The sequence below is a fragment of the Streptomyces sp. NPDC002403 genome (assembly GCF_053593015.1).
Window position 1 is genome coordinate 230,290 of sequence record NZ_JBSFBQ010000005.1, and the last position, 57,671, is coordinate 287,960.

Here is a 57,671-nt window from a genome sequence, read left to right on the forward strand (position 1 = left end):
CAGTCGGTCCCGCTCGGCATCTACTGCCGCCCGTCGCTGGCCGAGTTCCTGGACGCGGACGAGATCTTCGACGTCACGCGGCAGGGCTTCGACTGGTTCCAGGAGAAGTTCGACTACGACTACCCGTTCGCCAAGTACGACCAGCTGTTCGTCCCGGAGTTCAACGCCGGCGCGATGGAGAACGCCGGCGCGGTCACCATCCGCGACCAGTACGTGTTCCGTTCGAAGGTGACGGACGCGGCGTACGAGCGGCGTGCGGAGACCATCCTGCACGAGCTGGCGCACATGTGGTTCGGCGACCTCGTCACCATGGAGTGGTGGAACGACCTGTGGCTGAACGAGTCGTTCGCCACGTACACCTCCGTCGCCTGCCAGGCGTACGCGCAGGGCTCGAAGTGGCCGAACTCCTGGACCACGTTCGCCAACTCCGAGAAGACCTGGGCCTACCGCCAGGACCAGCTGCCGTCCACGCACCCGATCATGGCGGACATCCGTGATCTGGACGACGTGCTGGTCAACTTCGACGGGATCACCTACGCCAAGGGCGCCTCGGTCCTGAAGCAGCTGGTGGCGTACGTCGGCATGGACGAGTTCTTCAAGGGCGTCCAGGCGTACTTCAAGGCGCACGCCTTCGGCAACACCCGGCTCTCCGACCTGCTGGGCGCTCTGGAGGAGACCTCCGGCCGCGACCTGAAGACCTGGTCGAAGGCGTGGCTGGAGACGGCGGGCATCAACATCCTGCGCCCGGAGATCACCACGGACGAGAACGGCCACGTCACCTCGTTCACCGTGCTCCAGGAGGCCCCGGCCCTCCCCGCCGGTGCGAAGGGCGAGCCGACCCTGCGCCCGCACCGCATCGCCATCGGCTGCTACGACCTCGACGGCTCCGGCAAGCTGGTCCGCACCGACCGCATCGAGCTGGACGTCGACGGGGCGCGCACGACCGTGCCGTTCCCGGCCGGTACCGCCCGCCCCGCCGTGATCCTGCTCAACGACGACGACCTCTCGTACGCGAAGGTCCGGCTCGACGAGGAGTCGCTGCGCGTCGTCACCGAGCACCTCGGCGACTTCACCGAGTCCCTCCCCCGCGCCCTGTGCTGGGCCTCCGCCTGGGACATGACCCGCGACGGCGAACTGGCGACCCGCGACTACCTCGCCCTGGTGCTCTCCGGCATCGGCAAGGAGTCGGACATCGGCGTCGTCCAGTCGCTGCACCGCCAGGTGAAGCTGGCGCTGGACCTGTACGCGGCGCCGGAGTGGCGCGAGGCCGGGCTGACACAGTGGACCGAGGCCACCCTCGCGCACCTGCGTGCGGCGGAACCGGGCAGCGACCACCAGCTGGCCTGGGCCCGTGCCTTCGCGGCGACGGCCCGCACCCCGCAGCAGACGGACCTGCTGCAGTCGCTGCTCGACGGCAAGGAGACGGTCGAGGGCCTGGCCGTCGACACGGAGCTGCGCTGGGCGTTCGTCGAGCGGCTCGCCGCGACCGGTCTCATCGAGGAGGACGAGATCGCCGCCGAGTACGAGCGGGACAAGACGGCGGCGGGCGAGCTCCACGCGGCGACCGCCCGCGCGGCACGCCCCACCGAGGAGGCGAAGGCGGAGGCGTGGGCCTCGGTCATCGAGTCCGACAAGCTGCCGAACTCCCTCCAGGAGGCGGTCATCGCCGGCTTCGTCCAGACCGACCAGCGCGAGCTGCTGGCTCCGTACACGGAGAAGTTCTTCGCCTCGGTGAAGGACATCTGGGACTCGCGCAGCCACGAGATGGCGCAGCAGGTCGCGGTCGGCCTCTACCCGGCCCTCCAGGTCTCGCAGGCCACGCTGGACGCCACGGATGCCTGGCTCTCCTCGACGGAGCCGAGCGCGGCCCTGCGCCGGCTGATGTCGGAGTCCCGCTCGGGCGTCGAGCGCGCCCTGAGGGCCCAGGCCGCGGACGCGGCGGCGGCCAGGGTGTGACGCGCTGACCGGTGACACAGTGAGGGGCGCCTCCCGCGGTGGGGGCGCCCCTTCCTCGTGCTCCGGGCGGTGTGGTGCTGGAAACCCGCCCGTCGGACGGGCGCGGTCGCGCAGCCGTCCGACGGGCGGGAGCAGGGGTGCCCGGGGAGCCGGTCCGGTCAGGCGCCGGACTCCTCGTAGCGGCGGGCCAGTTCGGCCGCGCCGGTCTCCGTCAGGCTGCCGTGCAGGCGCATGCGGGCGACGCCGCCGTCCGGGAAGGCGTCGAGGCGGACGTGGGTGACGATCGCCTGGGCGCGGAGCGGGAAACGGTGCAGGGTGTCGGGCTGGAGCCTGGTGCGGGGGATGATCTCGAACCACTCGCCGGTCTCGCCGTTGCGGCCCTGGAGGGCGATCCAGCCCGCCGAGTTGCCCTTGAGGTAGGCGGTGTCGATCTCGATGGCCCGGACCGCGCCCTGGGCGGGAAGGCGGAAGCGCACCCAGTCGTTGGTGTCGCGGACCCGGCGGCGGCGGTTCTCCCAGCCGTCGTCCATCTTGCGGGAGGTGCCGGGCAGGATGATCTGGGTCGGCGAGGAGTAGAAGCGGTCGGAGGCGTCCTCGTAGCTGCCGCCGTTCAGGACCGAGATCAGGTCGAACGTGCCGAGGGTGGCCAGCCACGACGGGTCGGGCAGGACCTCGCCGTGGACGCGGAGACGGGCGATGCCGCCGTCGGGGTGCTGGCACAGGCGTACGTGGGTGCACCGGCGGCCGCCGGTGATCTCGAAGCCGTTGGCGGCGTGGCCGCGTACGGGGGTCGGCGGGACGATCTCCTCCCACTTCACGTCGTCGGCGAGGAGCTCGGCGGGGCTGGGCGAGCCCTCGACCGCGGTGGCCTGGATCGAGACGCGCTGCGGGTAGTTGCCGCGGAAGTGGGCCGTGTCGACGACGATGCCGCGGATGATGCCGGGGGCACCGAGCCGGACCAGGGCCCAGTCGTGCTCGCCGGGGGCCGGGAACGGGTTGTCGGCGTCCGCGCCGCGCCGGCGGCGGGTCTCCCAGCCGTCCATGATCTTGCCCTTGTGGCCGAAGTGCTCGGGGTCGAAGACCGCCCGCTCCCGGAGCAGGAGGTTCTCTCGCTGGGCGAAGAACTCGTCGTTGGCGGCGATCACGCCCGCGCCGAGGCGGCGGTCGGCGAGATCGACGAGCTCGGTGAAGGGGAGGTCGGTGGTGCGGTAGTCGGCATACGGGTCACCACCGCCGTACGGGGCCGCGTCGTTGGCGTGGGGGTCCTCGTGGTGGTTCTCATTCTGGTCGAAGGTCATGGGCCTACTGTCACGGCGAACAACCCATCAGGTCCATCGAAAGTTTTTGCATTGTTTATTCAGTCGAAGTGAACGATTCGGCGGTCGCGGTGAGCGCCGCGAGGACCCTGGCCACCGCGGGGCCCCGTTCGGCGCCCTGTCGTACCGCCGCCACCACATGCCGGCGCGGCTGATCGGCGTCGAGGGCGCGCATCACCACGCCGCCCCGGCCGCTCCGCTCCGCCGACGCCATGCGCGGGACCAGCGCCACTCCCATGCCCGCCTCGACCATGGCCAGGATCGCCGTCCAGCCGGAGGCGCTGTGCGCCTGCTCGGGCACGAATCCGGCGGCTTCGCAGGCCGCCGTCGTGATCTGCGACCAGGGCCCCGAGCCTCCGAAGATCCACGGGTCGCCGGAGAGGTCCGCCAGGCGCAGGGCGGGAGCGGCGGCGAGGCGGTGGTCCGCGGGCAGGGCCACGTCCAGCGGGTCGGCAAGCAGGGGCAGCACCGCGAACCGGGGGTCGCGGGCGGTCGGGGCGTGCGCGGCGAGCGACAGGGCGAGGTCGACGTCACCGGCGACCAGGAGTTCGTACGCCTGCGCGGCCTCGGCCTCCCGCACCCGCACGTCCGGCCCCGGCCGTTCCTCGGCGCGCAGCCGCTGGATCGCCGGTACGACGAGGGCGGGCACGGCCGTGGAGAACGCGGCGATCCGCACCTCACCGGCCTCGCCGCGCAGATAGCCGGTCAGCTCGGCGTCCGCGCGCTCCAGTTGGGCGAAGACGGCCTCGGCGTGGCGCAGCACGAGGTGCGCGGCGTCGGTGAGCCGGACGCGCCTGCCCTGGGCCTCCAGGAGCGGCACGCCGAGCTGCCTGGAGAGGCTGGACAGCTGCTGCGAGACCGCGGAGGGCGTCATCAGCAGGGCCTGCGCGGTCGCGGTGACCGTGCCCCGGTCGCGCAGGGTGCGCAGGATGCGGAGCTTCTTGACGTCCCACTCGATCATGGCCGCAACCTACCCGGCGCCGCGGGACGGGGCGTCCGCGCCCGGGTGCCCGGCCGCGGACATGCGTGTGCGCCGCGCGGTACTCGCAAAAGCACCTGCGGCGCACTCGGGAGGAACGTGTGGGTACTAGGCCTGCTTCTTGGACTTGTCCAGGACCATGACCAGGCCCGTGATCACCAGGAACAGGACGATGGGTGCCACGACGTAGAGGCCGATGGTCTCCATCGCGCTCAGGCCGGGCCCCGGGTCGTCACCGTCGTCGCGGGTGAGCGCGAGCGCGGGGGACGACATGAGCAGCATCATCAGCGTCGTTCCGGCCGCGACGGCGCCGGCGCGCATAGCGTTCTTCTTGTCCACGGTGCAAACGTAGCGAACGCCCGCGAGGGGCGCGCGCCCGGGGGTGCCGTACGGGGCCGGGGGCGGGGTTCGGGGCGGGGTCACCCGGCGGGGTCCGGGCGGTCCTCGCGGGGCCGGAAGACCTCCATCAGCCGGTGCAGGCGGGGTGCGGCGGCCAGTTCCTCCAGGGTGACCGGGTGGCCCTCCGCATCGGCGACGGGCAGGCGCCAGTTGGGGTACTGGTCCCAGGTGCCGGGGAGGTTCTGCGGGCGGCGGTCGCCGAGTGTGTCGGGCAGCCAGACGCCGGTCATGCGGGCGGGGGTGCGCAGCAGGAAGCGGTGCACGGCTCGGACGGCGCCCTCCTCGTCGTCCTCGCCCTCGGGGAGCAGGCCGAGCCTGGTGAGATACCCCAGCCACTCGGCGGTGTCGGCCGCGTCCGCCGTCAGCTCCTGGTCGAGGGGGCGGGTGAGCAGGCCGAGGTGGTGGCGCAGCGTCACGTGGTCGCCGGTCAGCCGGGCCGCGGTGGGCGGCAGGTCGTGCGTCGTGACGGTGGCGAGGCAGGCCTCGCGCCACTCCTCGGGGGCCAGCGGGCGGCCGGTGCCCGCCCAGTCCCGTTCGAACCAGAGGACGGAGGTGCCGAGCACGCCGCGCCGGGCCAGCGCCTCGCGGAACCCCGGCTCGACCGTGCCGAGGTCCTCGCCCATGACGACCGCGCCGGCCCGGTGCGCCTCCAGGACGAGGACGGCGAGCATCGCCTCGGCGTCGTGGGTGACATAGGTGCCCTCGGTGGGCGGGCGCCCTTCCGGCACCCACCAGAGCCGGGACAGGCCCATGACGTGGTCGATGCGCAGGGCGCCCGCGTGGGCGAGGAGCCCGCGCAGCAGTCCGCGGTAGGGGGCGTAGCCGGAGGCGGCGAGGACGTCCGGGCGCCACGGCGGCAGGCCCCAGTCCTGGCCGCGGGCGTTGAAGGCGTCGGGCGGCGCGCCGACGGACATGCCGTGCGCGAAGGCGTCCTGCTGGGCCCAGGCGTCGGCGCCGCCGGGGTGCACGCCGACGGCGAGGTCGTGGACGATGCCGACGGTCATGCCGGCGTCGAGGGCGGCGCGCTGGGCGGCGGCGAGCTGACCGTCGGTCAGCCAGGCGAGCCGGCAGTGGAAGTCGACCCGGTCCAGCAGTTCGCCGCGGGCGCGGGCGGTCTCCTCGGAGCGGGGGTCGCGCAGCCCGGCGGGCCAGCTGTGCCAGTCGGGGCCGTGCACCTCGGCGAGGGCGCACCACAGGGCGTGGTCCTCCAGGGCCTGTCCCTGCTCGGCCAGGAAGTCGCAGTACGCGGCGCGGCGGCCGGGGGTGAGGGGCACCTGCCGCACGAGTTCGAGAGCCTGGCGCTTGAGGTCCCAGACGGCGTCGCGGTCGATCAGCGCGCCCTTGTTCAGGACGGTGTCGCCGAGTGCCGCGGCGTCCTGGCGCAGGTCGTCGAGGGTGGCCCGGTCCGTCACGTGCCCGTACTCGGGGACGGACTCGATGTGCAGATGCACGGGGTCGGGGAAGCGCCGCGACGAGGGGCGGTACGGGGAGGGGTCGGTGGGCCGGCCGGGCACGGCGGCGTGGAGCGGGTTGACCTGGACGAATCCGGCGCCGAGGGTCCGCCCGGACCAGGCCGCGAGGTCGGCGAGGTCCCCCAGGTCGCCCATGCCCCAGGAGCGGGCGGAGAGCAGGGAGTAGAGCTGGACGAGGAAGCCGTGGCTGCGGGCGGGCGGCCGGGGTGCCCGGGGCGGGGCGACGACGAGCGTGCCGGTCGCACTGCGGCCGCCGGGAGCCCGCACGGCGAGCCGGTGCACCCCGAGCGGCGGCCCGGTCCACCAGGCGGGGACCACGGGCGCCCCCGTACCGTCGCCCGCCCCTTCCGCGTCCACCGGGTCCGCCCGCCCGCCGTCGGCGCCCCGCACCGAAACGGCCGGATCCGGTCGGTCGGCCGGAATGCGCATCCGCGGGGGCGGGGCCGAACCGGGGTCCTCGAGGGCGATCTCCAGCGTGGTGCCGGGCGGGAGGGCGGTCAGGGCCCCGGGCAGCGGCTCACCGGTCCACACCACCAGCGTCGGCGGGAGCAGCCGGGAGCGGGCCGAGGACTCGGCGGCGGCGAGCGATTCCCGTACCGCTTCGGGCGTGGTGGCGTCCACACCGAGCGCGGCGAGCACGGCGACGACCGTGTCATCGGAGACGGACACGGTGACGTCGGCGGACGGGGAGTAGGAGGTGGCGACGCCGTGCAGCGCGGCGAGCCGGTCCAAGCCCATTCAGACTCCTGGGAACTCCGTGCCCCATGCGGCGCCGGACGTGGCCGGCTCGCTGGTCAGCGGGGCGTTGACGGCGAGCGGGGGTTCGCTGGTCAGGGGGGTGGCGTCGGCGAGCGGCGGCTCGCTGGTGAGAGGTATCGCGTCGGCGAGCGGCGGCTCGCTGGTCAGCGGGCCGGGGCCGGGCGCGGGAGCCGGCTGCGCGAGGGGCGGCGGGGCGGCGGGGCCGGGTGCCTGTCCCGGGAGGGCGGAGAGCGGACGCTTCGCGACGGCGGGCATGGCGGCCTCCTGGCCGTGGGGAAACAGGACACAGCGGGCCTGCCCGCGGACTCGACCACCGGGCAGGCGCCATCACAACGAATTGAACGTGCTCTGGGTCACATTCCGTTCCCCTTGGGCCCGTTCTCCGCAAGTTGTCCGCTGTTTTCGGCCATCCGGCGTCATCTTTGGCGTCGGCGGCCCCGGCCCGCCGACCCCCGCCCCACCTGCGGCATCGGGCATTTCCGGCACACCACCCACGCGCATTGACACCCTCGCGCGCGGGTGGTGGGCTCGGAGCCCACCGGCGGGAACGAGGGAGACGAGCGATGCGGCTCAGGCGCGGAACGCAGGCAACGGCCATCGCGGTCGCCGTGCTCGGCGGACTGCTCTCCACGGGCACCCCGGCCGCCGTCGCGGCCCCTTCCGCGCCCGGCTCCACCGCCGTCACCAACCCCGACCGCACGGACGACGCGGCACTGCCCTCCGTATGGCCCCGGCCGCAGTCCATCGAGGCCGCCGGAACATCCGTGCCGCTCTCCGCCGAGGTCACCCTCGCCGCTGGCGCCCACGCCGATCCGTACGCGGTCGACGCGCTCCGGCAGATCCTGCGGGACGCGGGCGTGCGGACCGTCCACGAGGCGCTGCCGGGCCGCGGCCCGGTCATCAGGCTCGGCGGCGACGGCGCCCGGGACGCGCTGCGCACCCTGCGCGCCCCCGCGCGCGGCGACCTGCCCTCCGGGGGCTACCGGATCGCGGCCGGCCGGGTCGCGGGCCGGGACACCGTCGCCGTGGACGGGGTCGGCGAGGACGGCCTCTTCCACGGCGTGCAGACACTGCGTCAGCTGGTCCGGGACGGGAGCGTCGCCGGGGTCACCGTCAGGGACTGGCCGGGCACCGCCGTGCGCGGCATGACCGAGGGCTTCTACGGGCAGCCCTGGACCCACGAGGAGCGGCTGGCCCAGATCGGCTTCATGGGGCGCACCAAGCAGAACAGGTACCTGTACGCGGCGGGTGACGATCCGTACCGCCAGGCCCGTTGGCGCGACCCGTACCCGGCGGGCCGGCGGGCCGACTTCCGGGCGCTGGCCGAGCGGGCCCGCGCCGAGCATGTGACGCTCGGCTGGGCCGTCTCCCCCGGCCAGGCCATGTGCATGTCCTCGGCCGGCGACGTGAAGGCGCTGACGAAGAAGCTCGACGCGATGTGGGCGCTGGGCGTGCGGGCCTTCCAGCTCCAGTTCCAGGACGTCAGCTACAGCGAATGGCACTGCGACGGCGACGCCGACACCTTCGGCAGCGGCCCGCGGGCGGCGGCCGGGGCGCAGGCGCGGGTGGCCGGCGAGGTGGCGCGCCATCTCGCGGACCGGTACCCGGGTTCGCAGCCGCTGTCGGTGATGCCGACGGAGTTCTACCAGGACGGGTCCACCGACTACCGCACGGCGCTCGCCGAGGAACTGGACGACCGGGTCCAGATCGCCTGGACCGGCGTCGGGGTCGTGCCGAGGACCATCACCGGCGGGGAGCTGGCCGGTGCCCGCGCCGCGTTCGGGCATCCGCTGGTCACGATGGACAACTACCCGGTCAACGACTACGCGCAGGACCGGATATTCCTCGGTCCGTACACCGGCCGGGACCCCGCGGTGGCCATCGGGTCCGCGGCGCTGCTCGCCAACGCGATGGAGCAGCCGTCCGCGTCCCGCATCCCGCTGTTCACCGCCGCCGACTTCGCCTGGAACCCGAGGGGTTACCGGCCGCAGGAGTCCTGGCAGGCGGCGATCGACGACCTGGCGGGCGGTGACACGCGCACCAGGGACGCGCTGCGGGCGCTGGCCGGGAACAGTGCGACGTCCGTGCTGGGCGGCGACGAGTCCGCGTACCTGCGGCCGCTGCTGGCCGCGTTCTGGAAGGCCCGCGCGGGGCACGACGCCACGGAGCGGGCCGACGCGGCGCGCAGGCTGCGGGAGGCGTTCACCGTGATGCGGGAGGCCCCGCAGCGGCTGAAGGGCCTGGCGGACGGGCGCCTGGACGACGAAGTGCGACCGTGGACGGAGCAGTTGTCCCGGTACGGCCGGGCGGGTGAACTGGCGGTCGACCTGCTCCAGGCACAGTCGCGCGGCGACGGCGACGCCGCGTGGAAGGCGTCGCTGGCCCTGGAGCCGGTGCGCAAGGCCGCCAAGGCGGGCGGCGCGACGGTCGGCAAGGGGGTGCTGGGCCCGTTCCTGGACCGGGTGCGCCGGGAGGCGGATGCCTGGACGGGCGCGGACCGCGACGCCGGTACGGTCACAAAGGCCCCGGGCAGCTACACGGTCCGGCTGAACCGGGCCCGCCCGGTGGAGACCGTGACGGCGATGACCGTGCCCGGCGACACGGTGGAGGGCGCGGTGCTGGAGGCCCATGTGCCCGGCGAGGGCTGGCGTCGCCTGGGCGCGCTGTCGGCGAGCGGCTGGACCCAGACGGCGGCGAAGGGTCTGCGGGCCGACGCGATCCGTATCAGCCGGCCCACGGGCGTCCCGGCGATGCCCCCGGTCGTCTCCCGCACGGTGGCGCCGATGGCCCCGGGAGGCAGCGCCTCCGGGAGCGCCCCGCCGCCGGCTCCGCGGGTGCACGCGCTCGTGCCCTGGTTCGGGGACGAGCCGGCGGCCCGGCTCGATCTGGCACGCGGCGAGACGGACGCCGAGATCGGCGGCGGGCCGCAGCGGGTCGAGGCGCGCCTCGCCGCCCGCCGCCCCGCCGAGGTGCGCGGCGCGCTCACCGCGAAGGCGCCCAGGGGCATCAGGGTGGAGGTCCCGAAGCAGACGCGGGTGCCGCGCGGCTCCCGTACCGACGTGCCCGTGGAGATCACGGTCCCGGCGGGCACCCCGGCCGGGGAGTACGAGGTGCCGTTCAGCTTCGGCGACGAACGCAGCACGCTCACCGTCCGGGCGTTCCCGCGCACCGCGGGCCCCGATCTGCTGCGCACCGCCGACGCGTCCTCGTCCGGCGACGAGACCCCGGACTTCCCGGCGGCGGCCGCGTCCGACGGCGATCCGGAGACCCGCTGGTCCTCACCGGCCGAGGACGGCGCCTGGTGGCAGGCACGACTGCCGCGGGCCGCCCGGATAGGCCAGGTGGTGCTGCACTGGCAGGACGCGTACGCCACCCGCTACCGCGTCCAGGTCTCCCCGGACGGCCGCAACTGGCGCACGGCGGCGACCGTCCGGGAGGGCAGGGGCGGGCGCGAATCGGTCCGGATGGACGCGAAGGACGCCCGCTACCTCAGGGTCCAGGGCGATGCCCGGGGCACCGAGTTCGGCTATTCGCTCTGGTCGGTGGAGGCGTACGCCGTCGCCCCGACGGAGTAACGGTCCGGCCCTTTCCGCCCCGGGACGCGGAAGGCCCGGATCCCTCAGGCTGAGATGCCGTCGATCCGGGCCATGGCGTCGTCCGCTCCGAACGGTTGCAAGTACGGCAGCCAGCGCGGGTCGCGGTGTCCCGTGCCGATGATCCGCCAGGCGAGCCCCGTCGGCGGGGCGGGCTGCTGGTGCAGCCGCCAGCCGAGCTCCGGCAGGTGCCGGTCCGCCTTGACGTGGTTGCAGCGGCGGCAGGCCGCCACCACGTTGTCCCAGACGTGCTGTCCGCCGCGGCTGCGCGGAATCACGTGGTCGACGCTGGTCGCGGCGGCGCCGCAGTACATGCAGCGCCCCCCGTCCCGGGCGAACAGCGCCCTGCGCGTCAGCGGTACGGGCCCCCGGTAGGGAACCCGTACGAACCGCTTCAGGCGGACGACGCTGGGCGCCGGGACGGCCCGGGTGGCACTGTGCATGAAGGCGCCGGACTCCTCTAGGCAGATGGCCTTGTTTTCGAGGACGAGGACGAGCGCGCGGCGGAGCGGTACGACGCCGAGTGGCTCGTACGACGCGTTGAGAACCAGGACATGCGGCACGGTGGATGCCTCCTTGTACGCCGGCGGCGCGTGGCTCGCGCCGGGACGATCCGATCTCAGTCTCTACTCCTGCCTGGTGGAAGCGCCACCACGTGCGGGTAACGGGCCGGAAGGATTTTTGCCCGGGCCACGGGCGCCGGGCGGCCCCGTCGGGTGTGCGATCGGCCACAGGAGGCCGCCGCCGGTACCGTCCCGCCGCCGCCCACCGCCCTCTGTATCCCCCGATCGATGTGTTTCCCGCCGCTCTCTCGGGGCAACGGAGCATTCCCGATACCCCGTTAATGTGGTCGGACGGCCGTCGCCCGACTGGAGGTCCCACCGTGTCCCTGTCCGCCCTGTTGGCCGCAGCCCCGTCGCCCGAGCCCGGCAGCTCGCTGGACGATGCCGCCAAGCAGGCCGGCGACGCAGCGAGCTGGGTGCAGGAGAACTGGTCCACCTGGCTGAGCACCGGCCTTCGGATCATGCTCATCGCGGCCGTCGCGGTGACGCTGCGCATCGCGGTCCGGCGTGCGCTGACCAAGCTCATAGAACGGATGAACCGCAGTGCCCAGGCGGTCGAGGGCACCACGCTGGGCGGGCTGCTGGTCAACGCGGAGCGCCGTCGTCAGCGCTCGGAGGCGATCGGCTCCGTACTCCGCTCGGTCGCGTCGTTCCTGATCCTCGGTACGGCCGTCCTGATGATCCTGGGCGCGTTCGAGATCAACCTGGCCCCGCTGCTGGCCTCCGCCGGGGTGGCCGGTGTGGCGATCGGTTTCGGTGCGCGCAACCTGGTCACCGACTTCCTCTCCGGTGTCTTCATGATCCTGGAGGACCAGTACGGCGTCGGCGACACCGTCGACGCGGGCGTCGCCTCCGGCGAGGTCATCGAGGTCGGTCTGCGGGTCACGAAGCTGCGCGGCGACAACGGCGAGATCTGGTACGTCCGCAACGGCGAGGTGAAGCGGATCGGCAACCTCAGCCAGGGCTGGTCGACGGCCGGCATCGATGTGATGGTGCGCCCGACGGAGGACCTCGGCAAGGTACGCGCGGTGATCACCGAGGCCGCCGCGGCGATGGCCAAGGAGGACCCCTGGAACGAGCGCCTGTGGGGCCCGGTGGAGATCCTGGGCCTGAACTCGGTGCTCCTGGACTCGATGACGGTCCGGCTGAGCGCGAAGACGATGCCCGGCAAGGCACTGGGTGTGGAGCGCGAGCTGCGCTGGCGGATCAAGCAGGCCTTCGACGAGGCGGGCATCCGCATCGTCGGCGGTGTCCCGGCCCAGGCGGACGAGCCCTCCGGCCCCGACCCGGCGGCCGGCATGGCCGCCCCCTCGGCCTACGCCTCGACCACTTCCCCGCAATCCCTGGCCACGGCCCCGATCACCCCGCCGAACATCTCGAAGTAGCACTCGCCGGGCGGGCCGACACGGTTCCAACTCGGTTCACCGAAGAACCGGTTGGGCATGCGTCACCATGGACCCGGAAATTCCGGAAGTGTGCCAGGTAACGCTTTGGTTGCCACCGCGGCGCTGCCCATTGACGGCCAGGTGACGCGCGCATACCGTCCTCTCACCGAATAGGAAACTTTCCTAACAGAGGGCAGGTGCAGCACTCATGGCCGGAACCACACCGGGTACCCCCCGCGTTCTGCGGGCCATGAACGACCGGGCCGCCCTCGATCTGCTGCTGGAGCACGGCCCCCTCTCGCGGACCAGGATCGGAAAGCTGACCGGGCTCTCCAAGCCCACCGCCTCGCAGTTGCTGGCGCGGCTGGAGGCGGCCGGGCTGGTCGTCGCCACCGGGACCGTGGCCGGGCGGCCGGGGCCCAACGCGCAGTTGTACGGGGTGAACGCGCGGGCCGCGCATGTCGCGGGGCTGGATGTGAACGCCCGCCGGATCGTCGCGGCCGTCGCCGATGTGACCGGGGAGACGGTCGGGGAGTTCGAGCTGCGCACCCCCGGACGGCGCGCCGACAGTGTGGTGCGGCAGGTGGCCGAGGCACTGGACGGGGCGGTGAAGGACGCCGGGCTCACCCGTTCCGATGTGCACCGGGTCGTCATCGGCACCCCGGGCGCCTTCGACCCCGGTACCGGGCGGCTGCGGTACGCCTCGCACCTGCCGGGCTGGCACTCCCCCACGCTGCTGGAGGAACTGGCCGCCTTCCTGCCGATGCCGGTGGAGTACGAGAACGATGTGAACCTGGTCGCGGTGGCCGAGCAGCGGGCGGGCGCGGCGCGGGGGCACGAGGACTTCGTCCTGCTGTGGAACGAGGAGGGGCTCGGTGCCGCCCTCGTCATCAACGGACGGCTGCACCGCGGCTTCACCGGCGGCGCGGGCGAGGTCGGCTTCCTGCCGGTGCCGGGCGCCCCGCTGGTCCGTCAGGTCACCAAGGTGAACGCGGGCGGCTTCCAGGAACTGGCGGGCGCCCAGGTGCTGTCCCGGCTGGGCCGGGAGCTCGGTATCGACGACGAGCTGATCCGTGCGCCCGGCACCCATCACGAGGTCGCGGCCCGGCTGCTCGCCCGCGCCGCCGAGGCCGCCGAGGCCGGCGAGGACGGCCCGTACCCCCGGCTCCTCGATCTGTTCGCCACCGGACTCGCGACCGGTCTCGCCTCCCTGACCGCCGTGCTCGACCCGGAGGTCGTCGTGCTGTCCGGCGAGGTCATCGCGGCCGGCGGCGAGCCGCTGCGCTGCCGGGTGGCGTCCGAGCTCACCGAACTGGCCGCCTCCCGGCCCCGGCTGATCGCCGGGGAAGTGAAGCACCGCCCCGTACTGCGCGGAGCGCTGGAGAGCGCGCTCGCCACCACCCGTGACGAAGTCTTCGACACGTCCCGCTGACCCTTCTCGGCCTGTCCTCCTCCGTACCCCCGCCCCCATCCTTCACCGGGAGACCGCCATGTCCGGAAACCGCCGGAAGACGGCCGCCGCGCTCGCCGCGACCGCCGCCATATCCCTGCTCGCCTCGGCCTGTACGGGCCAGAGCAAATCCGGTGCCAGTGATGACCCGTCCAAGGAGACGACCATCACCTTCTGGCACGGCTGGGTCTCGCCGAACGAGGTCGCGGGCATCCAGGCGACGGTCGACGCCTTCCAGAAGGCGCACCCCAACATCCATGTGAAGGTCGTCGGCGACATGACCGACGACAAGATCAACCAGGCGCTGCGGGCGGGCGGCTCGAACGCCCCGGACGTCGTCTCGTCGTTCACCACGAACAATGTCGGCAAGTTCTGCTCGTCGAAGGCGTTCATCGATCTGAATCCCTTCCTGAAGAAGGACGGGATCGACCCGGACAAGACCTTCCCCAAGGCGATGAACGAGTACACGCAGTTCGACGGGGTGCGCTGCACCGTGCCGCTGCTCGGTGACGCGTACGGCCTCTACTACAACAAGGACGCGTTCGAGAAGGCCGGCATCAAGCGGCCCCCGCAGACCTGGTCGGAGCTGGCCGCGACCGCCAAGCGGCTGACGAAGACCAAGGGCGATTCGTACGAGCAGCTCGGCTTCATGCCGAACTACCACGGCTACGAGTCGACGACCGAGCACTACCTCGGCGGCTGGGACCCGAAGTACTTCGACGCGGACGGCAAGTCGAACATCGCCAAGGACCCGGCGTTCGCCTCCATGCTCAAGACCCAGAAGAAGCTGGTCGACGACCTGGGCGGTTACGAGAAGCTGGAGAAGTACCGCACGTCGTTCGGTGACGAGTGGGGCGCCAAGCACCCATTCCACACCGGCCAGGTGGCCATGCAGCTGGACGGCGAGTGGCGGCTCGGGATGGCCGAGGAGACCAAGCCGAAGTTCGAGATCGGCGTCGCCCCGATGCCCGTCGCCGACAACGAGGCCGACACCTACGGCAAGGGCTACCTGACCGGCACCATCGCCGGGATCGCCGCCACCTCGAAGAAGCAGAACGCGGCCTGGGAGCTGGTGAAGTTCATGACGACCGACACCGACGCCGTCGTGAACTTCGCCAACGCCATCCACAACGTGCCGTCCACCCTGGCGGCGCTGAAGTCGCCGAAGCTGAAGTACGACCCGCGGTTCAAGACCTTCCTGGACATCGCCGCGAACCCGGACAGCACCACCACCCCGCCCTCGGTGAACGGCGGCGCGTACCTGGTGTCCCTGCAGAACCTCGCATTCGACATCGAGAAGGGCAAGCAGACGGACATCGAGGCGGGCCTGGAGAAGACCGCCAAGGAAATCGACGCGGCGATCGCACAGGCGGAGTAGAACCGCGATGACCACCTACACACTCCGTGCGAAGCGCCGCCGCTCGGCGCTCCGGACAGCGGCCTTCATGTCGCCGTGGCTGATCGGGTTCTGCGTCTTCTTCGCCTACCCGCTGATCTCCACCGTCTACTTCTCCTTCACCTCGTACGACGGTTTCACGGCCCCCGAGTTCAGCGGGCTGAAGAACTGGTCCTTCGTCTTCAACGACTACCCGCTGTTCTGGCCGGCGCTGCGCAACACGCTCTGGCTGGTCGTGGTCATGGTCACCTGCCGGGTGGTGTTCGGCCTCGGTGTCGGGCTGCTGATCACGAAGATCAAGACGGGTGCCGGGGTCTTCCGGACCCTGTTCTACCTGCCCTACCTGGCCCCGCCGGTCGCGGCGACGCTCGGCTTCGTCTTCCTGCTCAACCCGGGGACCGGGCCGGTCAATTCGATCCTCGGCGAGCTGGGGCTCCCCACGCCCGGCTGGTTCACCGACGCCGCCTGGTCCAAGCCGGCCCTGACCGCGCTCGCGGTGTGGGGGGTGGGCGACCTGATGGTGATCTTCATGGCCGCCCTGCTGGACGTACCGAAGGAACAGTACGAGGCGGCGGAGCTGGACGGGGCGACCTCGTTCCAGCGGTTCCGCTTCGTCACCCTGCCGAACATCTCGCCGATCATCATGTTCGCGGTGGTCACCGGGATCATCCAGACGATGCAGTACTACACCCAGCCCTTCGTGGCCGGGAAGGTCGCCTCGGGCGTGATGGGCGGCTCCGGGCAGCAGTTCGAACCGGGCTATCCCGACAAGTCGACACTGACGCTTCCGCAGGTCGTCTACAACCTCGGTTTCCAGCGCTTCGACTACGGCTCCGCCTGCGTGGTCGCGCTCGTTCTCTTCGTACTCGCCATGGCGTTCACCACACTGCTGATGCGACGCCGCAGCGGACTGATCCAGGCAGGTGAGTGACGTGGCGCAGGTACTCGACGCCGTCAAGGAAGCCGACCCCGCGACCGGCCCGGTCACCCCGGCCGAACGCGTCGCGCGCCGCAGGGCGCTGCTGAACTGGATCGCCGTGCACTCGCTCGGGGTCGCCGCCGCGCTCTTCTTCGTGCTGCCGTTCGTCTTCCTGGTGCTCACCTCGCTGATGAGCGGCCAGCAGGCGCTGACCCGCGATCTGTGGCCGCACCCCTTCGAGTGGAGCAACTACCAGCGGGTCTTCGAGACCGACGGCTTCCTGACCTGGTGGCGCAACACCCTGCTGTACGCGGGACTCGGCACCGTCCTCACGGTCGTGTCGTCGCTGCCCGTGGCGTACGCGCTCGCCAAGTTCCGCTTCCGCGGCCGGCATCTGTCGCTGATGCTGGTCATCTCGATGATGATGCTGCCGCCGCAGGTCGTCGTCATACCGATGTACCTGTTCTGGGCCAAGCAGCTGGACCTGTCCGGCACGCTCTGGCCGCTGATCATCCCGATGGCCTTCGGGGACGCGTTCTCCATCTTCCTGCTGCGGCAGTTCCTGCTGACCATCCCGAACGAGTACCTCGACGCGGCGAAGGTCGACGGCTGCGGCGAACTGCGCACCCTGCTCAGGGTCGTCGTGCCGATGGCGAAGCCGGGCATCGCCGCCGTGGCCCTCTTCCAGTTCTTCTACGCCTGGAACGACTACTTCGGCCCACAGATCTACGCCTCGGAGAACCCGGCCGCCTGGACGCTCAGTTACGGCCTGGAGTCCTTCAAGAGCGCACACCACACCGACTGGAACCTGACCATGGCCGCGACCGTACTGGTCATGGCCCCCGTGATCCTCGTCTTCTTCTTCGCACAGAAGGCATTCGTCGAGGGCGTCACACTGACCGGAGTAAAGGGCTGACCTATGAAGCTCGCAGTAGTTGGTGGCGGGTCCACCTACACCCCTGAACTGATCGACGGCTTCGCCCGGCTGCGGGACACGCTGCCCATCGAGGAGCTGGTGCTCGTCGACCCGGCGGCCGACCGCCTGGAACTCGTCGGCGGCCTCGCCCGGCGGATCTTCGCCAAGCAGGGCCACCCGGGGCGGATCGTCACCACCTCGGACCTCGACGCGGGCGTCGCCGACGCCGACGCGGTCCTGCTCCAGCTGCGCGTCGGCGGCCAGGCCGCCCGCAACCAGGACGAGACCTGGCCGCTGGAGTGCGGCTGCATCGGCCAGGAGACCACCGGCGCCGGCGGCCTCGCCAAGGCGATGCGCACCGTGCCGGTCGTCCTGGACATCGCCGAGCGGGTCCGCCGCACCAACCCCGATGCCTGGATCATCGACTTCACCAACCCGGTCGGCATCGTCACCCGGGCGCTGCTCCAGGCCGGCCACAAGGCCGTCGGCCTGTGCAACGTCGCGATCGGCTTCCAGCGGAAGTTCGCCCGGCTGCTCGACGTCACCCCCGGCGAGGTGCACCTCGACCATGTCGGGCTCAACCACCTGACCTGGGAACTCGGGGTGCGCCTCGGCGGCCCCGACGGCGAGAACGTCCTGCCGAGGCTGCTCGCCGAGCACGGCGACACGATCGCGGACGACCTGCGCATGCCGCGGGCGATCACCGACCGGCTCGGCGTCGTCCCCTCGTACTACCTGCGTTACTTCTACGCGCACGACGCGGTCGTGCGGGAGCTCGGCACCAAGCCGTCCCGGGCCGCCGAGGTCGCCGCGATGGAGAAGGAACTCCTCGCCATGTACGGCGATCCGGCGCTGGACGAGAAGCCCGCGCTGCTCGCCAAGCGCGGCGGCGCCTTCTACTCGGAGGCGGCCGTGGACCTGGCGTCCTCGCTGCTCGGCTCGGGCGGCTCCGCGGTGCAGGTGGTCAACACGTACAACAGGGGCACGCTGCCGTTCCTGCCGGACGACGCGGTCATCGAGGTGCAGGCCCGGGTCGACGGCACGGGCGCGACGCCGCTCGCCGTTCCCGAGCTGGACCCGCTGTACGCCGGTCTGATCGCCAACGTGACGGCGTACGAGGACCTCGCCCTGGAGGCCGCGCTGCGCGGCGGCCGGGACCGGGTCTTCAAGGCGCTGCTCGCGCACCCGCTGATCGGCCAGTTCGAGTATGCCGAGGCGCTCACCGACAAGCTGATCGCGCACAACCGGGAGCACCTGGCGTGGGCGTGAACGCTTCGGTCCTCGCGATCGACGCGGGGAACAGCAAGACCGACGTGGCGCTGATCGGTGCGGACGGAACGGTGCTCTCGAAGGCCCGGGGCGGTGGCTTCCAGCCGCCTGCCGTGGGCATCGGGACGGCCGTCGACGTCCTCGGCGCGGCCGTCGACCGGGCGCTGGAGCTCTCCGGCGGACCGGCCGGACCCGTCGCGCACGTGTCCGCCTGTCTCGCCAACGCCGACCTCCCGGTGGAGGAGGAGCAGCTGGCCGCGGCGCTGCTCGCGCGGGGCTGGGGCGCCACCGTCGAGGTGCGCAACGACACCTTCGCGATACTGCGCGCGGGGGTGGACGAGCCGCGCGGGGTGGCCGTGGTCTGCGGCGCGGGGATCAACTGTGTCGGCATGGTGCCGGACGGGCGGACCGCGCGGTTCCCCGCCATAGGCCGGATCTCCGGTGACTGGGGCGGCGGTGCGGGGCTGGCCGAGGAGGCGATGTGGTTCGCCGCGCGGGCCGAGGACGGGCGCGGTGAGCCGACCGAGCTGGTCCGTACGCTGCCGGAGCACTTCGGGCTCGGCTCGATGTACGCGCTGATCGAGGCGCTGCATCTGGGCCGGGTCGAGTTCGAGCGCCGGCACGAGCTGGCTCCGGTGCTCTTCGCGACCGCGGCGGCCGGGGACGCGGTGGCGGGTGCGCTGGTGGACCGGCTGGCGGAGGAGGTCGTCGCGATGGCCTCGGTCGCGCTGGGCAGGCTGGACCTGCTGGGCGAGGAGGCGCCGGTGGTGCTGGGCGGCAGCGTACTGGCCGCCCGGCACCCGCAGTTGGACGCGAAGATCTCCGAACTCCTTGCGGTACGGGCCCCGAAGGCGGAGATCCGGGTGGTGACCCAGCCGCCGGTGCTGGGGGCCGCGCTGCTGGGCCTGGATCGCACGGGCGCGGCCGCCGCGGTGCACGAGAGGCTGCGTGCGCAGTACAGCTGACATGCCGTCCGTGATCCACGACACGGCCCACGAGGTGCCCCGGGGGGCGTTCCGTCGCGTTTTCGCGCCGCGGGACGCCCCTCGCGCACGGGAACCGTTCAGTTGTCCCGGACGTGTTCATGAGTGGGGAGATCGGTCCGCTCCGGTTACTGGTCCGTCGATCGGCTTGATCGGCGGCGCATGCCTTGATCGAATGCGTGTGAGCGCATCCGTGGACCGGTGCGGGATCCGGACGTAAGTGGTGTGGATGCCGGTCCCTGCGGCCATACTTCATGGCCGGGCACCAGTCCCCGATCGGCCGGGGGCCGGGCCACCGTCAGTGACCGAGGGGGAGGTCGAGTGACATACCCACCGAGTGTGCGCACGGCGCCTGAGCACGAGCGGGCACAGCCGCCCGTGCCCGCGACCGTACCCGCTCCGTCGCAGCGCGGTGTGCTGTCCGTGACGGCCGGCAAGGTGCGGGCCGCGGCCACCACCGAGCCGGGCAGGCTCCAGATCATCGGGGCCGTGCTGGCCCTGCTCGTCGTGGCGTTCGGGGCCGTGACGGCCTTCGAGATCGCCGACCGGGCGTCCGCCGCCGACGACGTGGTGGGCCGCAGCCAGCCGCTGAGCGCCGACGCGGCGGCCATCTACCGTTCGCTGGCGGACGCCGACACCGCCGCGGCGAGCGGCTTCCTGGCCGGGGCGCAGGAGCCGCGCGATGTCCACGACCGGTACGAGAAGGACATCGAGGAGGCGTCCCGTCTCCTGGTGAAGGCCGCCGCCAACACCGACGCGTCGACGAAGTCCGGCCAGGAGATCACCACGCTCAACAAGGAACTCCCCCGGTACACCGGCCTGATCGAGCGGGCTCGCGCCAACAACCGGCAGGGCCTTCCGCTGGGCGGCGCCTACATCCGGTACGCCAACCAGCGGATGAGCAAGGTGATGCTGCCGGCCGCCGAGCGGCTGTACGCGGCGGAGACCGGCCGGCTCGGCGAGGACAGCGACTCGGCCAGGGCGTGGCCGTTCTTCTCGCTCGGGCTCGGGGTCGTGGCACTGGCCGGGCTGGTCTGGGCGCAGCGGCGCAACTACCGCAGGACGAACCGGGTGTTCAACCACGGACTGCTCGTGGCGACCGCGGCGTCCACGGTGCTGCTGCTGTGGCTGGCCGTGGGGCACACGGTGGCGCGGTCCGCGCTGCATGGAGCCGATGTCAACGGGCAGCAGTCCCTCGATGTCCTCAATCACGCGCGGATCGACTCGCTGAAGGCGCGCGCCAATGAGAACCTCACTCTGGTCGCCCGCGGCGCCGTGCTCACCGCGGACGGCAGGAACGACAAGTACGAGACCGACTACAGCACGGGCATGAAGGCCCTCGGCGAAGAGCTGGGGAGAGCCGGGAAGCTGGCCGACGACGAGCAGGGAAGAGGACCGGTGGCGAAGGCCGTCGACGCCGTCTCCGAGTGGCAGGGCCGCCACCGGACGGCCCGTACGGCCGACGACAGCGGCGACTACGAGGGTGCGCGGACCCAGATCATCGGGGCGAAGGACTCGACGGGTGAGTCCTTCGAGCGGGTGGACGACGCGCTGAAGCAGGCGCTCGCCCATGAGCAGGGCGAGTTCACCCGGGCCGCGAAGGACGGACAGGGGGCTCTGGGCGGGCTGCCGACCGGGGCCGCCGCACTGGCCGCACTGGCCGCCGTGGCCGCGATCGTCGGAGTCAACCGCAGGCTCTCGGAGTACCGGTGAGAGGGGCAGCGATGACCAGGAAGCGCGCGGGCCGGTGGTCCGCCCCCGGCAGGCTGCGCGGCTGGGGCGGGGTGACGGGCATGGCCGTGGCCTGCGCGGTGACGGCCGCGCTCACCCTGCTGCCGCTCTCCCACGGCGGCACCCAGGTCCTCGGCGGGGATGCCGCGGGGCCGGGCACGGCCCGGGCCGTGCAGATCAGGGCCGACGACTGCACGGACCCGGAGGCGAGCCTTCCGCCGTCGTCCGGCAGCGGTCCGAACATCGAGAAGATCAAGAAGCGCGGAAAGCTGATCGCGGGCGTCGACCAGAACAGCTTCAGCTGGGGCTACCGCAATACGGCGGCCGGTGAGGGCAAGGACAAGCTCGAAGGCTTCGACATCGATCTGGTGCGGGCCATCGCCGAGAACATCCTGGGCGACCGCGACGCGGTGATCTTCCGGGCCATCCCCACCAACCAGCGGATCGCCGCGCTGGAGAACGACAAGGTCGATGTCGTCGTCCGGACGATGACCATCAACTGCAGCCGGCTGAAGCAGGTCTCGTTCTCCACGGCCTACTTCCAGGCGGGGCAGCAGGTCCTGGCGCCGAAGGACTCGACGATCACCGGCTTCGACAAGTCCCTGACCGGCAAGCGGGTCTGCACCGCCGAGGGCTCCACCGCCTACGAGGCGCTGGAGAAGCAGTCGTTCGGCGCGGTCTTCAAGGACCCGCACGACGGTACCGAGGCGGACGAGGACCAGCTCACCGTCCCCAATCAGCTGGACTGCCTGGTGCGGCTGCAGCTGGGCGAGGTCGACGCGGTGGTCACGGACAACGCGCTGGCGGCCGGCCAGGCCGCCCAGGACCCGGCGGTCGAGCTCAAGGGCGACAAGCCGTTCACCACCGAGTACTACGGCGTGGCGGCGAAGCTCGGCGCGGACGACCTGGTGGCCAGGGTCAACCAGGTTCTGGTGGACTACCGCAGGGGCGGCAAGGACAGCCGCTGGATGCAGTCGTACCGGAACTGGCTGGAGGCCGGTCTGCCGGGGATAACGGCCCCGCCGGCCCCCAAGTACCGGAGCAACTGACGCCGGGCCGGCCGGGTGGGCGCGACGGAGCGGACCCGGCCGGAGAGACAGTGGTACTGATCCTGCCGGGGCCCGTCCCGGAGGGAAGAGCGGAGAGGTGATCGATGGGCGTCGCGGGCCCCTTCCCCGGCCAGGCGGCCGGGCCCCCCGTCCCGGTCATGGACCGGGACGACGCGGACCGTGCGCTGGCCCGGCTCGGCGCGGAGCACGAGGCGATCGAGACCTCGCTCCTCGCCCTCCAGGACCATGCGGGCCGCCGGCTCCTGGAGGGCGCCGAGCTGACCGGCGTCACCAAGGAGCGCTGGGCCTCGACCGACCAGGCGATCACGCTGCTCTGGGGGTACTTCGACGCCTACGCGGGGGCACTCGCCCAGGCGCGTGCGGTGCGGGCCCGGCGCCGCTATCCCAACCGGGACGATCTGGTGGCCCTCACCGAGCTGCTGCGCGGCCAGGGCGTCACGGTGGCGCACGCGGCGGCCCGCCCCGATCCTTCGGTCAACGGCCCGGCCAGGCTCTCCGAGCGGTTCACGCTGGAGGAGCTGGTCGCCCGGATGAACGAGCTGTACGCCCGCTCGCTGGACATGGTCGTCGCCTCCGACTCCGTGTGGTCCGCGCTGCCCGCCCGGATAGATCTGCTCGCCGCCGAGCTGCACCGCACGCGTTCGCTGGCGCACTCCGTGGGGGTGCGGCCCGGTGAGCACCCGGCGGGCGACGACCTGGAGGCGATCACCCACGAACTGGCCACGCTCCGCGTCCAGGTGATCTCCGACCCGCTCGCCTTCTGGCTGCCGGGGCCGGGCAGTTCGGCGCCCGGCGGCGGCCGCCCCGACACGGCGCGCTACGACCGGGCGGCCCGCGCCCTGGACGACGTACGCCGGGAGATCGAGGCGGTGCTCGCGGTGCGCCAGGACGCCGAGCAGCGCCTGGTCCAGCTGCGCGACGTGCTCTCCCGCGCGGACCGCACCCTGACCGAGGCCCGGGCGGCGCGCGGCGAGGTGCTGGCGAAGATCGCGGCCTCGGAGGTGCCCGCGGTCAGCGGCCCGGCGACCGTGCTCCAGGAGCGGCTGGCCGCCGCATCGGAGTACCGCAGACATGCGCAGTGGCACCGGCTGTCCCCGCTCCTGGAGACGCTGGAGCGGGAGGCCGAGGACGAACTGCTGCGGGCCCGTGAGTCGTTGACCGCGGTCACGGCCCCGCTGGCGGTGCGGGCGGAGCTGCGCGGCAGGCTCGACGCGTACAAGGCGAAGGTCGCCCGGCACGGTCTGGCCGAGGACCCGCTGCTGATCGAGCGCTACGACGCGGCGCGCCGGATGCTGTGGAGTGCGCCGTGCGATCTGCGGGTCGCCGGGCAGGCGGTGCTGCGCTACCAGGAGGCGGCGGCCGAACTGCTCTCCCAGCGCCGGGCACCGGGGCCGGAGGACCGGCGATGACCACAGGGGCACGCAAGGCGGAAGGGCCGCTGCGGCGGCGGGGCGACCAGGGGGACCGACCATGAGTACGCAGTGCCAGCGCCCCGCGTGCGAGGGCAGTTACGAGGACATGGGCGGCGGTGAGCTGTACTGCGACACCTGCGGTCTGGCTCCGGTCGTGTCGCCAGTGGGGCCTCCCCTGTTCGAGCGAAGTCGAGAACTTGGGGATGGGATGGTGAGCTCGCCGCCCACCGGGATCGCGGGCGGTGGCGCGAACAGCCGGGGCAGCAGGAGCGGTTCGGGGTCGTCGTCCCGGGCGTCCTCGCGTTCGTCCCGCTCGTCCCGCTCGTCGACCTCCCGGCGTTCGGTGTCGGGACGGCTCTCGCGTTCGCTGTCCGGCTCCGCCACCTCCCCCTCGGTCTCGGTGCGTTCCTCCGGTTCGTCCTCGGGCGCGTCCGCCCGGGGCAGGCTGGGCGTGGGCCTGGTGCAGGTACCGGACGTGCCGCGTCCCGACCCGCGCTCGGCGGTGATGGAGAACCCGGAGGTGCCGGAGCGGAAGCGTTTCTGTTCGCGTTCCGACTGCGGGGCACCGGTCGGCCGGTCCCGGGGGGAACGGGTGGGCCGCACCGAGGGGTTCTGCACCAAGTGCGGTCACCCCTACTCGTTCGTGCCCAAGCTCCACGCGGGCGACATCGTGCACGGTCAGTACGAGGTCGCCGGCTGTCTGGCGCACGGCGGGCTCGGCTGGGTCTACCTCGCGGTCGACCGCGCGGTCTCCGACCGCTGGGTGGTGCTCAAGGGCCTGCTCGACACCGGTGACCAGGACGCCATGGCGGCCGCGATCTCCGAGCGCCGCTTCCTCGCCGAGATCGAGCACTCCAACATCGTCCGGATCTACAACTTCGTCGAGCACCTCGACCAGCGCACCGGCTCGCTCGACGGCTACATCGTGATGGAGTACGTCGGCGGCAAGGCGCTCAAGGACATCGCCAACGAGCGCCGTACCGCTGCCGGAAAGCGCGATCCGCTGCCGGTCGGGCAGGCCTGCGCGTACGGCATCGAGGCGCTGGAGGCGCTCGGTCATCTGCACAGCCGCAACCTGCTGTACTGCGACTTCAAGGTCGACAACGCGATCCAGACCGAGGACCAGCTGAAGCTGATCGACATGGGCGCCGTCCGCAGGATGGACGACGACGAGTCGGCCATCTACGGCACGGTGGGTTACCAGGCGCCGGAGGTCGCGGAGATCGGCCCGTCGGTCGCCTCCGACCTGTACACGGTCGCGCGGACGCTCGCGGTGCTCACCTTCGACTTCCAGGGCTACACCAACGTCTTCGTGGACTCGCTGCCGGATCCGGACAACATCGAGGTGTTCCGGACCTACGAGTCGTTCTACCGGCTGCTGGTGCGGGCCACCGACCCGGATCCGGCGCGGCGGTTCGCCTCGGCGGCGGAGATGGCGGAGCAGCTGACGGGTGTGCTGCGCGAGGTGGTGTCGCTGCAGACGGGGCGGCCGCGCCCGGCGCTTTCGACGCTGTTCGGCACGGAAGTACGGGTCACGGACACGCAGTTGTTCCCCGAGCTGACGGAGGACGTGTCCCGGCTGGGGGCCCGGGTCCCCGCGTCCGGCCGTTCAGGGCGGCGGCGGGGCGGGGCGGGGGGCGCCGCACCGGCGCCGGGCGCGCCGCCCGCCCCCGGGTACGCCGCGCCGGGGGCCGGCCCGCTGACCGCGCAGGCCGCGATTCCGGGCCCCCGGGTCCCGGCCGGCGCCCCCGGTGCGCCGTCGGGGTTCCCGGTGCCGGCGGGCGCCCGGCCGGCCGGGCTCGACGTACGGTCCACCGCGCTCGCGCTGCCCGTGCCCCGGGTCGACGCGAGCGACCCCAACGCGGGATTCCTGGCCGGGCTGATGACCACCGCCCCGGCCGAGCTGATCACCGCGCTGAACGCGGTGCCCGCGGCCTCGCTGGAGACCCGGCTGCGCGAGCTGCGCGCCCGCCTGGAGATGAACGAACTCGGTGCCGCGAGCCGGACCCTGACCGCGCTGGAGGGCCAGCACCCCGACGACTGGCGGGTCGTCTGGTACCGCGGCATCACCTCGCTGGTGACCGGTGACAACGAGAACGCGGCGCTCTCCTTCGACGCGGTGTACGACGCGTTCCCCGGTGAGCCGGCGCCCAAGCTGGCGCTGGGGATCTGTGCGGAGGTGCTGGGCCAGCTGGACAACGCCGCCGAGTACTACCGGCTGGTGTGGACGACCGACCCGAGCTTCGTCAGCGCCGCCTTCGGGCTGGCCCGGGTGCAGATCGCCGCCGGGGACCGGGCCGGTGCCGTCAGGGCGCTGGAGTCGGTGCCGGAGGCGTCGATCCACTACACGGCGGCCCGGGTCGCCGCGGTGCGTGCCCGGCTGCGTGGCCGGTCCCCGGACGAGCCGCTGATCGACGATCTGACGGCCGCCTCCGACCAGGTCTCGGGACTGGCCGGTTTCGGGCTGGACGCGGTGCGCCGGGAGCAGCTGTCGACCGAGGTGCTGGGCACGGCGCTCGACTGGGTGCTCTCCGGCAGCCCGGCGGCGCAGCCGCCCGTACCTGCCGGGCCGACCGGGCCGAGAACGCTGCTCGGCAGTGAGCTGGACGAGCGGGGCCTGCGGTTCGGGCTCGAGCGTTCGTACCGGATGCTCGCCAGGCTTGCGGAGCCCGGCGATGAGAGGATCGAACTGGTGGAGCGGGCCAACCGTTTCCGCCCCCGGACGTGGGTGTGAAAATGTCGCAGAAGCCCCAGGAGACGGCCCTGTCGAAGTGCCCCGGCTGCGAGGAGCCGCTGGAGCCGGGGGACCTGTTCTGCGGTGCGTGCGGGTACGACCTGTCGGCCGTGCCCCCCGCCCCGCAGGACCACCCGACGATCGCGCTGACCGTCCCCGTGGAGAACGGTGCGGAGAGCGGTGCCCAGGCCCGCGCGGCGGAGGTCCGCTTCGACCGGCGGGCCGGGTCGGACGGACCGGACGCAGCCGCCGGATCGAGCGGAGAGGGAGCGTCGGCCGGACCGGGAACGCCGGGCGGATCCGGGGACTTCGAGCTGGCCGCGCCCGAGCCGGCCGCCGCGCCGTCGGCCGGTGCCCCGGCGCCCGCGCCCGACCCCCGTACCCCCGCCGCGGAACCGTTGGCGCCGACGCCGCCGGCCGGTACCCGGGTGTGTGTGGCCTGCCGGGCCGGCAGTGTCGACACCGACGGCTACTGCGAGAACTGCGGTCACGCCCAGCCGCGCGAGCGTGACCACATGGAGCAGGAGCTCGGTTCGGTGGCCGCCGTCAGCGACCGGGGGCTGCGCCATCACCGCAACGAGGACTCGTTCGCGGTGTCGACCACCGCCCTGCCCGACGGTTCACCGGCCGTCGTCGCGATCGTCTGCGACGGTGTCTCGTCGGCCAGCCGCCCCGACGAGGCGTCGGCGGCCGCCGCGAGCGCGGCCAACGAGGCGCTGCTGGAGTCGCTGCCGCGCGGCACCCATCCCCAGCAGGCGATGCACGAGGCGATCCTCGCCGCCGCCGAGGCGGTCAACGCGCTGGCTCAGGAGCCCGGCCGGGCCATGGAGCACGACCGGCACCGCCACCAGAACGCCCCGGCGTGCACCCTGGTCGGCTCGATCATGGCGGGCGGCCTGCTGGTCGTCGGCTGGGTCGGCGACAGCCGTGTCTACTGGGTCCCCGACGACCGCGCCAACCCGCCCGCCCGGCTGACCGAGGACGACTCCTGGGCCGCGCAGATGGTGGCGGCGGGGCTGATGAACGAGGCCGAGGCGTACGCGGACGAGCGCGCCCACGCCATCACGGGGTGGCTCGGCGCCGACGCGTACGAGCTGGAACCGCACACCGCGTCCTTCAAGCCGGACCGGTCCGGTCTCGTGGTCGTCTGCACGGACGGCCTGTGGAACTACGCGGAGTCGGCGGCCGAGATGGCCGCGGCGGTGCCGGCCGACGCGCATCAACGGCCTTTGCACGGCGCCCAGGTGCTGGTGGGTCATGCGCTCGACGGTGGGGGCCACGACAACGTAACAGTGGCTCTGCTGCCGTTCGCCGTGGAGCCGCAGGGGGCAGGATCGGCGTGCGGTACCCCGTGAGTCCCGTTCCGTAACGCTTGATTCCAGTTCCGACCGTCCGCCCCGCCACCGCCGCCTTCGCCCGTTTTTCTTCGCTCACAGCTGTCTTCATCCGACACCTGGAGTCCCAAGGAGCCGACCAGATGGCCAACTTCTCCAAGTCGAACGTGCCGCAGTTCTCCGTCGAGGTGTACCAGAACGAATATCTGCCGGAAGGCGGACGCGAGGTCAACGCGATCGTCACGGTCACCTCGACCGGGGGCGGCACCACCGGCGGCGTCCCGCTGTCCGGTGCGGCGGTGACGCCCGCGCGCGACTCCGGGCAGGCACCGAGGGCCGCTGTGGTGATCATGGTCGACTGCTCCGGTTCGATGGACTATCCGCCGACGAAGATGCGCAACGCCCGCGACGCGACGGCCGCGGCCATCGACACCCTGCGCGACGGCACCTCGTTCGCCGTCGTCGGCGGTACGCACGTCGCCAAGGAGGTCTACCCGGGCAACGGCAGGCTCGCCGTGGCCGACGCGCGGACCAAGGCCCAGGCGAAGGAGGCCCTGCGCGCGCTCGGCGCCGGTGGCGGTACGGCGATCGGCACCTGGCTGCGGCTGGCCGACCGGCTGCTCGGCGCGGCCGATGTGGACATCCGGCACGGCATCCTGCTCACCGATGGCCGCAACGAGCACGAGGCCCCCGAGGACCTGCGGGCCGCGCTGGAGTCCTGCGCGGGCCGCTTCACCTGTGACGCCCGCGGTGTCGGCACCGACTGGGAGGTGAAAGAGGTCACAGCGATCGCCACCGCGCTGCTCGGCACGGCCGACATCGTCTCCGACCCGGCGGGTCTGGCCGCCGACTTCACGCGGATGATGGAGAACGCGATGGGCAAGGAGGTCGCGGATGTCGCGCTGCGGCTCTGGACGCCCGTCGGGGTCGAGATCAGATTTGTGAAACAGGTCGCACCGACGGTGGTCGATCTGACCGGCCGGCGCACCGAGGCGGGCCCCCGCGCCGGGGACTACCCCACGGGCTCCTGGGGCGACGAGTCCCGCGACTACCACGTGTGCGTGCAGGTGCCGCAGGCCGGGATCGGGCAGGAGATGCTGGCTTCCCGGGTCTCGCTGATCCTCCCCGACCCGTCGGGCGGGGCCCCGCAGACGCTTTCGCAGGGCCTGGTCAGGGCCGTATGGACCGAGGACATGGTGGCGTCCACCTCGATCAATCCGCAGGTCGCGCACTACACCGGCCAGGCGGAACTGGCCCAGGTCATCCAGCAGGGACTCGATGCCCGCAAGTCGGGGGACTTCGACGGCGCGACCGCGAAACTGGGCCGCGCGGTGCAGCTGGCGTCGGCGTCCGGAAACGAGGACACTGCGAAACTGCTTTCGAAGGTGGTGGACGTCGTGGACGCGGCGACCGGTACTGTGCGACTGAAGGCCAAGGTCGCGGACGCCGACGAGATGACACTCGAAACGCGCTCGACCAAGACCGTTCGCGTCAAGAAGTGACCACCGAGCCGTACGGCGGAAAAGCACGGAACCGTACGGCGAAAAGCACAGAGCCGCATAGTCGAACCTCCCGGCGGAACGCTCCGCCGGGGGGCGAAGAGCAGGAAGAATACGCCGGCCCCGGGGCCGGCCCAGGAGAGGGGGAAGCGCCGACATGCCGACCTGCCCGAACGGACACCAGTCGGGTTCCGATGACTGGTGCGAGGTCTGCGGCCATCGCATGACCGGCGCGGGCGCGCCTGCGGGCGCGGTCCCCCCGCCACCGCCCCCGCCGCCCGCTCCCGGCTACGGCTACCCGCCCGGCCCCGGGGCCGACGCGACCCAGCAGGCGGAGCTCTGCCCGCAGTGCCGCACGCCCCGCGAGGCGATGGCGCCGTTCTGCGAGGAGTGCCGCTGGAACTTCCTCACGAACACCGCGACCTCGTACACGCCGCTGGCCCCGGCCCACGGCGTTCCCGGCCCGCCGCCCGGTCTCAATCTGCCGCCCGGCTTCCAGGCGCAGCAGCCGCCGGCCCCGAGGCCGCGCGATCCGTTCGAGTACCAGGGTTCGCGGCCCTCGCAGGTGAACCGTCCGGCCGAGCCGCTCTCCTCCGAGCCGGGAAACCCCCCGGGTCCCCCGGTGCCCGGACCGGGCCCGCAGTCGCCCCCGCCGCCGTTCCAGCAGGGTCCGCCGCCGCCGTTCCAGCAGGGGCCGCCGCCTCCGCCGTCCTTCCAGCAGCAGTCGGCGCCACCCTCTCCGTTCCAGCAGCAGTCCGCGCCGCCGCCGTTCCAGCAGCAGTCGGCGCCGCCCGCCCCGCAGCCGCCGGCTCCTCAGCCGCCCGCGCCGCAGGGACCGCAGCCGCCGGCCCCGCCGCAGGGGCCGCAGGGAGGCGGTGACGACGACTGGATGCTGTCGCCGCCCTCTCATCCCCAGTCCCCGCAGCAGCAGTCGGCCCCGCCGCAGCAGCAACAGCCGTCGTTCCCGGGGCCGGGCCAGAACCAGCCGCCCGCGAGCTGGACCGCTGTCATCGCCCCGGACCGTGAGTACTTCCTGGCGATGATGCAGCGCAGCGGCCCCGAGGCGACCGGGCTGAACCTGCCCGCGTACTCCCCGGAGCAGCAGCTCGCGCTCTCCGGCAACCAGGTCACCGTCGGCCGCCGCCGGCAGAGCACCGGCGAGTCCCCCGACATCGATCTGTCCGTGCCGCCGGAGGACCCGGGCGTCTCGCACCAGCACGCGGTGCTGGTGCAGCAGCCCGACGGCAGCTGGGCCGTGGTCGACCAGAACTCCACCAACGGCACCACGCTCAACGGTGCCGAGGACCCGATCCAGCCCTATGTCCCCGTCCCGCTCCAGGACGGCGACCGGGTGCATGTCGGGGCGTGGACGACGATCACGATCCGCCGGGACTGACCCGCGTCACACGGTGGGCAGTGGCCAGGCGTACGGCCCCTCGGGGTCGTCCAGCCAGGCCCACTGCCGCCCGTCCCGGACCGTGATGCCGAACCTCTCCCGCTCGGGGCGCTGCTCGCGCCGCCAGAGGGAGTGGGCCTCGCGCGGGTCGAGGGAGCCCTCGGTCAGCGCCAGCATGAACCGGAAGAGGTCGTTCTCGCTGACACGCCTCGGCACCGTGCCGGTGTGCGGGCGCCGTGCGGCCCGCGCCGGGGCGCCGCGCAACGGTACGAAGTAGGCGGCCGTGTGCAGGAACCGGCCCTCGGCGTATCTGCCGTGTGTCCCGTCCCGTACCCGCAGCGCGATCAGTCCGGTGGCGAACGGGGCCAGGATCCGGGCGCCCGGCACGCACTGCCCCAGCCAGGGCTGGGGTACGCACGGCAGGGTGCAGGTCGCGATGATCCGGTCGTACGGGCCGCGCGGGGGCCAGCCCCGGGTCCCGTCCCCGGTGATCACCGCCGGGCGGTACCCGGCGGCGGCCAGGTGCCGGCGGGCCGACTCGGTGATCTCCGGGTCGAGGTCGACGGTGGTCACGGCGTCGTCGCCGAGCCGGTGGGCGAGCAGCGCGGCGTTGTAGCCGCTGCCCGCACCGATCTCCAGGACCCGCTGTCCGTCCTGTACGTCCAGCTCTTCGAGCATCCGGGCCATCAGTGACGGCTGGCTGCTCGACGAGATCAGTTCGCCGTCCTTGATCCGGGTGGCCAGCGGTCCGTCCTCGTACGCCCCGCGCAGCCAGCGGGCCCGCCGGACCGGGTCGGGGTCCTCGCACCACAGGCGGTCGTAGCCGCCGGCCACGAAGTAGTACGGCACGAACAGATGCCGCGGCACCTCCTCGAAGGCGGCCCGCCAGTCGGGGTCGCGCAGCGCCCCGCCGGCCGCGATGGAGCGCACCATCGCCCACCGTTCCTCGGCGGCGGCCACGGCGAACCGGTCGGTGTGCGTGTCCATACCTCCACCTTCCTGCGTCCGGGGCCCGGGGGCCAGGAACCCGGGCGGGCGACGGGCCGTTGAACCACCTGGAGCTGCCCGGGTGGTCCTAGGACCCCGGTCCTCGGCCGGTGCGTCTGCGACGATGGACGGGTGACAGAGATTCCGCGCGACACGCTGCAGGAAGAGCAGACCTTCTACGAGCAGGTCGGCGGCGAGGAGACCTTCCGGCGCCTGGTGCACCGCTTCTACCAGGGGGTCGCGGAGGACCCGCTGCTGCGGCCGATGTACCCGGAGGAGGATCTGGGCCCGGCCGAGGAGCGGTTCGCGCTGTTCCTGATGCAGTACTGGGGCGGGCCCCGTACCTACGGCGAGCAGCGCGGGCACCCCCGGCTGCGGATGCGGCACGTTCCGTTCCGGGTGGACCGGGCCGCGCACGACGCCTGGCTGAGCCATATGCGGGTGGCCCTCGACGAGCTCGGGCTGGCGCCGGAGCACGAGCGGCAGCTGTGGGACTACCTGACCTACGCCGCGGCCTCGATGGTGAACACCCAGGGCTGAGCCCCTCTTCCCCCACCGCTTCCCGTCCAAGGCGCGGAATACGGTCTTCCGTGACCGATATACGGTCACAATCGGATCAAGTACGGACGCAAGCGGTTTCCAAGAGCGCATGCGGCTTGAAAGCATCCGGAGAACGCCGGGGGGCGTGAGTGTGACCAGGGCCCAGGGGGGCGTGAGTGACGGGGTTCGTCTTTCTCCGGGTGCGGGCCCATCGGCTCCTGCTCTCCGCGGCCCTTCTGGCCGTCGTGCTGACCACTTCGGTGCTGGCGGCACTGACCGCCTTCTCCGGCTCCGTCGGCGACGCGGCGCTGCGCCACGCGCTGACCCACCGTTCGGCGGCCGACGCCTCCCTCGTGATGTCCGCCCAGGTGGCGCCCGCGCAGCGGGACGCGGCCGACGCGATCGCCCGGAAAGCGGCCCGCGAGGCCTTCGACGGCCTTCCGGTGACCGTCCGGACGCTGGAGACCTCGGGGGCGTACGCGCTGCCGCGTGAGCTGCGGGCCCCGCAGGCCCGGGGCGGCGAGCCCGATCTCACCCACTTCGCCTCGGTCGACCGCAGCCGGGTCCGTATCACCGCGGGCCGCATGCCGGCCCCGGCCGACGGGAGGACCGGCGAGAAGTCCGACGGGAAGAGCGGCGAGAAGTCCGACGGGCCCGTCCAGGTCGCCCTGCCGCGGCCGGCCGCCGAGGCGTTGAAGATGAAGCCCGGTGCGCGGATCACCGTCACCGACCGGCTGACCGACAAGCCGCTGCACGTCCTGGTCACGGGCGTGTACGAGGTGTCCGACCCGGCCGATCCGTACTGGCAGCTGGACGAGCTCGGCGGGCGCGGCATCCGCAGGCTCGCCTTCACCACCTACGGCCCGCTGCTCACCGGCCCCGACCCGGCCGGCACCGGACGGATCAGTTCCGGAACGATGTCCTGGCTGGCGGCCGCAGACTTCCGCACCGTCACCACGGACCGCATCGACGCCCTGCACAGCGCCGCCACGGCCGCTCCGAAGACGGTGACGGCTGCCCCCGAGTTCAAGAGCGGTGCCGCCGCGCGGACCTCGCTCCCCCAGGTGCTGGAACAGATCGACCGGGCACTGCTGGTCTCCCGCTCGACGCTGATGATCGTGGCCGTCCAGCTGGTGCTGCTCGCGGGATACGCGCTGCTGCTGGTGGCCCGGCTGCTGAGCAGCGAGCGCGACGGCGAGACCCGCGTGCTGCGGGCCCGTGGCGGATCGCGCGGCCGCATCACGGCGCTCGCCGCGATCGAGGCGCTGCTGCTCGCGGTGCCCGCCGCGCTCGTGGCGCCGCTGCTCGCCGGGCCGCTGACCCGGCTGCTCGCGGGCCGCGGCGCACTGTCCCGCATCGGACTGCGGCTCGACGGCGGCGCCACCGCCACCGTCTGGCTGGTCGCCGTGGTCACCGCACTCGCCTGCGCGCTGGCCGTGGTGGCGCCCGCGCTGGCGGCGGGCGCCGGGGAGCGCCGGGGCGGCCGGGCCGCCTCACTGCCCGCGCCGCTGCGTGCGGGCGCCGACCTCGGGCTGCTGGCGATCGCGGCGGTGGCGTACTGGCAGCTCGACCGCCGGGCCGCGGATGTCGGCGGCGGCGTGCTGAGCGGGGACCGGCAGGGCCGGCTCGGCGTCGATCCACTGCTGGTCGCGGCGCCCGCGCTGCTCCTGCTGGCGGGCACCGTGCTGACGCTGCGGCTGCTGCCGCCCGCGGCCCGGCTCGCGGAGCGCGGTGCGGCGGGTGGCCGGGGGCTGATCGTGGCCCTGTCCGGCTGGCAGTTCAGCCGGCGCCCGCTGCGCAATGCCGGGCCCGTGCTGCTGCTGGTCCTCGCGGTGGCGATGGGCATGCTGGCCGTCGGGCAGCGCGCCTCCTGGGACCGTTCGCAGAGCGACCAGGCGGACTTCAGGGCCGGTGCGTCGCTGCGCGTGACGACCGGTGCCGACGACGATCCGGCGAAGGCGGGCGGGTACGCGGGGCTGCCGGGGGTACGGGACGCCGCCCCCGCGTTCCGCGCGACCACGGAGCTCTCGGGCGACCGCACCGCCGCGGTCCTCGCCCTGGACACCGCGCACGCCACCGAGCGGATGCTGATCCGCGACGACCTCGGCGACCGGCCGCGCGAGCGGCTGTTCGGCCCGCTCGCCCCGCCGAGGGCCGCGCGGGCCGGGCTCGCGCTGCCGGAGCACAGCGAGCGGCTCCGGTTCGACGTACGGATCGCAGTGGCCGGGGCGCGCGCGTCGACGGCCGACGATCCGGTCCTGGCCGTGCTGCTGGAGGACCGCTACGGACTGCCGTACCGGGTGCCGGCCGGGGCCGTGCCCGCCGACGGCAAGGCGCATCCGGTCGACTTCGCGGTGGCCGCCGCGGGTGAGCTCGCGGTGACCGGGTTCGAGCTGAGCGGCAACCGGCCGACCGGCCCGGGCGAATCCCAGCGGCTCGGCATCGGCTCCCTGCGGACAGTGACGGCCGACGGAACCGAGCACCCCGTCCCGGTGCCCGAGGGGTTCGGCTGGCGCGCCGAGCTGACCGGCACCGGGAACGGTGGCGAGACGGAGCCCGGCGAGGCGGTGGACGCGACGGCCTCCGCGAAGAGCCCGCTGACCGTCGGGTACGACACCGGCTCGGCCCCGAACACGTGGAACTACACGCCCGCCTTCTCCCTACGGGTCACCGCGCCCCGCCCGAAGGCCCCGATGCCGAAGGCGATCGTCACCGACGGCTATCTGAAGGCCGCCGGGGCGAAGAAGGGCCAGAGCGTCGATGTGACGCTGGCCGGCGAGACGCTCCGGGTGAGGATCGCGGACGTGGTGCGCAGGCTGCCGACCACCGGCACCGGCGCGGACGACTCCGCCGCCGGGCGCGCCGAGGACCGCGACGGCGGAGCCCTGCTGCTCGACTTCAGGGCCGTCGGCCAGGTCTTCGCCCAGCGCCCCGGCGCCGTGCTCACCGCCAACGAGTGGTGGCTGAGCACCGCCCCCGGGCAGGCCGCGAAGGCCGCCGCCGCGCTGCGGGAACGGCCCGACACCGATCCGGCGCAGGTCCTGGTGCGGGACGAGATCGCGCGGGAGCTGGTCGGCGATCCGCTGGGCGCCGGGCCGCAGTCCGCGCTTCCCGCGGTGGCGGTGGTCGCCGCGGCCCTGGCCGCGGTCGGCTTCGCGGTGAGCGCCGTCGGCGCCCAGCGGGAGAGGGCCGCCGAATTCGCCGTCCTGCGGGCGCTGGGCACCCCCCGCCGCCGGCTGACCCGGATGATCGCCGCCGAGCAGGGCGTACTCATCGCGATCGCGCTGCTGGTCGGGACCGTGCTCGGGGCCGTGCTGAACCGCGCGGTCGTACCGCTCGTCGTACTGACCGGACAGGCCACCGCGCCGGTGCCCGGGGTGCTGGTGCAGTTGCCGGCCGGGCAGATCGCGGCGCTGCTGGCGGGGGTCGCCGTACTGCCGCTGCTGACCGTGGTGTTCCTCGCCCTGCGTCGCACCGATCCCGCCGCCTCGCTGCGTGTCCAGGGGGACAGCTGACATGAATCCGCTTTCCGTCCGCACCGGCCACCACCCGGCCGACGCGCCCTGGGTCCGTACCCGGCTGCGTACCGCGCCCGGCACTGCCTGGGCGCTGGCGCTGCTGGTGCTGGTCACGTCGTTCCTCGCGGCCCTCTTCCCGCGCGCGGTGGAGCACCAGGGGATCGAGGGGCTGCACCACGACATCACCTCCGCCGACGTCAGGCGCAGCGTCCTGGAGCTGAGCAGCCCGCAGCCCAGCCTCCAGATGCCCCAGGCCGAGCGCGAGGCGGTGGTGCGCGGCGCGGCGCTGAAGACCATCAACGACAAGGCGCGCGCCGCGCTGCCCGCCGAGGTGCGGCCCGGTGCCGCCGACTCCGCTTACGGCTTCCGCACCAGTCGGCCGGTGCCCGCGCCGGACGCCTGGCTGCCCCGGCCGGAGGGGGTCGACCCGAAGCTGAGCTACGCCACCCCGTCCGACCTCCCCCGCCACGCCGTGCTGCGCTCCGGGGCCTGGCCCGCCGTACGCGGGACGGTCACCGAGGACACCGGCGAGGTGGAGGGCGTGGTCACCGAGGAGACGGCGAAGGCGCTGGGGGCCAGGCCCGGCGCGACGATCTCCGTACCGACCCGGGCCGGGGAGCATCTGACCGTACGGATCACCGGCATCGTCGCCCCCAGGGGGCCCGGGAGCACCTACTGGTCGGCCGAGCCGCTGTTCCGGACCCCTGCCCTGGTGCCCGAGCCGGCCATGAACCCGCCCAGCCTGAACCCGCCTCGCTACTACTGGACCGCGGCCGTGCTGCTGCCGCCGGACGCCGCGCCCGCGCTGCTCGGCTCGACGGGCGAGCCGGAGATGTTCTGGCGGTTCGCGCCGGACGTCTCCGGTCTGACCGCCGCCGACGTACCGGGGCTGCGCTCGGCGCTCGCCTCGCTGGAGAACGGTCCGGGGCTGGTGCGGCTGCGGGCGGTGGCCGGTGACGACGCGGCGTTCCGGACCGAGCTGGACCAGATCCTCGCCGGGTACGACACGCTGCGTGCGGCGATCGAGCCGGTCGTGACGGTGGCCGCCGTGGGCGTCGGGGCCGTCGCCGCCGTGGTGCTGCTGATGACCGCCGGACTGATCGGCGGGCGGCGCCGGGAGGAGCTGGCGCTGCTGCGGGCGCGCGGCGGTTCGCTGGCCGGGCTGGGCGGGCGGCTGCTGGCCGAGACGGCGGTGGCCGCGGTGCCCGCGGCGGCGCTGGGGCTGCTGGCCGCGCTGCCGTTCTTCGGATCGGCCCGGTCGTGGCCCTCGGTGGCGGGGCCGGTCGTCGTCGCCGTGCTGGTCTGTGTCGCGGTGCCGGTGGGCGCGGTGCTGCCGCACCGTCGGCCGCGGCTGCCCGGGGCCCGCGACGACCTGATGGACGCCCGTCCGTCCCGGCTGCGTACGGTCGCCGAACTCACCGTGCTGGTGCTGGCGGTGGGCGCGGTGGTCGGGCTGCGGCGGCGCGGTACGGCGGACGGCGGCGATCTGCTGATCAGCGCGGCGCCCGTGCTCGTCGGGCTGATCGCGGCGCTGGTCCTGGTGCGGCTGCTGCCGTGGCCGCTGCGGCTGGCCTCGCGGGCCGTCGCCCGACGGCGCGGGGCGGTCGGCTTCCTGTCGCTGGCCCGGGCCGGGCGGAGTTCGGCGGGCGGTGCGCTGCCGCTGCTCGCGCTGCTGCTGGCGCTGACCACGGCCGCGTTCGGCGGTTCGGTCCTCGCGGGGATCGCGGATGCCCGGGACCGGGCGGCGGTGCTCACGGTCGGCGCGGACGCCCGGATCAGCGGGCTGCTCGACGCGGCACCGCTCCCGGCCCGCCTGGTCCGGGAGATCCGGGCGGCGGACGGTGTACGGCAGGTGGCCGAGGTGCAGGTGGTGACCGGGGTGCCGCTGCCGCCCGGCGCGGACGGCACCGGCAGCATGAAGAACACGGTCGTGCTGGGCGTGGACCCGGACACGTACGCGAAGCTGGCCCGTACGGCGGACCTGGGGGCGTTCCCGGCCGGCCGGCTGCGGGCGCACGGGAGCAGGGACAAGGCCGGGAGCGCGGTCGTGCCGGTGATCGCATCGCCGTCCGTCGCCGCCGAGCTGGGCGACGGGCCGCGCGACCTGACCACCCCGGCCGGGGACCTCCGGGTGCGGGTGGCCGGGACCCTGCCGCGTACCGCCGCCGTCCCCGATCACGAGTTCCTGCTCGTCGACACGGCGGCGCTCACCCGGCAGTGGACCACCACCCTGCTGGTGGCCGGTGACCCGGACCCGAAGGCGCTGCGGGCCACGGTCCGGCAGGCGGGCAAGGACATCTCCGTACGGCTGCGCGCCGAGGAGCGGGCCACTTTCGTCGACACCCCGATGCAGCGGGGCGCGCGCGGGATCTACGCCGCGGCGGTCGCGGCCGGGGCGGGCTACGCCCTGCTGGCCGTCCTGCTGTCGCTGCTGCGCACCGCGCCGGAGCGCACCGCCCTGCTGGCCCGGCTGCGGACCATGGGCCTCACCTCCCGGCAGGGCAGACGGCTGCTCGGCCTCGAATCGCTGCCGCAGGCGCTGCCGGCGGCCTTCGGCGGGGTGCTCGTCGGCTGGGCGACGATCGTGCTGCTGGCACCGGGCGTCGACCTGGTGGGCCTCGCGCTCTTCGCCGGGCCCGGCCCCGTGGCGCTCGACACCGCTCAGCTGCGGGCCGACCCGTGGTCGCTGACGCTTCCGGCGCTCGGCGTCGTCGTCCTCACCACCGCGGTGGCCACCGTCCAGGCCCGGTGGGCCGGCCGCCGCGGACCGATCACCGAACTCAGGTCAGGAGACCCCCGATGACCTCGCCCGACACCACGCTCGCCGAGCTCGAACAGCGGGCCGCCGCGCGCCGCGACCGGCCCTCGTACGGGCACGACGCGCTGATCGCCTGCGACCGGCTGGTCCGCATCTTCTCCGCGGACGGGGTGGAGGTGCAGGCCCTCCAGGGCCTCGATCTCCTGGTCACCGAGGGCGAGTTGATGGCCCTGGTCGGCGCGTCCGGCAGCGGCAAGTCGACCCTGATGAACATCCTGGCGGGCCTCGACGTGCCGACGGCCGGGTCGGCGAAGGTAGCGGGCTGCGATCTGCTGTCGATGGGACCGAAGGAACGGCTCCGCTACCGGCGGGACATCGTCGGCTTCGTCTGGCAGCAGACCGCCCGCAATCTGCTCCCCTACCTCACCGCCGTCCAGAACGTCACCCTGCCGATGCAGCTGCGCGGCCGGGGCCGGATCCAGGGGGCCGAACGGGCCGCCCGCGCCGAGGAGCTGCTGCGGATCCTGGAGGTCGCGGACTGCCGCGACCGGCGCCCGCAGCAGCTCTCCGGCGGCCAGCAGCAGCGGGTGGCGATCGCGGTCGCACTCGCCAACAACCCGTCGGTGCTGCTCGCCGACGAACCGACCGGCGAGCTCGACTCGGCCACCGGTGAGCAGGTCTTCGCCGCGTTCCGCCGGGCCAACGAGGAGCTCGGCACCACGATCGTGATCGTCACGCACGACCAGGCGGTGGCCGACGAGGTCCGCCGCACGGTCGCCATCCGCGACGGCCGTACCTCCTCCGAGGTGCTGCGCCGCACCGAGGTCGACGCCGCGACGGGCCTGGAGTCCCAGGTGGCCCGGGAGTACGCGATGCTCGACCGGGCGGGCCGGCTGCAACTGCCCGCCGACTACACGGAGGCGCTCGGGATGGAGCACCGGGTGATGCTGGAGCTGGAGCGCGACCACATCGGGGTCTGGCCGGACGAACAGCCGCGCCCGTGACGGATGTTGGTGGTGCTGGCCCCAGGTCGATCCGACCAGGTGGCCCGATGTTCTCGCGCCGCGTACGCCCCTAGCGTCGTGCGGGAGTCATCCACCTGATCCCGAGGAGCACCATGCGCGTCGCCACGCTGGCCGCCGCCGGCCTGGGCCTGACCTGTTTGTTCGCGGGCAACGTGCCCGCGTCGGCCACCCCCGCAACACCCTCCACCCACCAGCGGCTCGTCTGGGGCCCCTGCTCACCGCAGCAGCGGGAGCTGAACGAGGCGGGTGCACAGTGCACGGAGGTGACCGTCCCGCTCGACTACTCCGACCCCGGCGGCCGGACGATCAAGATCGCCGTCTCCCGCATCAGGGCCACCGCGAAAGACGGGCAGCGGCGGGGCGTCCTGCTGTCGAACCCGGGTGGTCCGGGCGGCACCGGACTCGCCAACACCCTGTATCTGCGGCCCGCGTTGAAGGACGTCGCGGACCGCTACGACCTGATCGGCTTCGATCCCCGCTTCCTCGGCGAGTCCACCCCCCTCACCTGCGACCCCGCCGCTCCCGTGCCCGCGCCCGGACCGGTCACGACCCGCCGCGAGGACTTCGAGCAGTCGGTACGGTCCGCCCGCGACACCGCACGCCGCTGCCAGGAGCACGGGGACAACGCCCGGCTCCTCCCGCACGCCACGACCAGGAACGTCGCCCGCGACATGGACGCGATCCGCGCGGCGCTGGGCGAGCCCAGGCTGTCGTACTACGGCGTCTCGTACGGCGCCGATCTGGGCGCCGTCTACACCCAGATGTTCCCCCGCCGCGCCGACCGCATCGTCATCGACTCCTCGACCGACCCGACGGCCACCCAGTACGAACTCTTCCAGCGGGCGGGCAAGCCGCTCGAAGAGGCACTGGACGCCTGGGCCGGCTGGACCGCGCGGCGGGACGGCACCTACCGGCTCGGCGGCACACCGGCCGAAGTCCGGGCGAGCGTCCAGCGGTTGCTCGACGGGGCCGAGCGGCGCCCGGTCACCGTCTCCGGCATCCGGCTCGACGCGCAGTTGCTGCGCCTGATGCTGCGGCAGTTCATCCAGCACGAGGAGTACGACCCGGCGCTCGCCGGCACGGTGCGCGACCTGACCGACGCCGCCGCGGGCAGGCCGGTCGAGCCCGGCCCGGAGCTCGCCGCCATGCTCGACATGCTCGCGTCGCCCGAGCTGGCGGACAGCATGCTGGGCGGAACCCTCTTCATGTGCGGCGACCGCGGCTGGCCGGCCGGCGGCTGGCCGGGGAACCCGGAGACGTACTGGCGGAACATGGAACGCAGCCGCGCCGCCCAGCCCGTCTTCGGCCCGCTCGTCAACAGCATGATGGCCCCGTGCGCGTTCTGGACGAGCACGTCCCGCGAGCCCGCCACGGTGATCGGCAACGACGTACCCGTGCTGATGCTCCAGGCCCGGCGCGACAACAACGTCCCCTACGAAGGGGCCTTGGCCCTGCACCACCGGCTGACCGGTTCACGGCTGGTGACGGCGGACATCCGCTCGCACGGGGTGTACGGACGCGGACTCGACGGCCTCACTCCCGTCCCCTGCGCCGACGCGGCGGTCGACGACTACCTGCGCGACGGCACACTGCCCGGCGCCGACCTGACCTGCCCCCGTGCCGGGGAGGACCGGTGATCAGCAGGCGTACGGGCCTGGCAGCCACGGCGGCGGCCCTGCTCACCGGAGCGTCCGGACCCGCGGCGACGGCCGCCGCCGCACCCCGCCGCGCCCCCGGGACCGGTGACCGTCTCCAGAGCGATGTGGACGCGATCCTGGCCACCGGCGCCACCGGCGTTCTGGCCGAGGTGCAGAGCGCCCGGGACCGGACGACGGCCCGCGCCGGATCCGCCGCCCTGGAGGCCCCGCACCACCCGGTCCCCTGGGACGCCTACTACCGGATCGGCAGCGACACCAAGACCTTCACGGCCACGCTCGCCCTCCAGCTGGTGGGCGAGGGGCGGCTCGCGCTCACGGACACCGTCGAGCGGTGGCTGCCCGGCGCCGTGCGGGGCAACGGCAACGACGGCCGCAGGATCACGGTCGCCGATCTGCTGCGCCAGACCAGCGGGCTGAACGACTATCTCGCCGTCTCACCGGACGCGGCGGACGCCTTCACCCCGGACGGCTACCGCCGGTCGCGCTTTCGCACCACGGCCCCCGAGGACCAGCTGAAGGCGGCTCTGAGCCGGCCGCCCCTGTGGCTGCCGGACCCAGGTCAACCCGCCGGGGAACGGCGCTGGGGCTACTCCAACACCAACTACGTGCTGGCGGCCATGATCATCGAGCGGGTGACGGGCAACCCCTGGGCGCAGGAGATCCACGACCGGATCATCGAACCCCTGGGCCTGCGCCACACGTTCACACCGGGGACCTCGCCGTACCTGCCCCGGCCCACGGCCACCGCGTACACCTGGTTCCCCGGCTGCACCCGGCCGACCGACACGACGACGGCCTCCGGCGGTGGGGCGGACGGCTCCGTCATCAGCACCACCCACGACCACGGTGTCTTCCTGCGCGCCCTGATGAGTGGCCGGCTGCTGCGCCCGGCCCAGCTGGCCGCGATGAAGGAGACGGTCGTGGCCGAGGACTGGAGTCCGGCGCCGGGGGTCCGCTACGGACTGGGCATCGCCTGGCGCCCGGTGGCGGGGAGCCGTGGCGGGATCTGGTTCCACGGCGGAACCCATCTGGGGATCGTCTCCGAGAGCGGGGTGACACCGGACGGTGCGCGGGCCGCGACCAGCGCCACGTTCTCCCTGCGGATGGGCGACCCGGCTCAGGACGCCCAGGACCTGGCCGCGCTCCGGCTGGTGGACCGGGCCCTGACCGGTTAGACCGGGCCGTCCGGCCGGTCGCTCAGCCCGCGCCCACCGACACGGCGAGCGTGCCGAGCCCGCTGCCCGGGCCGCGCAGGGCGATCGAGCCGAACGGAGTGCGCAGCCGCAGCCAGGACCCGGCCGCGAGCAGGGCGACCGGGAAGTCCGGCGCGGGCCGGAGGAAGCCGAGGGACTGGGCGGCGTGCACGGCCCGCAGCGGAAGTTCGGTGCCGGCGAGCGTGCGCGACCAGATCTCGCGGCCGATCAGGTCCCGCTCGGCCCGGGTGCGGCGCTCCTCGGGCAGGGCCTCGTCGCGGGAGCGGAACTCCGCCACCGCGGCGGTGACCGCCGTGCGCAGGGAGACCGGGTCGGGCAGGCCCGGCAGTTCGCGCCAGCCGCCGCGGGGCGGGAGGACACCTGTCCACGGCGGGCCGGTGACAGGTGCCGGGATCGATCCGGATCCGGTGGACTCCCCGAGGGATTCGAGGAGTTCACCGGCGGACACGGTGAGGTCGAAGTCGTCCGGCTCGGCCAGCCGCGCCGCCCGGATCGCCAGGACCTCGAACGACGGCGGCCTGCCGAAGACGGCCAGCGCGCCGCCGCCCGCCTGCATCCGCACCGCGGCGGCCCGGTCGTAGTGGAGCAGCCGGCCGAGGAAGGCCGCGAGATCCGCGGCCTCCCTCGGGTCGGCGAACACCAGCGACCGTACGGGCACCGTCATGCTGCAGCAGGCTCCTCGGCCAGGTACTGCTGGAGGTAGAGCTTCTCCTCGGCGGAGATCCGCCGGGGCCGCTCCTCGGCAAGGTTGTACGGCACGACGACGGTCGAGGCCCGTACGTACACCTGCTCCGGGTCCTTGATCTCGTACGCGATCGTCAACGACGCCGCGCCGATCTTGGTGACCCATGACTCGACGGTCACCGGCTCGTGCCGGTGGACCAGCGGGCGGACGTAGTCGATCTCGTGCCGGGCCACGACGGAACCGCCCGAGAAGGACGGCGAACCGTCCCCCGGCGCCAGCCGGAACATGAAGTCGATGCGCGCCTCCTCCAGGTAGCGGAGGAAGACCACGTTGTTCACATGGCCGAAGGCATCCATGTCCGACCAGCGCAGCGGGCAGCTGTAGATGTGACGAGCCAAGACGATCAGCCTCGCGTGAGCTTCTTGTACGTGGCACGGTGCGGGCGGGCCGCGTCCGCGCCGAGGCGCTCGACCTTGTTCTTCTCGTACGACTCGAAGTTGCCCTCGAACCAGTACCACTTGGAGTCGCCCTCGTACGCCAGGATGTGCGTGGCGACGCGGTCCAGGAACCAGCGGTCGTGGGAGATGACCACCGCGGCGCCCGGGAACTCCAGGAGGGCGTTCTCCAGCGAGGACAGGGTCTCGACGTCGAGGTCGTTGGTGGGCTCGTCGAGGAGCAGCAGGTTGCCGCCCTCCTTGAGCGTCAGCGCCAGGTTGAGGCGGTTGCGCTCACCACCGGACAGGACGCCGGCCGGCTTCTGCTGGTCCGGGCCCTTGAAGCCGAACGCGGAGACATAGGCCCGCGAGGGCATCTCGACCTGGCCGACGTTGATGTAGTCCAGCTCGTCCGAGACGACGGCCCAGAGGGTCTTCTTCGGGTCGATGTTGGCGCGGGACTGGTCGACGTAGGAGATCTTGACCGTGTCGCCGACCTTGATGGAGCCGGTGTCCGGGGTCTCCAGGCCCTGGATCATCTTGAACAGCGTGGTCTTGCCCGCGCCGTTCGGACCGATGACGCCGACGATGCCGTTGCGCGGCAGCGTGAACGACAGGTCGTCGATGAGGACCTTGTCGCCGAAGGCCTTCGAGAGGTTCTCGACCTCGACGACGATGGAACCGAGCCGCGGGCCCGGCGGGATCTGGATCTCCTCGAAGTCCAGCTTCCGCATCTTGTCCGCCTCGGCCGCCATCTCCTCGTAACGGGCGAGACGGGCCTTGGACTTGGTCTGCCGGCCCTTGGCGTTGGAGCGGACCCACTCCAGCTCTTCCTTGAGCCGCTTGGCGCGCTTCTCGTCCTTGCGGCCCTCGACCTTGAGGCGGGCGGCCTTCTTGTCGAGGTACGTGGAGTAGTTGCCCTCGTACGGGATGGCGCGGCCGCGGTCGAGTTCGAGGATCCACTCGGCGACGTTGTTCAGGAAGTAGCGGTCGTGCGTGACGGCGACGACGGCGCCCGCGTACTTCGAGAGGTGCTGCTCCAGCCAGTTCACCGACTCGGCGTCGAGGTGGTTGGTGGGCTCGTCGAGGAGCAGCAGGTCGGGGGCCTCGATCAGCAGCTTGCAGAGCGCGACGCGGCGCTTCTCGCCACCGGAGAGGTTGACGACGGGCCAGTCGCCGGGCGGGCAGCCCAGAGCGTCCATGGCCTGCTCCAGCTGGGCGTCCAGGTCCCACGCGTTGGCGTGGTCCAGGTCCTCCTGGAGCTTGCCCATCTCGTCCATGAGCGCGTCGGAGTAGTCGGTCGCCATGAGCTCGGCGACCTCGTTGAAACGCTTGAGCTTGCCCATGACCTCGGCGGCGCCGTCCTGGACGTTCTCCAGGACGGTCTTGGTCTCGTCGAGGTGCGGCTCCTGCATGAGGATGCCGACGCTGAAACCGGGCGACAGGAACGCGTCACCGTTGGAGGGCTGCTCCAGGCCCGCCATGATCTTCAGCACCGTGGACTTACCGGCGCCGTTGGGACCCACCACACCGATCTTCGCCCCGGGCAGGAAGCTCAGCGTGACGTCGTCAAGGATCACCTTGTCGCCGTGCGCCTTGCGCGTCTTGCGCATGGTGTAGATGTACTCAGCCAAGAGAAACCGTCCGGCAATCGATGTGTGGGCAGATACACCCCATCTTGCCTGACGGCCGCACCGGGATGGAAACCCGCCCGGTCCGCGATACGCCCGTCCCGGCTCGCCGGGCGTGCCGGGAGCCGGTTCCCGGCACGCGAAGGCCCCGGTACGCGTCGGCGTACCGGGGCCTTCACCAGGTGGACGTGACAGTCCGCGTCCCGATCGTCACTCCGCGGGTACGGCCGCGGGGCGAGGGTGCGGGACTACTGCGCGGAGGTCTGCGTCTTGCGCTTGCGCAGGAGGAAGACCGCGCCGCCGCCGACCACGACGAGGGCGATCGCGACGCCCGCGATGACCGGGGTGGCGCTGGAGCCGCCGGTCTCGGCGAGGTCGCCCGAGCCACCGGTGGAGCTGCTGCCGCCGGACGTGGCCGGGGTCTTGTCCCCGCCGGTCTGGGTCTCGGTGCCGCCCGTGGCGCTGCCGCTGGTCTTGCAGTCCAGGACGCCCTTGAACGTCTTGGTGAAGCCGCCGGGGCCGGTGATCGTGAAGTCGTACGCCTGGTCCTCGGCGACCGGGACGGTGATCGTCTCGGACTTGCCGGCCTCGACGGTGTGCTTCGCACCGGCCAGCTCGAAGGTGAAGGCCTCGTCACCCGTGTTGGAGGCGGTGACGTCCACGCCGCCCTTGGCGCAGTTCTTCTGTGCCGAGACGGCCGGGATCGCGCCCTTCTTGGCCCAGGTGCCGGTGGCGGTCGCGGAGACCGTCGACTCGCTGGAGCCGGCCAGGATCATGGTCTGGCTCTTGGTCACACCGGCGAAGGCCCGGCCGACCGGCACCGAGGTGGTGGCCTGGACCGTCAGCGAGGCGGTGCCGTCGGCGGCGCCCGCCGGCACGTCGAAGTAGAGCTCGGCGCCGTTGGCGGCGGCGGTGACGGGCTTGCCGGCCTTGTCGGTGACCTTGACACCGCTGGCGGCGTCAGCAGGCGGGGTCACGGAGACCTGGCCGGCGTTGGTACGGACGGTGACCGGCCCGAGCCGCTCACCGGACTTGCCGGAGACCGCGGCCGGGTCCAGGGCGAGGGACGCCTCGGGCTCGGCCTGGTCGACGGCGTTGTGCTCCAGCCAGTCGGCGAGCTTCTCGGCCTGGCCGTCGGCCGCGTCGACATCGACGTTGTCCGAGTAGCGCCAGATGGCGACCTGGGTGCCCGCCGCCGCGGTCTTCTCGGTGAGCGGTCCGGTGCCGGCCTCCTTGGCGAGCGCCGCGAGGTCGTCGACCTGCGGGTAGGAGTGCTCCAGGATCCAGCGGATCTTGCCGGCGTTCTTGTTGCCGCCGAGCGAGGTCTGGTTCCAGGGGGTCTCCAGATACTTCGCCTGGTCCTGGGTGGGGTTGAGGAAGTCGATGCAGTACGTCTTGAGCTTGCCGCCGCCGTCGACGGTCATCTCGAAGAGCCCGGCAGGCACCGGCTGGTCCTTGCCGTTCGCGTGCAGCACGGCGCGGTCGAAGGTCTTCAACCCGTCCAGCACCGCGGCCGCGCCGCCCTGGTGCTGCGGCGCCTCGTCGGCGACCGCGCCGCCCGCGCCGACGAAGGCGCCTGCCATGACCAGACCGGATGCCACCACCGAAGCGGCCAGCCGGGCTATGCCGCGCCGCCTCGCAGAATTGGCCGTCGTCACCGAGGACGACGAAGCGGTCGCTGAAGAAGCAGAAAACACAGAATTCCCCTCCGGGCGGGACCCTCCGCGCCTGATGCGCGTGTGGGGACTGCCCCGCCAGTCGACTCAAGTGCCCCGTGAGTACTGGGGAATACTAAGGACGAAGCGATGAACAGTCCCCCGTCATACCGTCGTACAACCATTCCGAATCGGAATCGTTATCGCCGGTATCACTCCCGTTCGCCTTACCGGCCCGCCCCCGGCCCGAATTAAGCCCCTTTTCCGCCCCTTGCCAGCCCGTCACGGCACCGACGCCAGCTCCTTCCCTAGCTTCTGACGCCCCGTCGACCGCTTGCTCCCGGAACGTACCGCCCCTTCCCCGGCCCCACCGGGCTCGTCGGGGCCGTCGCCGTCCGGCCTGTCCGCGCTCCCCACAGGCGCCGTCAGCGCGGGATCACCCCGCACGACCCGCCGGAACGCGGCGGTCCCCCGGGTCAGGTCGTGGCCCACCGCGACGGCCTCGATGTCCACGAACGTCCGCCGCTGCCCCTCCCGTTCCTCCTCGCGCACCTTCAGCCTGCCGTGCACGACGAGTGGTTCCCCGACGGAAACGGAACCGGCCAGATTCAATGCCAGGGTCCGCCAGGCCCACACGGTGTAAAAGCTGGTGTGCCCATCCGTCCAGAGCTGTTTCCCGCGGTCCCAGCGGCGTGGCGTCACCGCGAACCGGAATCGCGCCATTGGGCCGGTCGCGGTCTCCCGGAACTCCACGCCCGTCGCCGCGTTGCCCACCAGTGTCACCAAGGTGTCGTTCATGACTCCGCCTCCCCTTCGGCCTTCGGATCAGTGATCGCGTCCGCGTGGTCACTGGTCCCAGAGTGAAGGGAAGGCGGAAATCCCGCTGACGCCTGTGGACTACCCGCCGGTTGTGGAAATCTCCGTCACCGCCGCGTACCTCTCCCGCACCTCGCGGTACCGCACGAGTTCGGCGGCCACCGGATCGAGTACCCGGGCCCGGCCGCAGGCCGCCGCCACCTCGCGCAACTGCCGCTCGGCCTCCTGCCCGTACCGCCGCGCCGGCCCACGCGCCGCGGCCACGCACGACCACTCCACGACGGGGCCACCGATGACCCCGGCCAGCATCACCATGGCGGGCGTGAGGTAGCCCGGTTCGAGTACGCCGACGATCTGGCCGACCAGCCAGAGACCGCCGAACATCTGCAGGAGCGTCATGGACACCTGGGCCAGCACCGCGGCGGGCCACCACCTCGGCCGCGGCGGTTTCCCGCCCACCCGGCCGCTGTGCGCCACACCGGAGGCCCCGGCCACCCCCGTCGCCACCACCGCCGCACCGCCCGACGCGTGCGCGGCCCCGGCCCTCTCCGCCAGCGCGTCGAGCGCCTCCGGCAGCCCCTCCGCACCGTGCACCGCGGCCTCGCGGACCGCCTGCGCCCAGGGGCCCGGCAGTCCGTCGGAGGCCTCGTCCGCCACCGCCCGTACCGCCTGCTCGACGCACTGGCGGGCGGTGAGCTGCTCCTCGGGGGGATCGGGCAGCACCGGACGCTCCAGGCTCCCCGGCCGCCGGACGGACTCGCACCAGCGCCACAGCCGCAGCCACGGCGTGCCGCACGCCCGTCCGGCGTTCCTGCGCCACTCCCGCTCGGCCGCCTGGCCCGCCGCGGCCGCCCCGACGGCGTCCGCCAGCCGGTCGGCGAACTCCTCGCGGGCCCGTTCCCCGAGGCCGGGACGCCCCTCGGCCACGTACACCGGGCGGAGCCTGGCCGCGGCGGCGTCCACGTCGGCGGAGAGTCTGCGCGCCGCCGCGGTGCGCTCCTGGACGAACCGGCCGAGCACCTCGCGCAGTTCACCGACGCCCTCGCCGGTGAGCGCGGACAGGGACATGACGGTGGCGCCGGGTTCGCCGTGCTCGCCGAGCGCCATGCCGTCCTCGTCGAGCAGCCGGCGCAGATCGTCGAGGACCAGGTCGGCGGCGTCGCCGGGCAGCCGGTCGATCTGGTTGAGGACGACGAAGGTGATCTCGGCGTGCCCGGCGAGCGGCCGCAGATAGCGCTCGTGCAGGGCCGCGTCCGCGTACTTCTCCGGGTCGACTACCCAGATCACGGCGTCGACCAGCGCGAGCACCCGGTCGACCTGTTCCCGGTGTTCGGTCGCCGCCGAGTCGTGGTCGGGCAGGTCGACGAGGACGAGCCCTTGAAGGGCCTCGTCGGCGTCCGCGCCGCCCTGCTGCGGCCTGCGCCTGAGCCGGCCGGGGATGGCGAGCCGGTCGAGCAGTCCGGCCGCCCCGTCGGTCCAGGAACAGGCGAGGGGGGCGGCGGTGGTCGGCCTGCGCAGTCCGGTGTCGGAGATCTGGGCGCCCGCGAGGGTGTTGAAGAGCGTCGACTTGCCGCTGCCGGTGGCCCCGGCGATGGCGACGACGGTGTGCCGCGAGGAGAGCCGCTGCCGGGCCGCCGCCTCGTCGAGGACCCGTCCCGCCTCGGCGAGGGTGTCCCCGTCGAGGCGGGCCCGGGACAGCCCGACGAGTTCGCGCAGCGCGTCGAGCCGCGGCCGGAGCGGTCCGCCGGAGGGTACGTAGGCCTCGACCTGGGGCGGCCGTACGTCGTCGTCCGGGGCGGTTTCGGGTTCGGGGTCCGCCGCCCTGGTCGTCGCCCGCCGGGCGATGAGCCCGTCGTTCCATTCCCGGCCCGCCCCGGAGGCCCGGCCCGCCCCGGGGATCCGGCCCGCTCCGGGGATCCGCCCGTGCCCGTCCAGGTCCGGGTCCTCGTGGGAAGCGGGGCCGCCGATCCGGCCGGGCCCCTCGTCAGTGACGGCAGTCATCGCTGCCACCTCTCCTTCTGCAGTACGGACAGCGCGGCGATCAGTTCGGCCTGCGGCTCCGGGGCCACGTCGAGCGCGTCGAGCGGTGCGAGCCGCCGGTCGCGCTCGCCGTTCAGCACCCGGTCGAGACAGTCGGTGAGCAGCGCCCCGCCCTTGTCGCGCAGCCGCAACGCGCCCTGGGCGCCGATCCGTTCGGCGAGCTGCTCCCCGGCGCCCCGGGTGCGGCGCCCGCCGAGCAGTGCGGCGGCCAGCAGTGCGGCCACGGTCTCGGCGTCGGGGGCGGCATTGCGTTCCAGGCTGCGCACCTCCTCCTCGGCCAGCTCCTCCAGGACCCGCCACCACCGCCGTACGGCCATGGCGATCCGGCCCCGGATGTCCTCGGCGGGTCCCCATCCCCCGGCCTCCCGGCCGACGCCCTCGAAGCCGAACTCCCCGGCCGCGGGCTCGCGCTGCCAGGTCGCGCGGATCTTCTCGTCGGCGGCGGCCACGGCGCACTGGAGGAGCGTGGAAAGGCTTTCGACCAGTGCTTCGAGCAGCTCGCCGGAGGTGCTGTACAGCGGGAATCCGCGCCACCTGGTGCGGGCGTCCCCGGCGAGCACGCCGCCGCTGCGCAGCCTGCGCCGGACCCGGGCGCCCTCCGTGCGGTACGCGTCCTCGACCACGCCGGTCAGCCGCACGGCCGCCGCGTACTGCGCCGCGACCGCCCCGGCCAGCTCGGGCATCCGCACGTCCAGGGAGTCGATGACCCCGGCCGCCGTACGCCCCACCGCCTGCTGGCGGGCCGCCGGGTCCTGGGCGCGGTGGGTGAGCCAGGCCCGCAGCGGGGCGACGGCGGTCGTGGGCAGCAGCCCGTTGCCGCCGCCGGCCGATTCGGGCAGCTCGGGAATGGTGAAGCGCGGCACCTCGCCGAGGCCCGCCCGGGTGAGCAGCGCCCCGTACTGCCGCGACACCTCGGCGATCACCTGGTGCGGCACCCGGTCCAGGACGGTGACGAGCGAGGCGTCGTACTGCTTGGCGGTACGCAGCAGGTGCCAGGGCACCGCGTCCGCGTACCGGGAGGCGGTGGTCACCATCACCCAGACGTCCGCGGCGCAGATCAGCTCGGCGGCCAGCATCCGGTTGCGCACCACGAGCGAGTCGATGTCGGGTGCGTCGAGCAGCGCGAGGCCGCGCGGCAGTCCGGGCGAGGTCTCGACCCGCAGTGTGGTCCCGTCGTCCTCCTCGTACCCGTCGAGGCCGTCGGGGTCCTCGCACCGGCCGGGCTCCCCGGACTCCTCCGGCGGCAGCCAGACCCGGGTCAGCTGCGGCAGTACGCGTGCCCCCGCGAACCAGTGGTGATCATCCGGATGGCAGACGAGCACGGGGGTCCGGGTGGTCGGCCGCAGCACCCCGGCCTCGCTGACCGGCCGGCCCACCAGCGAATTGACCAGCGTCGACTTGCCCGCCCCGGTGGACCCGCCGATGACCGCGAGCAGGGGTGCTTCGGGATCCCTGAGCCGGGGAAGCAGATAGTCGTCGAGCTGGGCGAGCAGCTCCCCCCGGGTCTGCCGGGCGCGCGCGGCCCCCGGCAGCGGGAGTGGAAGACGCACGGCAGCGACACGGTCGCGCAGGGCGGAGAGTGCGTCGATGAGCTGAGGCCGTACGTCCAAGGTCACCACATGCGAAGAATGCCCAATTTTGGAGCCTTTTTGAAGCGTATAGCCACCTCTGCGCGCCGGTTCTCCCCCAGGAACGAAGTCGGGACAGAGGGGATGAGTGGGGCGCAGGCATAACGAGTGCACAACACCCGGGGCGCGAGGCGCGAAAAGCGCTGCACGAATCCCACCTACCTGCGATTATCGGTTCGCTTCACCGAACCTCCACATCGTGCCACGCAGGTGAAGCAACCAGGACGAGGCAGTCGGAGCCCTATCCTTGTCCCGGCAGGTCACCGACCGGCCCGGCCCCAGGGCTCCAGGCCGCCGAGGCCACCACCCGGCCCCCGTAGCTCAGTGGATAGAGCAGGCGCCTTCTAAGCGCTTGGCCGCAGGTTCGAGTCCTGCCGGGGGCGCAAACACAGCCTCACCCGCGGAAACGCCGGTGAGGCTTCTTTTTTGGCGCGAAGCACATCGCCTGTACGCCAAGCGCCCAAGCGCCTCGACCGCCCACGGCAGTGGGCGGCGTGGTGGCCCCAGGACAGACGCGCGATACGCCCTCGCCCCCATGCCCGCCTCCTGGATCCGCTCTCTGCGACCCCGGAGTCCTTCCGGCATCACGGTTCCTGCCTGCGCGCAAACGGCAGAGCCGTTCGGCGAGTTCCTGCTCGGCAAAGAGGCCGATCACCGGCCACCGGCCGACCAGGACGACGGGGACCGAGGGACGGCCGGCACCGACCGGCCCCGACGAGATCCACCGAGAGCACGTCGGGCGTACACCACGGCGGCGATGCAGCGGACGGGCGCGAGCGACGCGCACGACCATTTCCGCAGCCAGAGAACCCTGTTCAGTTGAATGGTGGACGAGGAAGAGTTCGACCGCTCCCCCCTGCCCGCCGTGAAGCCGCCGGCGTTGCCCGAGGCCGAGGTCCCGGTGATCGCCGAGGACGATCCGAAGTGCCCGCGCCCGCGGGCGTGGGCACTTCCCCGACCCCGTCCGTCCGGCGGTGTGCCGGCCGCCGCGCGGACGGCGATGGCCGCGATGTCGTCGTCGAGACGGCCGTGGCTGAAGCGGACCAGGTCGCTGTGCAACTGTCCGAGCAGCCGGGACGGGGAGCCCGCTTCCCACCGTCCCGCGTGCTGCACCAGCGGGAAGAACGCGCCGCTGTGGTCGCGGGTCTCCGTGACGCCGTCGGTGTAGAGCAGCAGCTGGTCCTCGGCGACGAAGGAGAAGGTGTCGACGCAGTAGTCCTCCCCGACCAGCGCACCCATGTTGATGGGTGGCGAGGGAGCCGTGGGGGTGACCTCGCGGACCGTTCCCGCGCGGAGCAGCAGCGGAGGGGGGTGTCCCAAGTTGACGATGCCGACGGCCGATCCGTCGTCGGGGATCTCGACGAGCACGGCCGTGGCGAAGTACTCCATCCGGTCGTCGGGCAGCAGTGCGGTGTAGCGGTTCGCGCTGACGTCCAGTCGGCGTGCGAGTCGTGCCAGGTCCGGCTCGTCGTACGCGGCTTCGCGGAAGCAGCCGAGGATCGCCGAGACCATGCCGACCGCGGGGAGGCCCTTGCCGCGCACGTCCCCGATGATCATGCGGACACCGTGGGCCGTCTCCAGTGCTTCGTAGAAGTCGCCGCCTACGCGGGCCTGCGCCGCGGCGGCCAGGTACAGAGCCTCGACGTCCACCCGGCCGAAGCGGTGCGGCATGGGGCGCAGCAGGACTTTCTGGGTCGCCTCGGCGACCGAGCGGACCTCGGCGAGGGTCCGCTCCCGCTGCTGGCGCACATGGCTGGCGCAGGCGGCTGCGGCCGTGGCGCCCGCGATCACCGCGAGGGTGAACAGGTGCGTGTGCGAACTCTCGCCCGGATTGCCGATGGTCAGAAGGACCACTACGTCCATGGCCGCGGCGAGCCCCCCGATGGCCAACGTTCCGACCACCGGCCACACCGAGGCGGCGAACGCGGGGGCGAGCGAGAGAAAGCGGCTGAAGTAGAGACCACTCGGGGTCACAACGGCCAGTACGGTGATGACGGCGATCAGCGCCAGGGGCGCCAGACGCACCACCTGCTCCCCGAGGCCACCGCCGGCAAAACGCCGGAATCGACCCGAAAAGTTCACATGCTCAGCTTATAGGGTGATGGGAGCGGACCGGCCGGCCACAGGACCGGTAGCCCGCCGGGCCCAGGACAACCGGGAACGGATCGGACGCCGGAGGAGGGCCGTCAAGCGCACCATCGGGGCTTCCCTCGATCTCGCCGACACCGTCATCACCGTCCCCAGCCCGATCCGCCGAGCCCGGACCGCTCACCGCCGGCATACCCGCCCCCGGCGCCGCCCATGGCCCATCACCAGGGCACGGGCGTTCCGTCCCGGGAGAAGAAGCCACCGGTGGGGCCGTCGTCCGGCAGCAGGGCCAGGCGGAGGGCACCCTCGGCGGCCTCGGCCGGTTCGCCACCGGCAGCGGCGGCCCGGGGGGCGGGATCGGTGGCCCGCAGGCCGGGGGATGACCAGGAGGTTGTCCTGATGACGGCCGGCCCCGGATCACCTGCCGTGCGGGCCCTGTGCAGGCCGGCCGCGCAGGCGAGCCGAAACGAGGGATGCGCACACGTCTCGCCGGTGGTCACAGAGCGTCGCGACTCAATACTCACCGGGGCCCGTGCCCCTGATGCCGAGGCTTTCCACGCCGCCCTGTCCGCGCAGGCTCCGAAGCAGTGGCGTAAGCCCCGGCGGAGGCGGAGGGGTGGGCCCGCGAGCGGGTCAGGCGCGCAGGAAGGTCAGGACCGCCAGGACCCTGCGGTGTGTCTCGTCGGCCGGCGGGAGGTCCAGCTTGGCGAGGATGTTGCCGATGTGCTTGCCCACCGCCGCCTCGGAGACGACCAGTTCGCGGGCGATCGAGCCGTTCGACCGGCCCTGGGCCACCAGGGCGAGCACCTCGCGCTCCCTGGCGGTGAGGCGCTCCAGCGGGTCGCGGCGGCGGCGCAGGAGCTGGCGTACGACCTCGGGGTCGACGACCGTGCCGCCGTCGGCGACCTCCCGCAACGCGTCGATGAACTCCTCGACCTGGCCGACCCGGTCCTTGAGCAGGTAGCCGACGCCCGAACCGTCCCCGGAGTCCAGGAGGTCCGCGGCGTAGGCGCGTTGCACGTACTGGCTCAGGACCAGCACCGGGAGGGCGGGCTGCCGCTCGCGGAGCCGGACCGCCGCGTGCAGGCCCTCGTCCTGGAAGCCGGGCGGCATCCGGACGTCGGTCACCACGATGTCCGGTGCGTGTTCGGCCACGGCCGCCACGAGCGCTTCCGCGTCACCGACGGCGGCGGCCACCTCGTGGCCGAAGCGGCTGAGCAGGCCCGTCAGTCCCTCGCGCAGCAGCACGCTGTCCTCGGCCAGGACTACGCGGAGCGATCGGTCCACTCGCAAGGGATCTCCACACGCAATCGGGTCGGGCCTCCGGCCGGGCTGGACAGCGCCAGTCTGCCATCGAGCACGGACACCCGGTCGGCCAGGCCGGTCAGTCCGCTGCCGCCCGAGGACGTGCTCGCGCCGCCCCGTCCGTCGTCGTGGATCTCCAGGAACAGCCGGCCGCCCCGGTGGCCCCCGCTGATCCCGGCGCGGCTCGCGCCGCTGTGCCGGGCGACGTTGGCCAGGGCCTCGCAGACCACGAAGTAGGCGGCCGCCTCGACGGCTTCGGGGAGTCTGCCGGGCAGTTCGACGTCGAGCGCGACGGGGATCACGGAGCGTTCGGCGGCATCGGCGACGGCGGCCTGGAGGCCGTAGTCGGCCAGGACCTGGGGGTGGATGCCGTGGATCAGTTCGCGCAGTTCCGCGAGTGCCTTGCCGGCTTCCTCGTGGGCCCTGGTGAGCTGGTCGGCGAGGGGGCCCGGCGGGGCGTCCAGCCGGGCCAGGCCGAGCATCATGGTGAGGGCCACGATGCGCTGCTGGGCGCCGTCGTGCAGATCGCGCTCGATACGGCGGCGCTCGGCCTCGAAGGCGTCGACCAGGCGGACCCGGGAGCGGGTCAGTTCCATGACCCGCTCGTCCGGCCCGGCGGGCGCGGGGGTGAGCAGGAGGCGGGTCAGCTCCGCCCTCGCCCCGGCCAGCGCGCCCAGGGCGTAGCTGCCGAGCACCAGGAGTACGAGTCCGCCGGCCGCCGTCGCGAAGGCTTCGGGCCGGGTCGTGACCGTCCACAGCTTCACCACCCGGAACTCCGTGCCGTCCCCGTAGACCTCCATCAGTACGGGGGTGCTCAGCATCGCCAGCGGTGCGGCCGTGCAGACGGCCACCGCGAGGGCGTCGACCGGCCACAGGACCACGGCCAACAGCAGCGCGTACCCGAGCTCCCACCAGGTGGCCCGCTCCCGGAACCGGCAGGCCGCCCAGCTCCGCAGCCCCGGTTCGGCCGGTCTGCGGTGCGGGTCGGGGGCCGGGACGGGGCCCATCAGGCCGAGCCTGCGCCGCTCCAGGGCCGCCACCGGGATTCCGGTCAGGGCCAGGACGGCGAGCAGCGGCAGCCCGATCAGTACGACGGAGAGCGCGCCGCCCACGGCCACGCCGGTCACGGTCACCACCAGGACGACCGCGCCGGCCAGGGCACCGCTGATCAGGTAGCCGGCCGACCGCCAGGGCCAGGAGGACAGCGGGTAGCGGGGCGACGGCAGGGCCTGCCACACGGTGCGGGGGTGCATGGCCTCACCGTAGGAGGAGGCCACCGGGGCGGGACATACGCGCTGCCCGACTTCCGGGGGTGGGGCAGGCCCCACCCCCGTTCCCGTACGGTCAGCGGTTGAACGACGATCCCAGCGCCGCGGACGTTCCCACGGTGCCCAGCGTGCCGTGGCCGAAGGTGAACGAGCCCTTGGCCGTCAGGCCCTTGGCCGTGGTCGGGAAGACCCACAGGGAGCCCGCGTCGCTGTTCTCGCCGGGGGCGCCGACGGCCAGTTCGCTGCGGCCGTCGCGGTTGGCGTCGACCAGCTTGACGGCACCGCCGAACAGGTCGCCGGCCTCGGCCGCCCCGGGGACGTCCGCCGTGTCCTGGTTGAAGCCCACCGTTCCGGTGCCGGTCGGGCCGGACGCGGTGCCGGGGAGGACCAGGACCGAGCCCGCGTCCTTCTTCGTGCCGATGTCCTCCTGGGCGACGCCGACGGCGATGTCTCCGTAGCCGTCACCGTTCATGTCGCCGATCGACAGGGACGAGCCGAATCCGTCGTGCACCTCGGCGGCGCCGGGGACACCGGCGCTGTCCTGGTTGAAGACCTTGGCCCGGTCGCCGCGCGGGCCGGTGGCGCTGCCCGGTACGTAGGTGATCATGCCGCCCAGGGCGAGCGGGTAGTCCAGATCGCTGTCGTAGCCCTCGACCGTGCGGCCGACGACGAGGTCGGCGTACTTGTCCCCGTTGATGTGGCCTGCCGCGATGGTCTCGCCGCCCTGGAGGCGGTAGCCGTTGGGCCGGTTGACGGTGGTGTAGTCCTCGGCGAGGCCGGTGGTGGTGCCGTTGCGGATGAGGATGCGCCGGGCGTCGTACTCGTCGCCGTCGTGGACGGCGGCGGCCAGGTCGTCGCGGCCGTCGCCGTTGAAGTCGCCCGCGGCGATGCCCGTGAAGCGCAGATCGTCCATGTCGGGGATCTTCCGGGCGGGGGCCGCCGCGCTGCCGTCGCGCTTGAACGGGCCCGACAGGACGCGGATGTTGCCCAGCCCGAGCGTGACGATGTCCATGGCGCCGTCGCCGTCGAAGTCGCCCACGGCGGTCTGGGCGCCGACCCCGTCGTACTCCTGATCACCGGTCAGGAGGGTCGCGCCGCCGGAGAGCCCCTTCTCACCGCCCCAGATGACGGTGAGCGAACCGGCCTGCTTGAACGTGCCGGTCTTCTCGTTGCCCGCGCCGACCACGAGGTCGCTGTAGCCGTCCTTGTCGAGGTCGGCGGAGACCATGGAGCTGCCGAACGCGTCGCCGCTCTCGGCGGCGTCCGGTATTCCGGGCGAGTCCTGGGTGAAGACCTGCTTGGTGGAGGTCTGCAGTCCGTTCTTGGAGCCGTACACCACACCCACGTATCCGGCCTTGGTCCTGCCGTCGACCGTGGCACCCGGCGCGGTGAACGCGAGGTCCGGGTAGCCGTCCCCGTTGAAGTCGTCGCGGCGCGGGGTCGGTGCGGGCACCGCCCCGTTCGCGGACGCCGACACCGAGGTCGTGGCGCGCGCGGGCGTCGACGCCTGGGCGGTGGAGAAGGTGGTCACGGCGGTCGCCACGGTGATGGCGAGGACCACGGTGGTTCCTAGGGCGCGGGATGCCACGTGGACTCCTTCGTTCGGGTTTCGGAAGGTTCGGATGAACAGTGCGATGCGTCGGTGGAGCACCGGCACCGCGCAGTCTCAGACAGGCGCCGACGCGCGACGGTTGCCTTCCCGGAGCGACCGTTACAGCTCTGGCACGCGAACGGCCGGCGAACGCCGGGCGACGATATCCGGCCGCTGCGGCCGGAGTTGAGCGGCAAGGCGCGCACCATGCCCCCCGGAGCACTGTCGGGCCGCGTCCGCTCCGTGCCATGGTCGGCTCCATGAATGCTTCCGCGGATCAGCCCGCCCGGCGGCTGCTG

At 73.0% G+C, this 57,671-nt stretch carries 41 protein-coding genes, 1 tRNA gene and 1 pseudogene (2 of these 43 only partly in view); 24 read left to right on the forward strand and 19 right to left on the reverse strand.

Annotated elements, in window-relative coordinates; translation table 11 throughout:
* Nucleotides 1-1,956 carry the 3' portion of an aminopeptidase N gene (gene pepN, locus ACWCPY_RS08985; protein WP_451263664.1) on the forward strand. The gene continues 621 nt to the left of window position 1, outside the view, so 1,956 of the gene's 2,577 nt are visible here — the last part of the coding sequence; the start codon falls outside the window, past its left edge; its stop codon occupies nucleotides 1,954-1,956.
* A 158-nt stretch (nucleotides 1,957-2,114) separates the two neighbouring features.
* Here the strand turns inward: pepN and alc are convergent, their stop codons facing one another.
* From alc to ACWCPY_RS09010, 5 genes are all read right to left on the reverse strand, one after another.
* Nucleotides 2,115-3,254: an allantoicase gene (alc, locus tag ACWCPY_RS08990; protein ID WP_451263665.1), complete on the reverse strand. Its 1,140-nt coding sequence runs from the start codon at nucleotides 3,252-3,254 to the stop codon at nucleotides 2,115-2,117.
* Nucleotides 3,255-3,309: 55 nt separating this feature from the next.
* Nucleotides 3,310-4,233: a LysR family transcriptional regulator gene (locus ACWCPY_RS08995; protein WP_451263666.1), complete on the reverse strand. Its 924-nt coding sequence runs from the start codon at nucleotides 4,231-4,233 to the stop codon at nucleotides 3,310-3,312.
* A 126-nt stretch (nucleotides 4,234-4,359) separates the two neighbouring features.
* Nucleotides 4,360-4,590 carry a hypothetical protein gene (locus ACWCPY_RS09000; protein ID WP_124717671.1) on the reverse strand — a complete coding sequence of 77 codons (231 nt, stop codon included), beginning with the start codon at nucleotides 4,588-4,590 and terminating at the stop codon, nucleotides 4,360-4,362.
* Nucleotides 4,591-4,670: 80 nt separating this feature from the next.
* Nucleotides 4,671-6,860 carry a 4-alpha-glucanotransferase gene (gene malQ / locus ACWCPY_RS09005; protein ID WP_451263667.1) on the reverse strand — a complete coding sequence of 730 codons (2,190 nt, stop codon included), beginning with the start codon at nucleotides 6,858-6,860 and terminating at the stop codon, nucleotides 4,671-4,673.
* Entirely contained in the window at nucleotides 6,861-7,136 is a 276-nt protein-coding gene (locus ACWCPY_RS09010; protein WP_451263668.1) for a hypothetical protein, read from the reverse strand.
* Between the two features lie 308 nt (nucleotides 7,137-7,444).
* Between ACWCPY_RS09010 and ACWCPY_RS09015 the strand changes: the two genes are divergently transcribed.
* Nucleotides 7,445-10,456 carry a beta-N-acetylglucosaminidase domain-containing protein gene (locus ACWCPY_RS09015; RefSeq protein WP_451263669.1) on the forward strand — a complete coding sequence of 1,004 codons (3,012 nt, stop codon included), beginning with the start codon at nucleotides 7,445-7,447 and terminating at the stop codon, nucleotides 10,454-10,456.
* Between the two features lie 44 nt (nucleotides 10,457-10,500).
* Here the strand turns inward: ACWCPY_RS09015 and ACWCPY_RS09020 are convergent, their stop codons facing one another.
* Nucleotides 10,501-11,037 carry an HNH endonuclease gene (locus ACWCPY_RS09020; RefSeq protein WP_350995451.1) on the reverse strand — a complete coding sequence of 179 codons (537 nt, stop codon included), beginning with the start codon at nucleotides 11,035-11,037 and terminating at the stop codon, nucleotides 10,501-10,503.
* Between the two features lie 320 nt (nucleotides 11,038-11,357).
* Here ACWCPY_RS09020 and ACWCPY_RS09025 point away from each other — a divergent pair, with 320 nt between their 5' ends.
* The 14 genes from ACWCPY_RS09025 (at nucleotide 11,358) to ACWCPY_RS09090 (ending at nucleotide 30,531) form a co-directional block, all read left to right on the forward strand.
* Nucleotides 11,358-12,422 carry a mechanosensitive ion channel family protein gene (locus ACWCPY_RS09025; RefSeq protein WP_451263670.1) on the forward strand — a complete coding sequence of 355 codons (1,065 nt, stop codon included), beginning with the start codon at nucleotides 11,358-11,360 and terminating at the stop codon, nucleotides 12,420-12,422.
* A 208-nt stretch (nucleotides 12,423-12,630) separates the two neighbouring features.
* Nucleotides 12,631-13,854, forward strand: a complete 1,224-nt coding sequence (locus ACWCPY_RS09030; RefSeq protein ID WP_451263671.1) for an ROK family transcriptional regulator — start codon at nucleotides 12,631-12,633, stop codon at nucleotides 13,852-13,854.
* Between the two features lie 58 nt (nucleotides 13,855-13,912).
* Complete coding sequence (locus ACWCPY_RS09035) at nucleotides 13,913-15,250, forward strand: ABC transporter substrate-binding protein (RefSeq protein WP_451263672.1); 1,338 nt, start codon at nucleotides 13,913-13,915, stop codon at nucleotides 15,248-15,250.
* A 7-nt stretch (nucleotides 15,251-15,257) separates the two neighbouring features.
* A complete protein-coding gene (locus tag ACWCPY_RS09040; RefSeq protein WP_451263673.1) occupies nucleotides 15,258-16,199 on the forward strand; it encodes a carbohydrate ABC transporter permease in 942 nt (313 codons plus the stop codon).
* 1 nt (nucleotide 16,200) lies between these two features.
* A complete protein-coding gene (locus tag ACWCPY_RS09045; RefSeq protein WP_451263674.1) occupies nucleotides 16,201-17,103 on the forward strand; it encodes a carbohydrate ABC transporter permease in 903 nt (300 codons plus the stop codon).
* A 3-nt stretch (nucleotides 17,104-17,106) separates the two neighbouring features.
* Nucleotides 17,107-18,372 carry a 6-phospho-beta-glucosidase gene (locus ACWCPY_RS09050; protein WP_403771807.1) on the forward strand — a complete coding sequence of 422 codons (1,266 nt, stop codon included), beginning with the start codon at nucleotides 17,107-17,109 and terminating at the stop codon, nucleotides 18,370-18,372.
* Nucleotides 18,363-19,337, forward strand: coding sequence for an N-acetylglucosamine kinase (locus ACWCPY_RS09055; RefSeq protein ID WP_451263675.1), 975 nt, complete (start codon nucleotides 18,363-18,365; stop codon nucleotides 19,335-19,337). Before ACWCPY_RS09050 ends, ACWCPY_RS09055 begins: the two co-directional genes overlap by 10 nt.
* 396 nt (nucleotides 19,338-19,733) lie before the next feature.
* A complete protein-coding gene (locus ACWCPY_RS09060; RefSeq protein WP_451263728.1) occupies nucleotides 19,734-21,068 on the forward strand; it encodes a hypothetical protein in 1,335 nt (444 codons plus the stop codon).
* An 11-nt stretch (nucleotides 21,069-21,079) separates the two neighbouring features.
* A complete protein-coding gene (locus ACWCPY_RS09065) occupies nucleotides 21,080-22,135 on the forward strand; it encodes a glutamate ABC transporter substrate-binding protein (RefSeq protein ID WP_451263676.1) in 1,056 nt (351 codons plus the stop codon).
* A gap of 104 nt (nucleotides 22,136-22,239) precedes the next feature.
* On the forward strand, nucleotides 22,240-23,565 hold the full coding sequence (locus ACWCPY_RS09070) for a hypothetical protein (RefSeq protein WP_451263677.1): 1,326 nt from the start codon (nucleotides 22,240-22,242) through the stop codon (nucleotides 23,563-23,565).
* A 61-nt stretch (nucleotides 23,566-23,626) separates the two neighbouring features.
* Nucleotides 23,627-26,302 (forward strand): tetratricopeptide repeat protein, encoded by a 2,676-nt coding sequence (locus ACWCPY_RS09075; RefSeq protein WP_451263678.1) that lies wholly within the window; start codon nucleotides 23,627-23,629, stop codon nucleotides 26,300-26,302.
* A 2-nt stretch (nucleotides 26,303-26,304) separates the two neighbouring features.
* A complete protein-coding gene (locus tag ACWCPY_RS09080; RefSeq protein WP_451263679.1) occupies nucleotides 26,305-27,657 on the forward strand; it encodes a protein phosphatase 2C domain-containing protein in 1,353 nt (450 codons plus the stop codon).
* Nucleotides 27,658-27,779: 122 nt separating this feature from the next.
* Nucleotides 27,780-29,138 carry a VWA domain-containing protein gene (locus ACWCPY_RS09085; RefSeq protein ID WP_451263680.1) on the forward strand — a complete coding sequence of 453 codons (1,359 nt, stop codon included), beginning with the start codon at nucleotides 27,780-27,782 and terminating at the stop codon, nucleotides 29,136-29,138.
* A gap of 154 nt (nucleotides 29,139-29,292) precedes the next feature.
* The gene (locus tag ACWCPY_RS09090) at nucleotides 29,293-30,531 is read left to right on the forward strand and encodes an FHA domain-containing protein (RefSeq protein ID WP_451263681.1); all 1,239 of its coding nucleotides are present in this window, start codon (nucleotides 29,293-29,295) and stop codon (nucleotides 30,529-30,531) included.
* A gap of 6 nt (nucleotides 30,532-30,537) precedes the next feature.
* Here ACWCPY_RS09090 and ACWCPY_RS09095 read toward each other — a convergent pair whose 3' ends face one another.
* Nucleotides 30,538-31,518: a methyltransferase domain-containing protein gene (locus ACWCPY_RS09095; RefSeq protein WP_451263682.1), complete on the reverse strand. Its 981-nt coding sequence runs from the start codon at nucleotides 31,516-31,518 to the stop codon at nucleotides 30,538-30,540.
* Between the two features lie 132 nt (nucleotides 31,519-31,650).
* Here ACWCPY_RS09095 and ACWCPY_RS09100 point away from each other — a divergent pair, with 132 nt between their 5' ends.
* From ACWCPY_RS09100 to ACWCPY_RS09125, 6 genes are all read left to right on the forward strand, one after another.
* On the forward strand, nucleotides 31,651-32,058 hold the full coding sequence (locus tag ACWCPY_RS09100; RefSeq protein WP_451263683.1) for a globin: 408 nt from the start codon (nucleotides 31,651-31,653) through the stop codon (nucleotides 32,056-32,058).
* A gap of 176 nt (nucleotides 32,059-32,234) precedes the next feature.
* Nucleotides 32,235-35,573: an FtsX-like permease family protein gene (locus tag ACWCPY_RS09105; RefSeq protein ID WP_451263684.1), complete on the forward strand. Its 3,339-nt coding sequence runs from the start codon at nucleotides 32,235-32,237 to the stop codon at nucleotides 35,571-35,573.
* 1 nt (nucleotide 35,574) lies between these two features.
* A complete protein-coding gene (locus ACWCPY_RS09110) occupies nucleotides 35,575-38,379 on the forward strand; it encodes an ABC transporter permease (RefSeq protein ID WP_451263685.1) in 2,805 nt (934 codons plus the stop codon).
* Entirely contained in the window at nucleotides 38,376-39,338 is a 963-nt protein-coding gene (locus ACWCPY_RS09115) for an ABC transporter ATP-binding protein (RefSeq protein WP_451263686.1), read from the forward strand. The genes ACWCPY_RS09110 and ACWCPY_RS09115 overlap by 4 nt, the downstream gene beginning before the upstream one ends.
* A gap of 113 nt (nucleotides 39,339-39,451) precedes the next feature.
* On the forward strand, nucleotides 39,452-40,996 hold the full coding sequence (locus ACWCPY_RS09120; RefSeq protein WP_451263687.1) for an alpha/beta hydrolase: 1,545 nt from the start codon (nucleotides 39,452-39,454) through the stop codon (nucleotides 40,994-40,996).
* Complete coding sequence (locus ACWCPY_RS09125) at nucleotides 40,993-42,192, forward strand: serine hydrolase domain-containing protein (RefSeq protein ID WP_451263688.1); 1,200 nt, start codon at nucleotides 40,993-40,995, stop codon at nucleotides 42,190-42,192. Before ACWCPY_RS09120 ends, ACWCPY_RS09125 begins: the two co-directional genes overlap by 4 nt.
* Nucleotides 42,193-42,214: 22 nt before the next feature.
* Here ACWCPY_RS09125 and ACWCPY_RS09130 read toward each other — a convergent pair whose 3' ends face one another.
* The 7 genes from ACWCPY_RS09130 to ACWCPY_RS09160 form a co-directional block, all read right to left on the reverse strand.
* Nucleotides 42,215-42,895 (reverse strand): hypothetical protein, encoded by a 681-nt coding sequence (locus ACWCPY_RS09130; RefSeq protein WP_451263689.1) that lies wholly within the window; start codon nucleotides 42,893-42,895, stop codon nucleotides 42,215-42,217.
* The gene (locus ACWCPY_RS09135; RefSeq protein WP_451263690.1) at nucleotides 42,892-43,314 is read right to left on the reverse strand and encodes an acyl-CoA thioesterase; all 423 of its coding nucleotides are present in this window, start codon (nucleotides 43,312-43,314) and stop codon (nucleotides 42,892-42,894) included. Before ACWCPY_RS09135 ends, ACWCPY_RS09130 begins: the two co-directional genes overlap by 4 nt.
* Before the next feature lie 5 nt (nucleotides 43,315-43,319).
* On the reverse strand, nucleotides 43,320-44,984 hold the full coding sequence (ettA, locus tag ACWCPY_RS09140) for an energy-dependent translational throttle protein EttA (protein ID WP_362445523.1): 1,665 nt from the start codon (nucleotides 44,982-44,984) through the stop codon (nucleotides 43,320-43,322).
* A gap of 245 nt (nucleotides 44,985-45,229) precedes the next feature.
* On the reverse strand, nucleotides 45,230-46,678 hold the full coding sequence (locus ACWCPY_RS09145) for an LAETG motif-containing sortase-dependent surface protein (protein WP_451263691.1): 1,449 nt from the start codon (nucleotides 46,676-46,678) through the stop codon (nucleotides 45,230-45,232).
* Between the two features lie 240 nt (nucleotides 46,679-46,918).
* Nucleotides 46,919-47,434 carry a single-stranded DNA-binding protein gene (locus tag ACWCPY_RS09150; RefSeq protein WP_451263692.1) on the reverse strand — a complete coding sequence of 172 codons (516 nt, stop codon included), beginning with the start codon at nucleotides 47,432-47,434 and terminating at the stop codon, nucleotides 46,919-46,921.
* Nucleotides 47,435-47,533: 99 nt separating this feature from the next.
* A complete protein-coding gene (locus tag ACWCPY_RS09155) occupies nucleotides 47,534-49,453 on the reverse strand; it encodes a GTPase (RefSeq protein ID WP_451263693.1) in 1,920 nt (639 codons plus the stop codon).
* Nucleotides 49,450-51,102 carry a dynamin family protein gene (locus ACWCPY_RS09160; protein WP_451263729.1) on the reverse strand — a complete coding sequence of 551 codons (1,653 nt, stop codon included), beginning with the start codon at nucleotides 51,100-51,102 and terminating at the stop codon, nucleotides 49,450-49,452. Before ACWCPY_RS09160 ends, ACWCPY_RS09155 begins: the two co-directional genes overlap by 4 nt.
* 328 nt (nucleotides 51,103-51,430) lie before the next feature.
* Here ACWCPY_RS09160 and ACWCPY_RS09165 point away from each other — a divergent pair.
* Nucleotides 51,431-51,503, forward strand: a tRNA-Arg gene (locus ACWCPY_RS09165).
* 268 nt (nucleotides 51,504-51,771) lie between these two features.
* On the opposite strand, the gene ACWCPY_RS09170 is transcribed toward ACWCPY_RS09165, so the two are convergent.
* The 5 genes and pseudogenes from ACWCPY_RS09170 to ACWCPY_RS09190 all read right to left on the reverse strand — a co-directional run bounded on the left by ACWCPY_RS09170 (nucleotide 51,772) and on the right by ACWCPY_RS09190 (nucleotide 57,369).
* Entirely contained in the window at nucleotides 51,772-53,145 is a 1,374-nt protein-coding gene (locus ACWCPY_RS09170; protein WP_451263694.1) for a PP2C family protein-serine/threonine phosphatase, read from the reverse strand.
* Nucleotides 53,146-53,429: 284 nt separating this feature from the next.
* Nucleotides 53,430-53,588: pseudogene (locus tag ACWCPY_RS09175) on the reverse strand (short-chain dehydrogenase); the annotation flags it as partial.
* 253 nt (nucleotides 53,589-53,841) lie between these two features.
* Entirely contained in the window at nucleotides 53,842-54,501 is a 660-nt protein-coding gene (locus ACWCPY_RS09180; RefSeq protein WP_451263695.1) for a response regulator, read from the reverse strand.
* A complete protein-coding gene (locus ACWCPY_RS09185) occupies nucleotides 54,474-55,766 on the reverse strand; it encodes a sensor histidine kinase (RefSeq protein ID WP_451263696.1) in 1,293 nt (430 codons plus the stop codon). Before ACWCPY_RS09185 ends, ACWCPY_RS09180 begins: the two co-directional genes overlap by 28 nt.
* 91 nt (nucleotides 55,767-55,857) lie before the next feature.
* Nucleotides 55,858-57,369 carry an FG-GAP and VCBS repeat-containing protein gene (locus ACWCPY_RS09190; protein ID WP_451263697.1) on the reverse strand — a complete coding sequence of 504 codons (1,512 nt, stop codon included), beginning with the start codon at nucleotides 57,367-57,369 and terminating at the stop codon, nucleotides 55,858-55,860.
* Between the two features lie 263 nt (nucleotides 57,370-57,632).
* On the opposite strand from ACWCPY_RS09190, the gene ACWCPY_RS09195 reads away from it, so the two are divergent.
* A protein-coding gene (locus ACWCPY_RS09195; RefSeq protein WP_451263698.1) for a nucleotidyltransferase domain-containing protein crosses the window boundary here: on the forward strand, nucleotides 57,633-57,671 show its beginning. 771 nt of this gene lie beyond the right edge of the window; 39 of the gene's 810 nt are visible here — the first part of the coding sequence; the start codon lies at nucleotides 57,633-57,635; the stop codon falls past the right edge of the window.

What these genes read in the sequence shown, in the direction of transcription:
- alc (WP_451263665.1), bottom strand. Translation starts at nt 3,254, where the DNA reads ATGACCTTCGACCAGAATGAGAACCACCACGAGGACCCCCACGCCAAC.
- ACWCPY_RS08995 (WP_451263666.1), bottom strand. Translation starts at nt 4,233, where the DNA reads ATGATCGAGTGGGACGTCAAGAAGCTCCGCATCCTGCGCACCCTGCGC.
- malQ (WP_451263667.1), bottom strand. Translation starts at nt 6,860, where the DNA reads ATGGGCTTGGACCGGCTCGCCGCGCTGCACGGCGTCGCCACCTCCTAC.
- ACWCPY_RS09010 (WP_451263668.1), bottom strand. Translation starts at nt 7,136, where the DNA reads ATGCCCGCCGTCGCGAAGCGTCCGCTCTCCGCCCTCCCGGGACAGGCA.
- ACWCPY_RS09015 (WP_451263669.1), top strand. Translation starts at nt 7,445, where the DNA reads ATGCGGCTCAGGCGCGGAACGCAGGCAACGGCCATCGCGGTCGCCGTG.
- ACWCPY_RS09030 (WP_451263671.1), top strand. Translation starts at nt 12,631, where the DNA reads ATGGCCGGAACCACACCGGGTACCCCCCGCGTTCTGCGGGCCATGAAC.
- ACWCPY_RS09035 (WP_451263672.1), top strand. Translation starts at nt 13,913, where the DNA reads ATGTCCGGAAACCGCCGGAAGACGGCCGCCGCGCTCGCCGCGACCGCC.
- ACWCPY_RS09040 (WP_451263673.1), top strand. Translation starts at nt 15,258, where the DNA reads ATGACCACCTACACACTCCGTGCGAAGCGCCGCCGCTCGGCGCTCCGG.
- ACWCPY_RS09050 (WP_403771807.1), top strand. Translation starts at nt 17,107, where the DNA reads ATGAAGCTCGCAGTAGTTGGTGGCGGGTCCACCTACACCCCTGAACTG.
- ACWCPY_RS09065 (WP_451263676.1), top strand. Translation starts at nt 21,080, where the DNA reads ATGACCAGGAAGCGCGCGGGCCGGTGGTCCGCCCCCGGCAGGCTGCGC.
- ACWCPY_RS09070 (WP_451263677.1), top strand. Translation starts at nt 22,240, where the DNA reads ATGGGCGTCGCGGGCCCCTTCCCCGGCCAGGCGGCCGGGCCCCCCGTC.
- ACWCPY_RS09075 (WP_451263678.1), top strand. Translation starts at nt 23,627, where the DNA reads ATGAGTACGCAGTGCCAGCGCCCCGCGTGCGAGGGCAGTTACGAGGAC.
- ACWCPY_RS09080 (WP_451263679.1), top strand. Translation starts at nt 26,305, where the DNA reads ATGTCGCAGAAGCCCCAGGAGACGGCCCTGTCGAAGTGCCCCGGCTGC.
- ACWCPY_RS09085 (WP_451263680.1), top strand. Translation starts at nt 27,780, where the DNA reads ATGGCCAACTTCTCCAAGTCGAACGTGCCGCAGTTCTCCGTCGAGGTG.
- ACWCPY_RS09090 (WP_451263681.1), top strand. Translation starts at nt 29,293, where the DNA reads ATGCCGACCTGCCCGAACGGACACCAGTCGGGTTCCGATGACTGGTGC.
- ACWCPY_RS09095 (WP_451263682.1), bottom strand. Translation starts at nt 31,518, where the DNA reads ATGGACACGCACACCGACCGGTTCGCCGTGGCCGCCGCCGAGGAACGG.
- ACWCPY_RS09110 (WP_451263685.1), top strand. Translation starts at nt 35,575, where the DNA reads ATGAATCCGCTTTCCGTCCGCACCGGCCACCACCCGGCCGACGCGCCC.
- ACWCPY_RS09115 (WP_451263686.1), top strand. Translation starts at nt 38,376, where the DNA reads ATGACCTCGCCCGACACCACGCTCGCCGAGCTCGAACAGCGGGCCGCC.
- ACWCPY_RS09120 (WP_451263687.1), top strand. Translation starts at nt 39,452, where the DNA reads ATGCGCGTCGCCACGCTGGCCGCCGCCGGCCTGGGCCTGACCTGTTTG.
- ACWCPY_RS09130 (WP_451263689.1), bottom strand. Translation starts at nt 42,895, where the DNA reads ATGACGGTGCCCGTACGGTCGCTGGTGTTCGCCGACCCGAGGGAGGCC.
- ACWCPY_RS09150 (WP_451263692.1), bottom strand. Translation starts at nt 47,434, where the DNA reads ATGAACGACACCTTGGTGACACTGGTGGGCAACGCGGCGACGGGCGTG.
- ACWCPY_RS09155 (WP_451263693.1), bottom strand. Translation starts at nt 49,453, where the DNA reads ATGACTGCCGTCACTGACGAGGGGCCCGGCCGGATCGGCGGCCCCGCT.
- ACWCPY_RS09185 (WP_451263696.1), bottom strand. Translation starts at nt 55,766, where the DNA reads ATGCACCCCCGCACCGTGTGGCAGGCCCTGCCGTCGCCCCGCTACCCG.